59 protein-coding genes, 1 pseudogene and 3 riboswitches (2 of these 63 running past the window's edge) are annotated in these 56,834 nt (G+C 49.3%); of the genes and pseudogenes, 27 read left to right on the forward strand and 33 right to left on the reverse strand.

Annotated elements, in window-relative coordinates:
- The 6 genes in view from MKY22_RS14345 to prfA are tightly spaced (at most 17 nt apart) and all read right to left on the reverse strand, a layout consistent with a single transcriptional unit that may run on beyond the window.
- On the reverse strand, positions 1–508 hold the 5' portion of the coding sequence (locus MKY22_RS14345) for a TIGR01440 family protein (RefSeq protein WP_149427926.1). The gene continues 32 nt to the left of window position 1, outside the view; only the first 508 of its 540 coding nucleotides appear in the window; it begins with the start codon at positions 506–508; its stop codon lies beyond the left edge, outside the window.
- Positions 508–948 (reverse strand): ribose 5-phosphate isomerase B, encoded by a 441-nt coding sequence (rpiB, locus tag MKY22_RS14350; RefSeq protein ID WP_029342752.1) that lies wholly within the window; start codon positions 946–948, stop codon positions 508–510. The genes MKY22_RS14345 and rpiB overlap by 1 nt, the downstream gene beginning before the upstream one ends.
- 5 nt (positions 949–953) lie before the next feature.
- Positions 954–1,469, reverse strand: a complete 516-nt coding sequence (locus MKY22_RS14355) for a low molecular weight protein arginine phosphatase (RefSeq protein ID WP_023469513.1) — start codon at positions 1,467–1,469, stop codon at positions 954–956.
- 17 nt (positions 1,470–1,486) lie between these two features.
- Positions 1,487–2,485, reverse strand: coding sequence for an L-threonylcarbamoyladenylate synthase (locus MKY22_RS14360; RefSeq protein WP_214728377.1), 999 nt, complete (start codon positions 2,483–2,485; stop codon positions 1,487–1,489).
- Entirely contained in the window at positions 2,482–3,330 is an 849-nt protein-coding gene (prmC, locus tag MKY22_RS14365) for a peptide chain release factor N(5)-glutamine methyltransferase (protein ID WP_149427928.1), read from the reverse strand. The genes MKY22_RS14360 and prmC overlap by 4 nt, the downstream gene beginning before the upstream one ends.
- Positions 3,330–4,388 carry a peptide chain release factor 1 gene (prfA, locus tag MKY22_RS14370; RefSeq protein WP_047394495.1) on the reverse strand — a complete coding sequence of 353 codons (1,059 nt, stop codon included), beginning with the start codon at positions 4,386–4,388 and terminating at the stop codon, positions 3,330–3,332. Before prfA ends, prmC begins: the two co-directional genes overlap by 1 nt.
- 156 nt (positions 4,389–4,544) lie before the next feature.
- Between prfA and MKY22_RS14375 the strand changes: the two genes are divergently transcribed.
- The 8 genes from MKY22_RS14375 (at position 4,545) to treC (ending at position 13,025) form a co-directional block, all read left to right on the forward strand.
- Positions 4,545–4,913, forward strand: a complete 369-nt coding sequence (locus tag MKY22_RS14375) for a GntR family transcriptional regulator (RefSeq protein WP_029342757.1) — start codon at positions 4,545–4,547, stop codon at positions 4,911–4,913.
- The gene (locus MKY22_RS14380; RefSeq protein WP_035410673.1) at positions 4,907–5,773 is read left to right on the forward strand and encodes an ABC transporter ATP-binding protein; all 867 of its coding nucleotides are present in this window, start codon (positions 4,907–4,909) and stop codon (positions 5,771–5,773) included. The genes MKY22_RS14375 and MKY22_RS14380 overlap by 7 nt, the downstream gene beginning before the upstream one ends.
- Positions 5,766–6,743: a hypothetical protein gene (locus MKY22_RS14385; protein ID WP_214728381.1), complete on the forward strand. Its 978-nt coding sequence runs from the start codon at positions 5,766–5,768 to the stop codon at positions 6,741–6,743. The genes MKY22_RS14380 and MKY22_RS14385 overlap by 8 nt, the downstream gene beginning before the upstream one ends.
- A 169-nt stretch (positions 6,744–6,912) precedes the next feature.
- On the forward strand, positions 6,913–8,271 hold the full coding sequence (locus MKY22_RS14390) for an alkaline phosphatase (protein WP_214728383.1): 1,359 nt from the start codon (positions 6,913–6,915) through the stop codon (positions 8,269–8,271).
- Positions 8,272–8,282: 11 nt separating this feature from the next.
- Entirely contained in the window at positions 8,283–8,930 is a 648-nt protein-coding gene (locus tag MKY22_RS14395) for a DUF4352 domain-containing protein (RefSeq protein ID WP_214728385.1), read from the forward strand.
- A 128-nt stretch (positions 8,931–9,058) separates the two neighbouring features.
- Positions 9,059–9,766: a trehalose operon repressor gene (gene treR / locus MKY22_RS14400; RefSeq protein ID WP_069940043.1), complete on the forward strand. Its 708-nt coding sequence runs from the start codon at positions 9,059–9,061 to the stop codon at positions 9,764–9,766.
- A gap of 157 nt (positions 9,767–9,923) precedes the next feature.
- Entirely contained in the window at positions 9,924–11,363 is a 1,440-nt protein-coding gene (gene treP / locus MKY22_RS14405) for a PTS system trehalose-specific EIIBC component (RefSeq protein WP_214728387.1), read from the forward strand.
- Between the two features lie 21 nt (positions 11,364–11,384).
- The gene (gene treC / locus MKY22_RS14410; RefSeq protein ID WP_341089510.1) at positions 11,385–13,025 is read left to right on the forward strand and encodes an alpha,alpha-phosphotrehalase; all 1,641 of its coding nucleotides are present in this window, start codon (positions 11,385–11,387) and stop codon (positions 13,023–13,025) included.
- Between the two features lie 192 nt (positions 13,026–13,217).
- Here the strand turns inward: treC and MKY22_RS14415 are convergent, their stop codons facing one another.
- From MKY22_RS14415 to MKY22_RS14460, 10 genes are all read right to left on the reverse strand, one after another.
- The gene (locus MKY22_RS14415; protein WP_056064159.1) at positions 13,218–14,576 is read right to left on the reverse strand and encodes an alanine/glycine:cation symporter family protein; all 1,359 of its coding nucleotides are present in this window, start codon (positions 14,574–14,576) and stop codon (positions 13,218–13,220) included.
- A 478-nt stretch (positions 14,577–15,054) separates the two neighbouring features.
- Positions 15,055–15,876, reverse strand: coding sequence for a DUF6612 family protein (locus MKY22_RS14420; RefSeq protein ID WP_214728391.1), 822 nt, complete (start codon positions 15,874–15,876; stop codon positions 15,055–15,057).
- Positions 15,877–16,089: 213 nt separating this feature from the next.
- A complete protein-coding gene (gene ribH / locus MKY22_RS14425) occupies positions 16,090–16,548 on the reverse strand; it encodes a 6,7-dimethyl-8-ribityllumazine synthase (protein ID WP_035395821.1) in 459 nt (152 codons plus the stop codon).
- Complete coding sequence (gene ribA, locus MKY22_RS14430) at positions 16,545–17,735, reverse strand: GTP cyclohydrolase II (protein WP_341089517.1); 1,191 nt, start codon at positions 17,733–17,735, stop codon at positions 16,545–16,547. The genes ribH and ribA overlap by 4 nt, the downstream gene beginning before the upstream one ends.
- Positions 17,735–18,361 carry a riboflavin synthase gene (gene ribE / locus MKY22_RS14435; protein ID WP_214728395.1) on the reverse strand — a complete coding sequence of 209 codons (627 nt, stop codon included), beginning with the start codon at positions 18,359–18,361 and terminating at the stop codon, positions 17,735–17,737. The genes ribA and ribE overlap by 1 nt, the downstream gene beginning before the upstream one ends.
- Positions 18,346–19,386, reverse strand: coding sequence for a bifunctional diaminohydroxyphosphoribosylaminopyrimidine deaminase/5-amino-6-(5-phosphoribosylamino)uracil reductase RibD (ribD, locus tag MKY22_RS14440; protein ID WP_214728397.1), 1,041 nt, complete (start codon positions 19,384–19,386; stop codon positions 18,346–18,348). Before ribD ends, ribE begins: the two co-directional genes overlap by 16 nt.
- Positions 19,387–19,545: 159 nt before the next feature.
- A riboswitch (FMN riboswitch) is annotated at positions 19,546–19,690 on the reverse strand.
- A gap of 183 nt (positions 19,691–19,873) precedes the next feature.
- Positions 19,874–21,079 (reverse strand): M20 family metallopeptidase, encoded by a 1,206-nt coding sequence (locus MKY22_RS14445; RefSeq protein WP_214728399.1) that lies wholly within the window; start codon positions 21,077–21,079, stop codon positions 19,874–19,876.
- A 22-nt stretch (positions 21,080–21,101) separates the two neighbouring features.
- Positions 21,102–21,920 carry a MetQ/NlpA family ABC transporter substrate-binding protein gene (locus tag MKY22_RS14450; protein WP_029342773.1) on the reverse strand — a complete coding sequence of 273 codons (819 nt, stop codon included), beginning with the start codon at positions 21,918–21,920 and terminating at the stop codon, positions 21,102–21,104.
- 19 nt (positions 21,921–21,939) lie between these two features.
- Entirely contained in the window at positions 21,940–22,590 is a 651-nt protein-coding gene (locus tag MKY22_RS14455) for a methionine ABC transporter permease (RefSeq protein ID WP_023469541.1), read from the reverse strand.
- Entirely contained in the window at positions 22,580–23,608 is a 1,029-nt protein-coding gene (locus tag MKY22_RS14460; RefSeq protein ID WP_214728401.1) for a methionine ABC transporter ATP-binding protein, read from the reverse strand. The genes MKY22_RS14455 and MKY22_RS14460 overlap by 11 nt, the downstream gene beginning before the upstream one ends.
- An 86-nt stretch (positions 23,609–23,694) precedes the next feature.
- Positions 23,695–23,798, reverse strand: a riboswitch (SAM riboswitch).
- A 249-nt stretch (positions 23,799–24,047) separates the two neighbouring features.
- Positions 24,048–24,149, forward strand: a riboswitch (SAM riboswitch).
- 67 nt (positions 24,150–24,216) lie between these two features.
- On the opposite strand from MKY22_RS14460, the gene MKY22_RS14465 reads away from it, so the two are divergent.
- Positions 24,217–24,975 carry an alpha/beta hydrolase gene (locus MKY22_RS14465; RefSeq protein WP_251137616.1) on the forward strand — a complete coding sequence of 253 codons (759 nt, stop codon included), beginning with the start codon at positions 24,217–24,219 and terminating at the stop codon, positions 24,973–24,975.
- 81 nt (positions 24,976–25,056) lie between these two features.
- Here MKY22_RS14465 and MKY22_RS14470 read toward each other — a convergent pair whose 3' ends face one another.
- A complete protein-coding gene (locus tag MKY22_RS14470) occupies positions 25,057–25,671 on the reverse strand; it encodes a thymidine kinase (protein ID WP_035410895.1) in 615 nt (204 codons plus the stop codon).
- Positions 25,672–25,854: 183 nt separating this feature from the next.
- Here MKY22_RS14470 and MKY22_RS14475 point away from each other — a divergent pair, with 183 nt between their 5' ends.
- Positions 25,855–26,505 (forward strand): DedA family protein, encoded by a 651-nt coding sequence (locus MKY22_RS14475; protein ID WP_341089524.1) that lies wholly within the window; start codon positions 25,855–25,857, stop codon positions 26,503–26,505.
- Positions 26,506–26,540: 35 nt separating this feature from the next.
- Here MKY22_RS14475 and MKY22_RS14480 read toward each other — a convergent pair whose 3' ends face one another.
- Together MKY22_RS14480 and rho are read right to left on the reverse strand one after the other, a co-directional pair.
- On the reverse strand, positions 26,541–26,786 hold the full coding sequence (locus MKY22_RS14480; protein ID WP_023469546.1) for a type B 50S ribosomal protein L31: 246 nt from the start codon (positions 26,784–26,786) through the stop codon (positions 26,541–26,543).
- A gap of 91 nt (positions 26,787–26,877) precedes the next feature.
- Positions 26,878–28,251, reverse strand: coding sequence for a transcription termination factor Rho (gene rho / locus MKY22_RS14485; RefSeq protein WP_056064138.1), 1,374 nt, complete (start codon positions 28,249–28,251; stop codon positions 26,878–26,880).
- 355 nt (positions 28,252–28,606) lie between these two features.
- On the opposite strand from rho, the gene MKY22_RS14490 reads away from it, so the two are divergent.
- Positions 28,607–29,284, forward strand: coding sequence for a C40 family peptidase (locus tag MKY22_RS14490; RefSeq protein WP_214728403.1), 678 nt, complete (start codon positions 28,607–28,609; stop codon positions 29,282–29,284).
- Between the two features lie 399 nt (positions 29,285–29,683).
- On the opposite strand, the gene glpX is transcribed toward MKY22_RS14490, so the two are convergent.
- The 5 genes from glpX to MKY22_RS14515 form a co-directional block, all read right to left on the reverse strand.
- Positions 29,684–30,649 (reverse strand): class II fructose-bisphosphatase, encoded by a 966-nt coding sequence (gene glpX, locus MKY22_RS14495; RefSeq protein WP_035410722.1) that lies wholly within the window; start codon positions 30,647–30,649, stop codon positions 29,684–29,686.
- A 32-nt stretch (positions 30,650–30,681) separates the two neighbouring features.
- Positions 30,682–31,929, reverse strand: coding sequence for a UDP-N-acetylglucosamine 1-carboxyvinyltransferase (gene murA, locus MKY22_RS14500; protein ID WP_341089529.1), 1,248 nt, complete (start codon positions 31,927–31,929; stop codon positions 30,682–30,684).
- 28 nt (positions 31,930–31,957) lie between these two features.
- Positions 31,958–32,605: a fructose-6-phosphate aldolase gene (gene fsa / locus MKY22_RS14505; protein ID WP_023469552.1), complete on the reverse strand. Its 648-nt coding sequence runs from the start codon at positions 32,603–32,605 to the stop codon at positions 31,958–31,960.
- A gap of 154 nt (positions 32,606–32,759) precedes the next feature.
- Entirely contained in the window at positions 32,760–33,614 is an 855-nt protein-coding gene (gene fba, locus MKY22_RS14510) for a class II fructose-1,6-bisphosphate aldolase (protein ID WP_341089532.1), read from the reverse strand.
- Positions 33,615–33,746: 132 nt separating this feature from the next.
- Complete coding sequence (locus tag MKY22_RS14515; protein ID WP_214728409.1) at positions 33,747–34,121, reverse strand: response regulator; 375 nt, start codon at positions 34,119–34,121, stop codon at positions 33,747–33,749.
- 94 nt (positions 34,122–34,215) lie between these two features.
- Here MKY22_RS14515 and MKY22_RS14520 point away from each other — a divergent pair, with 94 nt between their 5' ends.
- Positions 34,216–34,725, forward strand: a complete 510-nt coding sequence (locus tag MKY22_RS14520; protein WP_341089535.1) for a DUF2529 family protein — start codon at positions 34,216–34,218, stop codon at positions 34,723–34,725.
- 102 nt (positions 34,726–34,827) lie between these two features.
- Here MKY22_RS14520 and MKY22_RS14525 read toward each other — a convergent pair whose 3' ends face one another.
- Positions 34,828–36,423 (reverse strand): CTP synthase, encoded by a 1,596-nt coding sequence (locus MKY22_RS14525; RefSeq protein WP_341089537.1) that lies wholly within the window; start codon positions 36,421–36,423, stop codon positions 34,828–34,830.
- 270 nt (positions 36,424–36,693) lie between these two features.
- Positions 36,694–37,230: a DNA-directed RNA polymerase subunit delta gene (gene rpoE, locus MKY22_RS14530; RefSeq protein ID WP_341089539.1), complete on the reverse strand. Its 537-nt coding sequence runs from the start codon at positions 37,228–37,230 to the stop codon at positions 36,694–36,696.
- A 158-nt stretch (positions 37,231–37,388) separates the two neighbouring features.
- On the opposite strand from rpoE, the gene MKY22_RS14535 reads away from it, so the two are divergent.
- The 4 genes and pseudogenes from MKY22_RS14535 to MKY22_RS14550 all read left to right on the forward strand — a co-directional run bounded on the left by MKY22_RS14535 (position 37,389) and on the right by MKY22_RS14550 (position 39,183).
- A complete protein-coding gene (locus tag MKY22_RS14535) occupies positions 37,389–37,832 on the forward strand; it encodes a GNAT family N-acetyltransferase (protein ID WP_023469563.1) in 444 nt (147 codons plus the stop codon).
- A gap of 45 nt (positions 37,833–37,877) precedes the next feature.
- The gene (locus MKY22_RS14540) at positions 37,878–38,195 is read left to right on the forward strand and encodes an ArsR/SmtB family transcription factor (RefSeq protein ID WP_294740202.1); all 318 of its coding nucleotides are present in this window, start codon (positions 37,878–37,880) and stop codon (positions 38,193–38,195) included.
- A gap of 65 nt (positions 38,196–38,260) precedes the next feature.
- Positions 38,261–38,689 carry a DMT family transporter gene (locus MKY22_RS14545; RefSeq protein WP_023469565.1) on the forward strand — a complete coding sequence of 143 codons (429 nt, stop codon included), beginning with the start codon at positions 38,261–38,263 and terminating at the stop codon, positions 38,687–38,689.
- Between the two features lie 12 nt (positions 38,690–38,701).
- Positions 38,702–39,183: pseudogene (locus tag MKY22_RS14550) on the forward strand (DMT family transporter).
- Between the two features lie 334 nt (positions 39,184–39,517).
- Here MKY22_RS14550 and MKY22_RS14555 read toward each other — a convergent pair.
- From MKY22_RS14555 to MKY22_RS14570, 4 genes are all read right to left on the reverse strand, one after another.
- Positions 39,518–39,694: a DUF6440 family protein gene (locus MKY22_RS14555; RefSeq protein WP_169738099.1), complete on the reverse strand. Its 177-nt coding sequence runs from the start codon at positions 39,692–39,694 to the stop codon at positions 39,518–39,520.
- 275 nt (positions 39,695–39,969) lie between these two features.
- A complete protein-coding gene (locus MKY22_RS14560) occupies positions 39,970–40,440 on the reverse strand; it encodes a heme-degrading domain-containing protein (RefSeq protein WP_029342795.1) in 471 nt (156 codons plus the stop codon).
- Positions 40,428–41,477 carry a Gfo/Idh/MocA family oxidoreductase gene (locus MKY22_RS14565; protein ID WP_341089547.1) on the reverse strand — a complete coding sequence of 350 codons (1,050 nt, stop codon included), beginning with the start codon at positions 41,475–41,477 and terminating at the stop codon, positions 40,428–40,430. Before MKY22_RS14565 ends, MKY22_RS14560 begins: the two co-directional genes overlap by 13 nt.
- Positions 41,474–42,229: a DeoR/GlpR family DNA-binding transcription regulator gene (locus MKY22_RS14570; protein ID WP_029342797.1), complete on the reverse strand. Its 756-nt coding sequence runs from the start codon at positions 42,227–42,229 to the stop codon at positions 41,474–41,476. The genes MKY22_RS14565 and MKY22_RS14570 overlap by 4 nt, the downstream gene beginning before the upstream one ends.
- Positions 42,230–42,354: 125 nt before the next feature.
- Between MKY22_RS14570 and MKY22_RS14575 the strand changes: the two genes are divergently transcribed.
- From MKY22_RS14575 to MKY22_RS14590, 4 genes are all read left to right on the forward strand, one after another.
- On the forward strand, positions 42,355–43,188 hold the full coding sequence (locus tag MKY22_RS14575; protein WP_341089549.1) for an SDR family oxidoreductase: 834 nt from the start codon (positions 42,355–42,357) through the stop codon (positions 43,186–43,188).
- 94 nt (positions 43,189–43,282) lie between these two features.
- Positions 43,283–44,848 carry a sensor domain-containing diguanylate cyclase gene (locus MKY22_RS14580; protein ID WP_341089551.1) on the forward strand — a complete coding sequence of 522 codons (1,566 nt, stop codon included), beginning with the start codon at positions 43,283–43,285 and terminating at the stop codon, positions 44,846–44,848.
- 12 nt (positions 44,849–44,860) lie between these two features.
- Positions 44,861–45,190: a potassium channel family protein gene (locus tag MKY22_RS14585; RefSeq protein ID WP_341089554.1), complete on the forward strand. Its 330-nt coding sequence runs from the start codon at positions 44,861–44,863 to the stop codon at positions 45,188–45,190.
- A 13-nt stretch (positions 45,191–45,203) separates the two neighbouring features.
- Positions 45,204–45,854: a hypothetical protein gene (locus tag MKY22_RS14590; RefSeq protein WP_341089556.1), complete on the forward strand. Its 651-nt coding sequence runs from the start codon at positions 45,204–45,206 to the stop codon at positions 45,852–45,854.
- A 54-nt stretch (positions 45,855–45,908) separates the two neighbouring features.
- On the opposite strand, the gene mgtE is transcribed toward MKY22_RS14590, so the two are convergent.
- The gene (gene mgtE / locus MKY22_RS14595) at positions 45,909–47,261 is read right to left on the reverse strand and encodes a magnesium transporter (RefSeq protein WP_341089559.1); all 1,353 of its coding nucleotides are present in this window, start codon (positions 47,259–47,261) and stop codon (positions 45,909–45,911) included.
- A gap of 227 nt (positions 47,262–47,488) precedes the next feature.
- Between mgtE and MKY22_RS14600 the strand changes: the two genes are divergently transcribed.
- From MKY22_RS14600 to MKY22_RS14615, 4 genes are all read left to right on the forward strand, one after another.
- Entirely contained in the window at positions 47,489–48,226 is a 738-nt protein-coding gene (locus MKY22_RS14600) for a metal ABC transporter ATP-binding protein (protein ID WP_341089561.1), read from the forward strand.
- Positions 48,223–49,068 carry a metal ABC transporter permease gene (locus MKY22_RS14605; protein WP_341089563.1) on the forward strand — a complete coding sequence of 282 codons (846 nt, stop codon included), beginning with the start codon at positions 48,223–48,225 and terminating at the stop codon, positions 49,066–49,068. Before MKY22_RS14600 ends, MKY22_RS14605 begins: the two co-directional genes overlap by 4 nt.
- The gene (locus MKY22_RS14610) at positions 49,065–49,982 is read left to right on the forward strand and encodes a metal ABC transporter substrate-binding protein (RefSeq protein ID WP_341089567.1); all 918 of its coding nucleotides are present in this window, start codon (positions 49,065–49,067) and stop codon (positions 49,980–49,982) included. The genes MKY22_RS14605 and MKY22_RS14610 overlap by 4 nt, the downstream gene beginning before the upstream one ends.
- A 76-nt stretch (positions 49,983–50,058) precedes the next feature.
- On the forward strand, positions 50,059–50,571 hold the full coding sequence (locus MKY22_RS14615; RefSeq protein WP_341089570.1) for a PCYCGC motif-containing (lipo)protein: 513 nt from the start codon (positions 50,059–50,061) through the stop codon (positions 50,569–50,571).
- A 71-nt stretch (positions 50,572–50,642) separates the two neighbouring features.
- On the opposite strand, the gene MKY22_RS14620 is transcribed toward MKY22_RS14615, so the two are convergent.
- The gene (locus tag MKY22_RS14620; protein ID WP_023469579.1) at positions 50,643–51,083 is read right to left on the reverse strand and encodes a hypothetical protein; all 441 of its coding nucleotides are present in this window, start codon (positions 51,081–51,083) and stop codon (positions 50,643–50,645) included.
- Between the two features lie 179 nt (positions 51,084–51,262).
- Between MKY22_RS14620 and MKY22_RS14625 the strand changes: the two genes are divergently transcribed.
- Together MKY22_RS14625 and MKY22_RS14630 are read left to right on the forward strand one after the other, a co-directional pair.
- Positions 51,263–52,285, forward strand: a complete 1,023-nt coding sequence (locus MKY22_RS14625) for a zinc-binding alcohol dehydrogenase family protein (protein ID WP_214724215.1) — start codon at positions 51,263–51,265, stop codon at positions 52,283–52,285.
- Positions 52,286–52,499: 214 nt separating this feature from the next.
- A complete protein-coding gene (locus MKY22_RS14630) occupies positions 52,500–54,932 on the forward strand; it encodes an ATP-binding protein (protein ID WP_341089573.1) in 2,433 nt (810 codons plus the stop codon).
- Between the two features lie 61 nt (positions 54,933–54,993).
- Here MKY22_RS14630 and wrbA read toward each other — a convergent pair whose 3' ends face one another.
- Positions 54,994–55,596, reverse strand: coding sequence for an NAD(P)H:quinone oxidoreductase (gene wrbA / locus MKY22_RS14635; RefSeq protein WP_023469582.1), 603 nt, complete (start codon positions 55,594–55,596; stop codon positions 54,994–54,996).
- Between the two features lie 226 nt (positions 55,597–55,822).
- Here wrbA and MKY22_RS14640 point away from each other — a divergent pair, with 226 nt between their 5' ends.
- Positions 55,823–56,834: the 5' portion of an LTA synthase family protein gene (locus MKY22_RS14640; RefSeq protein ID WP_341089576.1), read on the forward strand. It continues 779 nt past the right edge of the window; only the first 1,012 of its 1,791 coding nucleotides appear in the window; it begins with the start codon at positions 55,823–55,825; its stop codon lies off the right edge, out of view.

Raw genomic sequence — 56,834 nt, forward strand, 5'->3', positions numbered from 1 at the left:
ATTTCGGTCGTGTCACAGCTGCCGTCACGTGTGCCTCACCGATTTCCTTGTGCGGCAAGCGCACTGGAATCGCAACAGCTTTCAAGTGCATGCCGATGAACGTATCACCGATATCAATCCCGGCGTCTGCCTGAATCGCTTCGACGACGATCGGTGCCGAGAAGCGTTGGTAGGCAGCACTCGCCATCGATCCACCGGCTTCCGGAACCGGAACGACCGTTACTGGATCAAGCCCGAGTCGTTCTGCCGTTTGCCGCTCAAGCGTCAGCGCTCGGTTGATATGCTCACAGCCTTGGAAGGCAAGATCGACTTGGTGCGACCGACGAAAGGCATCGAAAACGTCGAACAACGCGTCCGCGACTTCCGGTGAACCCGCCTTGCCGATTTGTTTGCCGATGACTTCACTCGTCGAACAGCCGATCACGAGCAATTTTCCTTTTAAGGAAAATCGTTCATCCAGAGCGTTCAGTGCTTCTTCTAAATCGTGCTGGATGCGTGTCAAGTCCATTACTTCACCTCATAATCTGAGATTTTGCAAACGCGGTTCTCATGACGTCCGCCTTCGAATTCCGTTTCAAGCCAAAGTTGTGCGATCTCACGAGCCAGTCCTGGACCGATGACGCGTTCGCCCATCGTCAAGATGTTCGAATCGTTGTGCTGACGCGTCGCTTTCGCGCTGAACGTATCATGGACGAGTGCTGCTCGGATGCCCTTGACCTTGTTCGCTGCGATTCCGATCCCGATACCTGTTCCACAAATCAAGATGCCACGATCAAACTCTCCGTTCGCGACTGCCTCAGCGACTGGAATCGCGACATCTGGATAATCGATTGAGTCGGCTGAATGCGTACCGAAGTCCGTATAGTCGATGCCGAGCTCTTGTAAGAGGTCGTTGATTTCTGCCTTTAACTTAAAACCGCCATGATCCGCGCCGATTGCTACTTTCATCTTTACTATTCCCCCGTTTGTTTAGGTTGTTTTTTCGGAAGTTTCCGTGTATCCGGAGCTTTTCTTCCGTTTCCGTTCTGCGTTAATTTTAACACAAGACGATTGACGAGGGGTTCGAGTTCATTGCGTACTTGGCGATAGACGTTCATCGATCCGCCGTACGGATCGTTGATGTCCCGTTCAAGCCCTGTCACATATTCATATAGAGTGAACGTCCGTTCCTTCAGTTCCGGGTACCGTTCACCGACTTCCTGCTTGTGCTGACGCGTCATCGTCAAGATGATGTCAGACCAGCGTCCGAGTACATCATCGAAGACTTGCGTATAGTGCTCGAGTTCGATGCCGCGTTCGCGTAACACTTGCAGTGCGTTCTCTGACGCATCGAATCCTTGCATCGAACGTAGTCCTGCTGAACGGACGTCAAATTCCTGATCAGCGACTTTCGAGCGTAGTAACGCCATCGCCATCGGGCTACGGCATGTATTTCCTGTACAGATGAATAAAACGCGACGTGTGCTCATCTCCGTATCCTCCTTCTTCAAGGGCGAATGACCCGACCACCTGCTGCTTTATGGAGGCGGTTGCGGACCGCAAGCCCCACCCCTTCTTCTGATAGGTCTCGTACAAAAATCTGATCCACCGTCGTCTGATCAAATCGCCGTAAACAATCGTAAAGACGTTGTGCCGCTGTCTCCATCGAATTACCAAGGGAGCAGCGAACATCTGCGTCGACATCCTCCCCGTCGAACAGGAGAACGCCCGTCTTGTGTCCGGTTTGTCGTGCATCATCGATGAGTTGCTGTAAGAATGAAAGATCTCCCTCGACTACGGAAAGTGTTGCTTCCGGCGCATAATGGGTATATTTCATTCCGGGTGCCTTCGGTGTAACATCTTTCATCGATAAGGCAGGATCGAGTGTGACAGGACCGATGATTGCCTCGATTTGTTCGCGTGTCACGCCGCCCGGTCGTAAAATCGCCGGTGGCGTCATCGTACAATCGATGACAGTCGATTCGACCCCGATGCCCGTCTCCCCTCCATCGACGATCGCAGCGATGCGTCCCGAGAGGTCATGTGCGACGTGCGCAGATGACGTCGGTGAAGGTTTTCCGGAACGGTTGGCACTCGGTGCTGCGAGACCCAGCCCTGTCGCTTCAATCAATTGAAGCGCAAGCGGATGGTCTGGCATCCGTAATCCGATCGTATCTAGTCCTGCTGTGACGAGTGTGGATGCGGTGCCGTTCGATTCGAGGATGATCGTCAAGGCTCCTGGCCAAAACGCCTCCATCAAACGTGCCGCGACATCTGGAATGTGCGTGACGAACTGATGTGCCTGTTCTACGGATGCGACATGGACAATCAGTGGATTGTCGGAAGGTCGACCCTTCGCGGCGAAAATTCGCCGAACAGCCGCTTCGTTTGTCGCGTCCCCCGCGAGACCATAGACGGTCTCGGTCGGCATCGCCACGACCTCTCCTTCCTGCAATAACCGAACTGCTTCATCCATCGTCTGTAAGTCAATCATTTCCGTCTTCACGCTGTACAATCCTTTCGTTCCGCATACACGATACGGTCTTTACCGTTTATATCTTTTAAAATACCCGTTTCCGCATTTGGATAACGTTCTTTTAACATCATTTGCACTTCCGGTCCTTGATTGTGTCCAATTTCAAACGCAATCAGTCGGAAATCGTCGCGTAGGACCCGTCCGCTCTCCTCGACGAGTCGTCGGTAAAAGACGAGACCGTCTTTTCCGCCAAACAGAGCGAGATGCGGTTCATGGTCGAATACGACCTCACTGAGTAATTCTTCTTCCTCGATATAAGGCGGGTTCGAGACAAGCACCCGCACGGAATCGTCCGCAAGTGGCGCTAGTAGATCTCCTTCAAGGAACGTCACGTCTCCACCAAGCGCTGCTTGATTTTGCTTCGCGACAGTAATAGCGGCCGGTGAAATATCGACAGTCGTGACCGGTTGTTCGAGTTCGAGGGCGAGCGTGATTCCTATCGCTCCACTCCCAGTTCCGATGTCGACGATCTGTCCCGCGGTGAACGACTCACGTTTGAGACGCTCCGTGACGAAGACGATCAACTCTTCCGTTTCCGGTCGTGGAATCAAGACATCCGGTGTGACACGGAAATCCCGTCCATAAAACGGCTGATAGCCGATTAAATGCTGAACGGGCACGCCGTGAACATGAGCAAGCAAGTATTCACTGAAACGTAAATCTTGCTCCGGCGTCAATTCATCTGACAGACGGACAAGGAGTCCGGTCCGGTCGACATCCAAGACGTGCATGAGTAACCATTCGGCACTTGAACCCTCGCGTCCTGCTTGTTCCATCATCGTTTTTGCCTCATTTAGACGTTTTGCGATCCGCATCAGTTTGCCGCCTCCGATGCCCGTGCCTGATGTTCCATGACGAGCGTATCGATGACTTCATCCATCTCGCCTTGCAAGATTCGGTCAAGCTTTTGAATCGTCAATCCGATGCGATGGTCCGTCACGCGATTTTGTGCGAAATTATACGTCCGGATTCGTTCCGAACGGTCACCCGTACCCACTGCCGACTTTCGTTTTTCATCATATTCAGCTTGCTGTTCGCGTTGAATCTTATCGTAGACACGCGCGCGCAAGACCTTCATCGCTTTTTCCTTGTTCTTGATTTGCGACTTCTCATCCTGACAGCTGGCGACGATTCCCGTCGGCACGTGCGTGACACGGACAGCGGACTGTGTCGTATTGACGGACTGGCCACCCGGTCCACTCGACGTGAACGTATCGACTCGGACATCCTTATCATGGATTTCGACTTCGACGTCTTCTGCTTCCGGCAACACGGCAACCGTTGCAGTAGATGTATGAATCCGTCCGCCGGATTCCGTTGACGGAACGCGTTGGACGCGGTGTGCCCCGTTCTCGTACTTCAACTTCGAATAAGCACCCGTTCCTTTGACAATGAAGATGATCTCTTTGTAGCCACCGAGTTCCGTGTAGCTTGCATCGATGATCTCAATCTTCCAGCTCTGTTTCTCAGCAAACTTCGAGTACATCTTGAAAAGGTCACCCGCAAATAAGGCTGCCTCGTCTCCGCCTGCCGCACCACGAATCTCGACGATGACGTTCTTATCGTCATTCGGATCCTTCGGTAATAATAAAGCTTTCAGCTTGGCTTCGAGCTCTTTGATCTCCGGCTCAAGCATCGCGACTTCTTCCTTCGCAAGGTCGCGCATCTCCGGATCCGTCAACATTTGACGTGCCTCTTGATAAGCTTCCATCTTCTCGCGATAGACACGGTACGTCTCGACGGTCGGCGCAAGTTGTGACTGCTCCTTTGAGACCTCTCGCAATTGATTCGTATCATTGATGATGGCTGGATCAGCCAACATATCATTCAGTTTTTCATAACGGTCCTCTAACGCACTCAATCGATCCAACATCTCGGTCATCCTTCCTGGCGATTCTTCTGTCGTCAGTATAGCAAATATTGCGATCGATGGCGTCATCGTCTTCTTGAAAAGAAACGTTGACAGACGGGTTTTAAATTCCTATAATTAGTGTATTAATTGAATTAGTACACTTAAGGAGGTGAAGAAATGTTCACCGTTGATCCGAAAAGTCCGTTACCGATCTATGAACAGTTGGTCGCTCAAATCATCCGCTCGATTGCCCGTGGTCTACTCCGCTCCGGCGAACAGATGCCATCCGTCCGTGAACTTGCCGGTACACTCCTTGTCAATCCGAACACTGTCTCCCGCGCCTATCAGGAACTCGAGAGCCGCAACTTCATCGTCACGATGCGCGGTAAAGGCTCCTTCATCTCAGACATCCCACTTCATGAAGTCAAACAAGCCGCCATCCAAGATCCACTCATCCGCCTTTGTGCCATCGCCGACGAATTATCCATCTCAAACGAAGAACTTTATCAACACATTTTACACATAAGGGAGGATTCCTCATGTTGACCGTTTCTCATCTGACGAAACAAATTGACCGTACCATGATTTATGAAAATGCATCCTTCACCCTGCCGGCAGGAACGATTACTGCCTTGATTGGTCGTAATGGTGCCGGAAAAACGACATTACTGAAAACACTCGTTGGAGCGCTCGAGCCGACCCGCGGGAAAGTCGAATGGAATGGTGAGTCGATCCATCACGTTCCGAAGACGCGGGAGCACCTTTTCCTCGTTCCGGATTCTGTTTCCGTCTACCGCCAGATGACACTCGGCGAACTGATCAACTTCTACAATGCGTTCTATCCGAACTTCGAGAAAACGTACATCGAAAACTATTGTCGTTCGTCAAACCTCGATCGCGGACGTCGCGTGACGTCATTATCCAAAGGACAAGCCCAGTTGTTCCTTCTTCAACTTGCGTTCGCGACGAATGCTCCGGTCCTCTTGCTGGATGAACCAACAGACGGACTCGATCGAATCAACAAACGTGATTATCTGAAACAGCTCGTATCATTGCTTGCGGAACGCCAGACAGCGGTCCTGATCGCTTCGCATCAACTTGAAGAACTTGATTCACTCGCTGACCGTGTCATGACGATCGAAAAGCATCTCGTCCGTGAACCCAAAGCACTCGATGATGCCAAAGCCAGCATGCAGAAATGGCAAGTCGTCTATGAGGACGTTCCGGAATTGTCACACGCTGATCTTCACGTCTTATCCCAAACAGGTCGGGTCGTGACATTGCTCGTCTTATCCGATGCAGGCGCGCAGTATCTTGAAACGACGAACCCCTTGTTAAAAGATGCTTTGCCAGTGCAGATGGAAGATTACTTCTTAGGGACATTTGGAGGGAAACGACATGGTTAAGCAATTGATCCGTTATCATATCAAACAAGGCATCTGGCCGCTCGCTTGTTTCATTCTGCTTGCGATCTTCAGCTATGGGTTCGGCAGTTATACCGTCATCAATGAGTTCGAGAATTACGAGGCGTCTCAGCAACCTGCTCTACTCAACACCGTACTCGTCAGTCCCTTTTTCGCCGGATTCGCAGCGATTCTCATTGCTGTCTTCGCGATCCTGATGCTCGGTTCCGAGCGCGGGAGTGGTCGCAGCCTGATTTTGCACGCGTTGCCGTTTCCGAAGGTCTGGTTGTTCTGGATCAAATGGGCGATTGGCGTCGTAACACTGATCTTGTTTCCGATCATCGGCTTCTTCGTCAGCTGGTTGTTGCTGCAAGCGTTCGGCGGTATCAATCCGTTTGATTACGTCACGTGGTCGTCACTCTTCCAAGATTTTGGTCTTTTCCTTCTATTTGATGTGACGATTTTGACGATCTTCTTATTCGCCGGAACAATCGCTGGTGATATCATCGGACAACTGTTGCTCGGCACGTTCTTCTTGTTCTTGAACTACTTCACGTATTTCAGCATCTACGCCGTCGCCCTGCTCGGTTTCGGTGTGACCTACGAGGAGTTAGACAAGCCAACAAGTTTCCTGATGACGATCACGACACCCTTCGCACTCTTTTTCGAAAGTAATGTCGATCTGAATCTAATGTATCCCGTCTTGTTCTGTTTAGCTTTGACGATTGCCTTACTCTTCTTTGGTAGCCGCCTATATATCCGCGGAGCGAACGAACGACTCGGTCGGTTCACTATTTTCCCAAAACTACACCCAGCACTGATCATTACGTTCTCGATCTACACGACGATCCTGCTCGCAGGAATCATTGGTCTGATTTCGTCCGAGAACCAGTTCCTGTACTGGCTCGCGATCGTCATTCTCGCATGGCCGACGTTCAGTTCCTACCGTCGGATGATCGGATGGAGTCGCTAATCTATACACAAGTAGTCCTTCTGAGATAATTTTTCAGAAGGGCTATTCGTTTGTCATCGTTTCTTCACAAACCTTTACAGACGGTCCATATGGATTTCATATTTTCTGCGTAAGGTTGTGTTTGTAGGTCGTAGCGCCATAACCCATTACCTTTCGAGGAGGAATCCCTATGAAACTAAAACGTCTGATCCCGATTTTTGCCTTATCGACCCTTTCCCTGAGTACGATGATTTCGATGCCGGAAGCCGAAGCGAAAGCCAAACATACTCACTCACCCGAAATCCGGAACGTCATCTTCCTGATTGGTGACGGCATGGGTGTCTCATACACGTCTGCACACCGTTACTTAAAGAACGATCCTTCGACGACGATGGCTGAAAAAACAGCCTTTGATCCCTATCTCGTCGGTCAACAGATGACGTATCCGGAAGATGCGAAGGAGAATATCACCGATTCCGCCTCTGCCGCGACAGCGATGTCCTCTGGTGTGAAGACGTACAATGCAGCGATTGCGGTCGATAATGATAAATCGGAAGTCAAGACCGTCCTTGAAGCAGCGAAAGAACGTGGTAAGTCAACAGGACTCGTCGCGACATCGGAAATCACGCATGCAACACCTGCCTCATTCGGTGCGCATGACGAAAGTCGTAAAAACATGAATGCGATTGCAGATGACTATTTCAAAGAACGTGTGAACGGCAAACATAAGATTGATGTCATGCTCGGGGGTGGGAAATCGAACTTCGTCCGTCCAGACGTCAATTTGACGAAAGCGTTCAAGAAAGATGGCTATAGCTATGTCACTGACCTCAATCAGCTGCAAGCGGATAAAAATAAACAAGTGCTCGGATTGTTCGCAGACGGTGGATTACCTAAACGAATCGATCGCGAAAACTCAGTCCCGTCACTTGCTCAAATGACGAACGCCGCAATCAAGCGACTTGATTCGAATAAAAAAGGATTCTTCCTGATGGTCGAAGGCAGTCAAATTGACTGGGCAGGACATGACAATGATATCGTCGGTGCGATGAGTGAGATGGAAGATTTCGAACGTGCTTTTAAAGCCGCGATCGCTTTCGCGAAGAAGGATAAGCATACACTCGTCGTCGCAACAGCCGACCACTCGACTGGCGGTTACTCGATTGGTGCGGATGGCATTTACAACTGGTTCGCTGAGCCAATCAAAGCAGCGAAGAAGACACCTGACTTCATGGCGCAGCAAATCGTCGAAGGCGCGGACGTACGGAAAACGTTAATGAAGTACATCGACCAAGACAAACTCGCCTTGACGGATCAAGAAATCGACAGCGTCTCCCGCGCTGCTGAATCGAAGAAATTACTCGAGATCGATAATGCGATTGAAGAAATCTTCAACGAACGCTCGCATACAGGCTGGACTACGGGTGGACATACAGGTGAAGACGTACCGGTCTATGCTTTCGGTCCTGCTAAAGAACGTTTCGCGGGACAAGTCGACAACACGGATCACGCGAAAATCATCTTCGATCTCTTGAAATCGAAGAAATAAGGAGAATGTTCATGAGACAGATACTTGCTACTTTGATGCTCGGGACGGTGCTCGCTGGTTGTGGCACTTCAGCATCACAAGACACACCAAAAGAACCAGCGTCTGCGAAACAGGAGCAGCCGGTATCGCTTGAAAAAACAAGCGCCTACGTTCCAAACCCGCAAATTCCAGACGATCGCGATTTGACAAAAATCGATCAGACCGTCACGGATGATAAGGGCGACCTGACGCTTAAACAATTCAAACGAGTGAACGAAACACGGAAGATTGGTCCGATCGAGATGACGATCGAAGAGATCAAAGTATTCCATGCTCGTCCAAGCTATGGCATGATTGATTTCTTCCATGGCTTTACGCACGATGAATCCTTTGATTTGATCAAGACACGGGTCACGATCAAGAACACAAGTAATGAACCGGTCACGTTCAATCCTGTCGCCCACTTCAAACTCGATGCTGCGGCAGAAAAGACGCTCGAGGACGACGTCTATTTGGAGTCGCTTGCGAAGACTTATGCCCCGTCCGAGTCACGGAGTGGTAACTTCGGCTTCATCTTGGAACATCCGGTTGACTCGATTGAACTCTTGACGAGTGATGTTCTCGATGAAAAACAAGATGTCCTCAAAAAAGGAACGACGTTTTCGACGTCTCTTCGTTGACTGACATTCACACTTCTACGCTCTATCTATTTTCCGGTCATGTCCGGATCATAGGTGGAGCTATTTTGATGCCTGTAATCGTTCCATGCTACACTAAAGACATTATTTGAGTGTAAAGGACGGATCATATGCCGAAGTATTTAAACATCTATCACGAGCTCGCACAGCGGATTCAGGAAGGAACGCTCCCGGCCGAAACGAAATTACCTTCTGAAACGGAATTGATGCATGAATTCGAGGCGAGCCGCGGAACGGTTCGAAAAGCGATTGATGCCCTGCAAGAAAAAGGCTTCGTCCGTAAACACCAGGGGAAAGGTGTCTTCGTCCTGTCGCAAGAAGCGATCGAGTTCCAATTCAACGGCATCGTCAGCTTCTCGGAAGCACATCGCCGGATGGGGCGTCATACCGTCGAGACGGATGTTTTATCCTGCGAAGTCCTTTCCGCTTCTGCTGAACTCGCTTCGTTATTACATGTGGCACAAGGAACGGACGTGACGCGCATCGAGCGAATTCGCCAAATCGATGGTGAACGTGTCATCCGTGACATCAATCATTTCGTGACAGCACTCGTACCCGGACTCACGACTGACATCGCTCAAGGTTCGATCTATCAGTACATCGAAGAGACACTTGGTCGGCAGATCAGCTACGCAAAACGAAAAATCGAAGCTCGCCCTGCGACAATGGAAGACCAAGAACGACTCGACCTTCACGATATGACGCATGTCATCGTTGTCACGAACGATACGTATTTCTATGAAGGACAACATTTCGAACGGACGGAATCGCGTCACCGGCTCGATAAGTTTCAGTTCACTGATATTGCACGTCGTTGAATATAGGCTGCAAGATGAGGGAATTCGTAGATGACGGATTCTCTCTTTTTTATTCTCCCCAACTCATATAGATAAGTTAAGATAAGTGTGCGCAGATAAGAAAACGTTTTCATTTCAAAAGTGGTCGAGTACGTCACTTCCAAAAAGGAGCATCGAGATGAAACCAAACTATCGTCAGATTGCAGAGCAAATCATTGAGAACATCGGAGGTAAGGAGAACGTTGAGCAGGCAGCTCACTGTGTCACCCGTCTTCGCTTAACGCTTAAGAATCAAGAGCTTGTCGATCAAGAAGCCTTACTTGAAGTTCCGCTCGTCAAAGGCGCGTTCTTGAACGCGGGTGTCTATCAAATCGTCATTGGTGCCGGAGACGTCGACCGGGTCTATGCAGAATTCATTCAATTAACCGGTTTACAGGCAACAACGATCGCAGATGTTAAATCGTCTGGCGCTGCCAAGATGAATCCGTTCCAAAAGTTGATCAAAGTCTTTTCTGATGTCTTCATGCCTATCATCCCGGCGATCATCGTTGCTGGTCTCTTAATGGGAATCAATAATCTATTCGGTATCGAGTTCGGTGGCAAGACGATGATCGATCGTTATCCAAACTTACAAGGACTTTGGGATCTCATCAATATGATGGCAAACACCGCCTTCGTCTTCCTCCCGGCACTCGTCGGTTGGTCAGCGACGAAACGCTTCGGCGGAAGTGAGATTCTCGGGATCGTCATGGGTCTGATGCTTGTTCACCCAGATCTCTTAAACGCATGGAACTACGGACAAAGTGCTCTAAAAGGTGAAATCCCGACGTTCAACATTCTCGGTCTGTTTGAAATTGAAAAAGTCGGTTATCAGGGACAAATACTCCCTGTGCTCGCCGCTGCTTATGTTCTCAGTACGATTGAACGATGGCTCAAAAAACGCGTACCGAATGCGATTCAATTACTCGTCGTACCGATTACGACGATCACATTGACCGGATTCCTTGCCCTTGCCGTCATCGGACCGGTCACGCGTCAAGTCGGTGACTGGATTACGATTGGTGTCGTCAATACGTTCGAAGCTGTTCCGTTACTTGGTGCCTTACTCTTCGGCGCACTCTATGCGCCGCTCGTCATTACCGGCATGCACCACATGTTCATCGCTGTTGACCTACAGTTGATTGGACAGAGCGGAACGACGTTCATCTGGCCGATGATCGCGATTTCGAACATCGCTCAAGGTTCAGCAACACTCGCGATGCTTTTCCTCGCGAAAAACGTCAACGATAAAAACATGGCGTCAACGTCCGCTTTATCCGCCTACTTCGGGATCACGGAACCGGCCATGTTCGGGGTCAATCTCCGGTTCAAATATCCATTTTACGCGGCACTCGTCGGTTCAGCGATCGCGTCAGCTTTCATCGCCGTCAGTGGCGTTCTTGCTCCTGCGATCGGTGTTGGCGGATTACCTGCTTTCATTTCGATCGTACCAGGCTCGATTCTGTCATTCATCGTCGGCATGGTGATCGCGATTATCGTTCCTATTGCCTGTACGTTCCTGTTCCACTATGTCTCAACGAAACGCGCAAAAAAAGCCGCACTGAAAAAAGCGGCGTAATTTCAGAAAGGTGTGTATCTGATGATCACGACAACCGATTGGCGCAAATCCGCCGTTTATCAAATCTATCCGAAGAGTTTTTATAGTCCGGAGGGCAAAGCGACCGGTACGTTGCGTGGGGTCACGGCCAAACTCGATTATCTGGCGGATCTTGGTGTCGATTACCTGTGGTTGACGCCGGTCTATGCCTCACCGCAAAACGATAATGGATATGATGTCAGTGACTATTACGCGATTGATCCATCCTACGGAACAATGGACGATTTCGAGATGTTACTTGCAGAAGCAAAACAACGCGGTCTGTCTGTCATGATGGATATCGTCGTCAACCATTGCTCGACGTCGCACTCTTGGTTCGAAGAAGGACGTCACCCGGACAGCCCGTATCACGACTATTTTATCTGGCGCGAGACACCGAACGACTGGGTATCGAAATTCGGCGGTCCCGCTTGGTCATTTGATGAGGTAGCTGGCAAGTATTACTTGCACCTGTTCGACAAGACGCAAGCGGATCTGAACTGGGAAAATCCACGTTTACGAGAAGATGTTTACAACATGATGCGCTTTTGGCGGGATAAAGGGGTCAGCGGCTTCCGACTCGACGTCATCAACTTAATCTCGAAGACGCCAGGGCTTCCCAATGATCCCGAGGGAGACGGACGTGCGTACTATACGGACGGACCAAACATTCATGACTACTTGCAAGAGATGAACGCAGCCGTTTTTGCCGGACACGATCTCTTGACGGTCGGTGAGATGTCGTCGACGTCGCTTGAACATTGTCTTCAATATTCTTCGCTCGAAAATCAAGAACTGAAGATGACGTTCAACTTCCATCACTTGAAGGTCGATTATCCGAACGGTGAGAAATGGACGGCTGCACCGTTTGACTTCAAGCAGTTGAAACAAATTTTCTCCGACTGGCAAACTGGCATGAACGGACAAGCCTGGAACGCAATTTTTTGGTGCAACCATGACCAACCCCGCGTCGTCAGCCGGTTTGGTGACGACGTCGCGTATCGTGTTGAGAGTGCAAAGATGCTCGCGACAACGCTTCATGGCTTGCAAGGTACACCGTATATTTACCAAGGAGAAGAGATCGGAATGCCGAATCCGGACTTCACGAATCTGTCCGACTACCGTGATGTCGAGACATTGAATGCCTATCAAGAAGCACGGACCAACGGCGTATCGGAAGAAGCAATTCTCGCTGCGATCCGTCAAAAATCACGCGATAACGCGCGGACACCGATGCCTTGGTCGGACGCCGTCAACGGTGGCTTTAGTACAAGTGAGCCATGGATCCCGGTCTCGCCGACGTACGATCAGATCAATGTCGAGGCTGCTGTCGCAGACCCTGATTCAGTCTATCATCATTACAAACGGTTGATTCAACTCCGCAAACAGTATGACGTGCTCACGGATGGTTCGTACCGTCTGTTGACACCGGACGATCCATCACTCTGGGCGTACGAACGCGCAACGAATGAAGAAGAATTACTCGTCGTCTCGAATTTCTACGGAACGGACACGACGTTCACGTTACCTCATGACGGATCGGACTATACGGTGTTGCTTCATAATTATCAGCAGATGCAGACAGAGGGGTACACTTTAACGTTACGACCTTATGAATCACTGATGCTTTATCGTAAAAAGTGATTGAATGGGACGGAGCACACGCAAAAAAGAGAAGGTTGGTTTCCAAGGGATACCCTAGAAACCAATCTTCTCTTTTGTTGAATAGATATAGAATGTGAATGCCTATTCCTCGACTCCTACAGGAAAAGAAAGCATGGTACATGCTTTTGTCAGGGAAAGCGAGGATGGCAGAGTCTTTCATTTTCGCATGTTCTACGAAACTTTCCGATTCGCTTCTTCTCGTCTCAACTGTTCGCGGAACAGTCGTGTCTCAGCAATGACGACACCGGACAATCCAATCAAACCGATTAAGTTCGGAATCGCCATCAATCCATTGAAGACATCGGAAATCGCCCAGACCATGTTCAAGTTCGTCGTCATCGCACCCGCTCCGGCGACTAAGACGAACAGGATACGGTATGGGAGGATCGATTTTTGACCGAATAGATAATAGATTGATTTTTCGCCATAATACGACCAGCCAAGAACAGTCGAATAAGCAAACATGACGAGTCCAATCGTGACGATGTATTTTCCGGCAGGACCGAGGAAGACCTCGAAGCTTGCTGTCGTCAATTCAACACCTTGTAACTTCGTATCAAGTTGTCCTCCCATGACGAGCGTCAAACCTGTGATCGAACAGACGACCAATGTATCTAAAAACACCTGCGTCATCGAAACGAGCGCTTGACGTCCTGGGAAGTCCGTTTTCGCTGCAGCGGCTGCAATCGGTGCTGAACCAAGACCCGCTTCATTTGAGAAGACACCACGCGCGACACCATAACGAATCGCCGCCCCGATCGCGCCACCCGTAATTGCTTCGCTTGAGAACGTGCTGCTGAAGATCGTCGAAATCGCACCTGGAATCAAGTCATAGTTCATGACGAGAATCAGTAATCCACTTCCAACATAGAAGAAAATCATAAACGGAACAAACAAACTGACAACTTTTCCGATTGATTTGACCCCACCAAGAATGACGACGCCTGTCAGTACCATCAATACGATCCCCGTCACGTAAAGTGGCACATCGAACGTTGATTTCATCGCGAGGGCGACCGAATTCGTCTGGACCCCATTCCCGATCCCGAACGCAGCGATTGAAGCGAATGCGGCAAACAAGACACCCAGCCATTTCTGCTTCAGCCCACGCTCGAGATAATACATTGGCCCCCCTGCCATCTGTCCATTTTCATCAACGACACGGTACTTGACGGCAAGGATTGCTTCCGCATACTTCGTCGCCATCCCGAATAGACCGGACAACCACATCCAAACGATCGCACCCGGTCCACCGAGGACGACGGCGGTTGCGACACCAACGATATTCCCCGTACCGACGGTCGCAGCCAGTGCCGTCATCAATGCTTGAAAGTGACTGATGTCGCCTTCCGACTTATCGTCCTGATGCTTTGAAAACGCGAGCTTCAGCGCATACGGTAGCTTGGTAATTTGAATGAATCCTAAGCGAATCGTCAAGTAAATCCCCGTACCGACCAACAGAATAAGTAACGGTGGTCCCCAAACAAGATTGGACACCGTACTGATCCAGTCACTAAATGAATTTCCCATTCGTGTTACCTCCCTTTATGAAATATGTAGTTCTTTACCATTTTTTCAGAATTTACTGATAATTGTCAAACTATTTTTTTATGAAACTATTTTGATACTTCTTCATTTCAATAATTCACTACGATCGTTGTCATCGGAGTGTTCAGTGTAATCTTTATTATTTTGATTTTATAATCGATCTTCGGTCCTCTTCGCCAACTGCAGGCAAAACCTACGAACTTGCCACTCAAGACGATCGAACATTTGAATGCCGCGTCCGGTGGGGTGCTGTCCTTCATCGATACGAAAGTCGTCAATGACAATGATCTATTCGAAGCTATCTCGATTCAATACTAGGATGACGCTCAAGCATTCCGCGATATGCACGAACAGATTTCCGTCAGTCAAAAACAGACGGAAGCACTAAAAGAAGTTCTTCGTCAGTTCCAAGTCTCAAAAAAGTCCCCTCATCTTCATGGAAGAGAGGGGACTTCGATGTTTATTGTGCTGCACCTGTGAGCGGTTGTGCATCTTTTGCTTCCGCAGGTAATTTGATTTCGTTGATCTCATTGAATTTCGAGAACGTCGATTGGTTTTTCATCGTGAAATCGGTATTTTTCTCGACCGCGAAGACCATATCCATATCGAGTGATTTCGGATAGAATGTTTTCGCATCATACGTCATCGTGTAGTTCATTTTCTTGTAATCGATGCTGTCCATCGCATCTTTCATCTGTGCCATCTGTCCTGTCTGCTCGAGCGAATCCTTCATGAATGCTTTGAGGTCGTCCCCTTTTAGTTTGACGTCGATTTGATAAACGTCACCCTCTTTTTTGGCGGTCCAGTTGTCTTTGTACTTTTTCAGTAGCTTGAGATTTTGATCCGTCGATGCCGATGACTCCATCGCCTCAACCATATCACCTAGCTCCGAGACATCTTGAACGAGCCATTGTCCGTTTTGCGATAGATACATCTTATCGTCGACGATATAGCTCTCGATCGACATGTCCTTACCGTCCTGTGGATTTTTCATCGTCATCGTCTGATGCATTGTAAGCGGCTTCTGGATGATATCGGCTGATACCTTCTGATCTACTGCCATCTCACCTGCTTTTGAATTGACTGTCCCCTCCATGTGGAACGATTTAATATCTTTTTGAGCGGCTGTCGCTTTATTCAGTAATTCCGTATTCGAGAGTTCCCCCGACTTCGTCGAACCAGACCCACTGCCACTACCCGAATCTGTCTGCCCATCTTGACATCCAGCTAGTCCAATCGATGCTGCGACGATCCCAGCTGCTACCCACCTTGTTTTCTTCATATTCATTTCCTCCTTTATACGCGTTACCCTGATTTACGAAAAATATTGGAAAATGTTTCAAAGTTTCTTTATTACCTCATTACCGTTCTTCTTCAAAACAAATCCTCATATTTCAAATCTACTATTCTTTTTTTGAAATTTGATTTATCACCTGCAAAATGTCCACAAAAAAAATAGGATGACGGAAACTTCCGTCACCCTATCCTTATTTCGTTAGATCGTGCGTAAAAGATTTGCCATCTCAATCGCGGAAACGGCAGCTTCGTAGCCTTTATTTCCAGCTTTCGTACCGGCACGTTCGACCGCTTGCTCGATCGAATCCGTCGTCAGGACACCGAAGATGATAGGTACGCCTGTATCACGCGACGCACTCGCGACACCTTTCGCGACTTCGTTACAGACATAGTCATAGTGTGATGTTGCTCCGCGGATGACGGCACCCAGTGTGATGACCGCATCATACTTACCGCTTTTCGCTAACTTTTCCGCAACGAGTGGAATTTCAAATGCTCCAGGAACCCATGCTGTATCCACAGCATCCGCAGCAACACCGTGACGACGGAACGCGTCGTTTGCTCCTCCGACGAGTTTTGATGTGATCAATTCATTAAAACGTGCTGCGACGATTGCGACGCGTAGTCCTTCTCCTGTTAAGAAACCTTCGTAAATCATGATGTGTGTCCTCCTTGGATATCGAGCCAGTGCCCGAGTTTCGTTTGTTTTGTTTTCAGATAACGCTGATTTTCCGGTTCAACGGGTACTTGATGGGGAACACGTTCGATGACTTCAATCCCCTCTTGCTCGAGCACCCGTTGTTTGTCTGGATTGTTCGTCATCAAGCGAATCTTCGTCACGCCAAGATCACGCAACATGTTGGCCGCGACCGTATAATCACGCATGTCTGTCGGATAACCGAGTGCATGGTTCGCTTCGACTGTATCGAGTCCTTGTTCCTGCAACTCGTACGCTTTCAACTTCGCCATCAGACCGATGCCGCGTCCTTCCTGACGTAGATACAAGACGGCTCCACCTTCTCGTTCGATTCGCTCAAGTGCAGAATCGAGTTGTGGACCACAATCGCAACGTTTCGAACCGAAGACATCCCCTGTCAGACATTCCGAGTGCAGACGGACGAGCATCCCATCGTGCGCTTCACCGGATAAGACGGCGACATGTTCTTTCTTATCTTGCGTCGTATAGCCGACCATCCGGAAAGCTCCGAATGTCGTCGGAAGCAACACTTCCGCTTCCCGCGTCAATGGACGCTCGAGATACGCGACGAGTGCCTCGATCGTGATCAGTTTTAAGTCGTGTTCTTCCTTATAGAGAAGCAAATCATCCATCCGTGCCATCGTGCCATCTTCCTTGATGATTTCACAAATGACGGCAATCTCATCGCTACCGGCAAGACGGGCAAGGTCAACACCTGCTTCCGTATGTCCGCGTCGTTCCCGGACACCGCCCTCTTTTGCGATCAACGGGAAGATGTGACCCGGTCGTTTGAAGCGCTCCGGTCCATCCGTCAGCATCCGCTGGATCGTCAGCGAACGCTCTTCGGCACTGATGCCGGTCTTCGCTTCTTCATGATCAATGCTGAGCGTGAATGCCGTTCCATGCGGATCTGTATTATTCGCTGTCATCGGAGCAAGTTCGAGTCGCTGTGCGATCCGCGGACTGACTGGTACACAGACGAGTCCTTTTCCGTATGTGATCATGAAGTTGATGTTTTCTGCTGTCGCGTGTTCTGCGAGCATGACGAGATCGCCTTCATTCTCACGATCCTCGTCATCACAGACGATGATCGGTCGTCCGTTTTTCAAATCTTCTATTGCGTCTTCAATCAAGTCGAATCCGTTCATTACATGTCGCCTCCTAAGAATGCTGCCCAGTCCGTCTGCTTCTCATGCTGCGTGAAATGATAGAGATGTTTCGCCATCATGTCACACTCGATATTGACGACTGCACCACTTGCCAATCGATCAAACGTCGTCACTTGACGGGAGTGCGGAATCAATGAAATCGAGATCGTTTCCGGCGTGACGCGTTGCAACGTCAGGCTCGTACCGTTGATTGCGATCGAGCCTTTCGGAATACAATACTTTTGCCACGATCCGACATCAAACGTATAGACCATCGCTTCTCCATCCGGTCGCCGACTGATCAGCCGCGCTGTTCCGTCGATATGTCCACTGACGAAATGACCGCCGAAACGACCGTCTGCCGGCATCGCCCGTTCGAGTTGCAATAGGCTTCCGACGCGGTACGTGCCGAGGGCTGTTGACCGGATCGTGTCATGGACGGCATCTGCCGTGAAACCGGTCGGACTCATCGACGTGACAGTCAAACAAATCCCGTCGACGGCGATGCTATCACCGATCTTCGTTCCTTCGAGTACCCGGTGCGCCTCAATTTCAAGCGCTAACCCGTTCGGTCGCGGGATCTTTCGTTTTAAGGTTCCGACTTCTTCAATCAATCCGGTGAACATGTCGTCTCCTCCTTTCGGATGTACGTCAGATGGAGATCCGGTCCGACCGTCTCAACCTGGTCGATTTGAAAACGATTTTCGATATCGTGTTGACTATTCCACGCATCGCCTTCAAAAATCGATGGGGCTTGGTAGACTTCGATTCGGTCAACGAGATCTGCCTCAAGAAAAGCGGCTTGAATCGTTGGTCCGCCTTCAATCAAGACACTACGGATGTCTTGTTCGTATAAGCGTTTCAAAATCGCTTCCGGCGTCTCATATTCACCAACGAGGACCGTCACCTGATCGTGACTAATCCGAGGAACACTCGTCAGCCAGTAGGTTGGATTTTTACCATCGCGGAAGACTTGCGCCGTCTCCGGAATCCGCCCCCGGCGATCAACGATTACTCGAATCGGCTCGATGCCTGACGACGCGCGTAACGTCAGTGCCGGATCATCGACGAGCACCGTCTCACTTCCGACGAGGATGGCATCGTGGCGTCCACGCAGGGCGCGACCGTTCGCGCGTGCTTCTTCTGACGTGATCCAGCGCTGTTCACCTGTCGCCGCGATCCCGTTCATCGTCTGCGCAATTTTGACGGTCACGGTCGGGCGTTTTCGTTCGATCGTCTTCCAGAATGCCGTGTAGAGGGCTTCTGCCTCATGCCGTAACAAGCCGACCTCGACTTCGATTCCCGCGTCCTGTAGCCGTTTAATTCCGGAACCAGCGACGATTACATGTTTGTCTTCTGTTGCGACGAAAACTCGTTTGATTCCTGCTTGTAGAATCGCTTCCGTGCATGGTGGCGTCTTGCCGTGATGATTGCATGGCTCGAGCGTCACGTAGAGATCGGCACCATGGGCGGCTTCTCCTGCCATCCGTAAGGCTTCGACTTCTGCGTGCGGCCCACCGGCAAACCGGTGTGCACCGAAGCCGATGATGCGTCCTTGTTTGACGATGACACAGCCGACACTTGGATTCGGACTTGTTTGTCCGTGTAACATTTGTGCTAATTGCATGGCATAACTCATCATCTGTGACATCGCGTTCACTCCTTTCAAATGAAAAAAGACGCCCCTTGAAAAAGGGGCGTCTGTATAGAAGGGTTCACGAAATACACGGTTCGCTTCCTGCATTTTTTCATGCAGAAAGAGACCGTCTCCTGAAAACATTTTTTCAGAAAACAGCTTGAATCGCGTCGTTTCGTTCTTCTCCCATCCGGACTTTACCGTCGGCCCTGGAATCTCACCAAGTCAGCCATGATGCGTACATCACAGGTCGCGGGCTCGTCGATCGATTGATCGCATCACCGCCGGTTGGGATTTTCACCCTACCCCGAAGAACTGGATTATTGAGTTATACAATTTTAGCCTAGCATATCTTTTTCAAGAAAACAAAGCGCAAATGCTTCTGTCTTGTCTCTTTTTTGATTTCGCTCCAGTTCTGTCACTCATCACCAATTCGTGATCGATCGCATCTCAAAAACGACCGGAGCACTTGATAGCAGTGCATCCAGTCGTCGTTTTCCGCTTATAAATATCCGTTCTTCCGATCGTGGAATTCTTGAGCGATCGCCCCGCGCGTCCGTTCATCAGCGAGGACGCGAAGCGCTGTCCGAGCGAGGATTTTCGCCCCCGTGATCAATGCTTCATCTCCAGCTTCTGAACGAGCCGCTTCTTTGAATGCTTCCGTATGCGCGACGAGATCGTCCGGACCAATCTTGATATACGGATGGATCGTCGGGATGACTTGACTGATGTTACCGGCGTCCGTTGAGCCAAGACCCGGTCGTTCGTCCAAGTGAACGATTTCGCCAAGCGCTTCTGCTTCTTCTTGGAACAGACGGTCGAACGTCCGGTTGAAGACGAGGTTATCGACTTCATTTTGGAACGCGATGACGTCAAGCGTCGCCCCAGTCGCGAGTGCCGCGCCTTGGGCGACGGCTTTGACTTTTTCCGTGACGGCATTTAATCGTTCCCGTGTCGTTGCCCGGATGAAGAAACGTGCTCTTGCGTATTCCGGGATGATGTTCGGCGCATCGCCTCCATGCGTGATGATCCCGTGGATCCGGACATCGTCTGGTAACTGCTGACGTAAGGCATTGATTCCGTTGAAGAGTTGAATGACAGCGTCGAGGGCGTTGATGCCTTCTTCCGGTGACGCCGCTGCGTGTGCCGGACGACCCGTAAAGGCAAAGTCGAGTGGATCGACCGCAAGGGAAGAACCCGTGATCCGTGTTTGTCCCGACGGGTGGACCATCAAGGCCGCATCGATCCCTTCCAGTAACTGATGTTTGACGAAACTGCCTTTCGCACTACCGTTCGGTCCACCTTCCTCGGCTGGTGTTCCAAGGACAACGACACTCCCGCCGACTTCATCGAGCACTTTACTGAGCGCGATCGCCGCTGCGACGCTCGTCGTGCCGATGATATTATGACCGCACGCGTGACCAATACCCGGCAACGCATCGTATTCAGCAAGAAAGGCAATCGTTGCGCCTGGTCGGTCGCTCGATTTCTTCGCGAAGAACGCGGTATCGTGCCCCGCGACGCCGAGTTCTACTGTAAAACCTTCCGCTGTTAGACGCTCCGCATGGAGCCGCGAAGCAAAGAATTCCTCGTTCCCGATTTCCGGCGTTGCATGAATTCGGTGACTTGTCTCAAGATACGATTCTCGTTTTTGTTCGATGTCCTGTTCAATCGTCTCTACCCATGTCGTGCGTACTGGTGTCGTCATACTGTCCACTCTCCTTTTGAAATTATTCGCCGATATCGCTCAGTGGAACGAACGTCGGGATCGTACTGCCTTTGTATTCTTTTTTGATGAAGGCCGCGACATCTTTTTGTTGATACAGCGATGCGATTTTTTTCAGTTCTTTTTTGTTCTTGTCTTCTGTTCGTGTTGCGATGATGTTGATGTATGGTTTTGCTGTCTCGTTCTCATGAACGATTGAGTCCTTGATCGGGTTGAAGCCAGCGTCAACGGCGATACCATTGTTGATGATTGATGCCGCGACGTCCGGTAAGACGCGTGGCGTTTGTCCAGCGACGATCGGAACGATTTTCAGCTTTTTCGGATTCTCGACGATCTTATCGACCGAACCGTTGCCATCGAAGTCGTCCGGTAGCTTGATCAGACCTGCTTCTTGCAGTAACAAGAGGGCGCGTCCCATGTTCGTCGCTTCGTTCGGAACAGCGATTTTTCCGCCAGTTGGAATGTCTTTGACATCCTTGTATTTATCCGAGTAGATCCCCATCGGTGCGATGACAGTCGTCGCAATCGGCGATAGCTTCAAGTTATGTTCTTTCTTGAAAGCGTTGAAGTAGGAAATCGTCTGGAAGGCATTGGCGTCGATCTCACCCTCAGCCAGTGCCATGTTCGGCTGGACATAATCGGAGAACTTGACGAGTTCGATTTTGATGCCTTCCTTCTCTGCTTTTTTCGCGACATAATCCCAAACTTGTGTGTCTGAACCGCTGACACCGAGCTTGATCGTCTTTTCGTCTTCTCCTGATGCTGCGCACCCGGCAAATAAAATCGTCGTGAGTGTTGCTCCAATTGCTACTGCTTTTTTCATGGCTGAATCGCTCCCTTGATTAATGTCTTCTGATTTTTCGTGCGACGATGTTGCCTGTCGTCTGTAAGCCTTGGACTAAGATGACGAGAATCCCGACCGTGATGATCATGACTTTCGTATCAAACCGTTGATAGCCGTAAGTAATTGCTAAGTCACCCAAACCGCCACCACCGATGGCGCCTGCCATCGCCGACGCCCCGATCAAGCCGACCGTCGCGATCGTTAAGTTCAGGATGAGTGAACCGAGTGCTTCCGGTAGGAGGAAGCGGAAAATCGTTTGAAACGGTGTCGCGCCCATCGCTTCTGCTGCTTCAAGAACGCCTTTATCGACTTCGAGTAAAGAACTCTCGATCAGACGCGCCATGTACGGTGCAGCGTAAAAGACGAGCGGAACGATTGCGGCTTCTGTTCCGATCGATGTCTGAACGATCAAGCGCGTCAACGGGATGATCGCGACGAGTAAGATGATGAACGGAATCGAGCGGAAAATATTGACGATACTGTTGAAGAACGTGAACAACGGAACATTTTCAAGTAACGCTCCTTTTCGCGTGACGACAAGCAGGATACCGAGTGGTAAGCCGATCAAGGTCGAGAACAAGAGCGAAACGGATACCATCGTCATCGTCTGCAAGAATGCTGTCCAGATATCACTGTAGTTAACTAGCATCAGCGAGCACCTCCTCAACGGTTACCTGCGCCTGATCGATGTAGTGTAACGCTCGTTTCACTTCTGTCGTCTCACCGATCAGTTCAACGAGTAATGTGCCGAACGGCGTATCCTGCAACTCCGTGATGCTACCGTGCAGGATATTGACATCGACGTCGAAGCGTTTTGCGACTTGCGATAAGAGTGGTTGTCCGGTGTGATGTCCAAGGAAGTGAATCTTATAGATTGGATTCGCATTCCGGGACTCGATCAACTGACGAATCGACGCTGGAATCTCGTCATGCATGACGGAGCGAACGAAATTTTTCGCTGTCTCAGTCTGCGGGTTTGAAAAGACATCAAAGACCGTTCCTGACTCGATCAACTTTCCAGCTTCAATGACGGCGACCCGGTCGCAAATCTCCCGGATGACGCCCATCTCGTGGGTAATCAAGAGAATCGTGATCCCGTACTCGGCATTGATCCGTTTTAATAACTGAAGAATATGATGTGTCGTCTGGGGATCAAGTGCTGACGTCGCTTCGTCACATAAAAGGACGGAAGGTTGCGTCGCGAGTGCCCGGGCGATACCAACGCGCTGTTTCTGCCCACCCGACAATTGATCCGGATAATGATCTGCTTTGTCCGCGAGATCGACGAATTCGAGTAACTCCGTCACCCGGCGGCGAATTTCGTCTTTCTTGACGCCTGCGAGAACGAGTGGTTTCGCGACATTCGTAAAGACCGTGTTCGCATTCAACAGATTGAAGTGCTGAAAGATCATCCCGATCCGTTGTTTTGCTTGGCGTAACTTTTTCGGAGACAGTTGCGTTAAATCTTCCCCATCGACCGTCACCGTTCCTGACGTCGGTCGTTCTAACAGATTGACGCAGCGGAGCAGTGAACTTTTTCCGGCACCGCTAAAACCGATGACCCCAAAGATTTCACCTTTTTCGATCGTCAGGTCGACACCGTCGAGCGCTGCAATCGTCTGATCTTTCGTGACGTACGTTTTTTTGACTTGATGAAATGCAATCATTCCGTTTTCCCCCTTCATTCAACAAAAAAGGTCCCTTCTTGAGAAACAAGAAGAGACCTGGATCCGCACAGTGGCAGAATCCACTCCACTCATCTCTCAGACATCTGTCTGATGGAATTGGCACAGTGCTCATAATGAGTCTGTTGCCGAGGTTTCGTAGGGCCAGTCCCTCCACCTCTCTGGATAAGTATTGCGGTATGAAATTCGTATGTGTGTTGTTGTGTTGTTGCTTATGTCGTAAAACTAATTTTTACATTACGGGTCGAACCTTTAAAAGTCAACCAACTTTTCAAAAATAATCCATTTGGCGCATATCGATGGATGAACAAGTTATGAGTTAGCTTACTGAACGGATCATGATTCGTCAAGAACGATTTGACAAGTCATTTTCGGTCGTGCTACCATCGTTTCAATGATTAATCCGACAATTCCAATATGATATTTATCAAGAGTGAACGAGAGACCTGGCTCTATGACTTCACGGCAACCTGCAATCTGTAAGGTGCTCCGACCAGCAAAGCGCGGCTTTGGATGATACGGTGAAAAACTCGTGGGCGTCCAAGCAGTGACGTCGACGAGTTTTTTTCATGAATGGAGGAAAAATAGTAATGATGAACTATCCTGTATTGACTGGTGCTGAAGCATTTTATCTTCAAGGTGGACCGATCGGCATTCTAATCTGTCATGGTTTTAACGCCACTCCGCAGAGTGTCCGGGACGTCGGTGAGGCATTTGCTGCCGAAGGTTTTACCGTCTATGCCCCGCGCTTACGTGGACATGGAACGAACGTCCGCGAGTTTGAACAATCGACTGCTCGATGTTGGAAGCAAAGCCTGCAAGACGGCTATGAACGTTTACAAGAAACATGCGATCAAGTCTTCGTCATCGGTCAATCGATGGGTGCGACGCTTGCGTTGTCGCTCGCTGCTGACGGCATTCCGTTTGCCGGCATCATTACGATCAATGCCGCACTCTCCGTTCCATCCTATGAAGCACTTTCGTTCGAGGACGGTCCACAGTACTTACCGGAAGGGGCACCGGACATTAAGCGAGCAGCCTTCGAAATCATTTATGACCTCGTTCCGAGCCGTTGTGCGTTCGAACTCGTCCGTCTAATGGATGAGACAAAAGGACGCCTCGGATCCATTCTCCTGCCGACATTGATTCTCTACTCGGCGACCGATCACGTCGTTCCGCCGTCGAGCTCGGATTATCTGCACCAGCACATCGGGACGAATGATAAACGAATCTACTGTCTCCTCAACTCGTACCACGTCGCGACCCTCGATCATGATCAGGATTTGATCGTGCGTGAGACGATTCGTTTCATCGAACGCTCGAGTCGTTTCTCACAGGAAACGGGATAAAAAAAAACAGCTATTCGTCTTCACTTAGAAGCGAACAGCTGTTACATCAAAGGACGACCATCATCGGTTCGTCTTTTTTGTTTATCCTTTTTGGTGTTGCATCGTTTGGAGCGGCTTCGGCTTTCCTGGCACTTCATGGCAGTGGCGGCACCGTGGCTCATACGATTCTGAAGCGCCGACTAAAATGATCGGATCATCATAGTTCGCTGGTTTTCCATCAATCAAACGTTGTGTCCGGGAAGCCGGATCGCCACATGAGAGACAGATCGCCTGAAGTTTCGTCACAAATTCTGCGCGCGCCAGTAATTCCGGCATCTTGCCAAATGGCTCTGCCCGGAAATCCTGATCGAGTCCTGCACAAATGACGCGTTTTCCGTCTTGCGCAAGTGCTTCGATGACTTGAACGATCTCATCATCAAAGAATTGAACTTCATCAATTCCGACAATTTGTGTTTCTTCCGCTACTGCTGCATAGAGATCACGACTCGTCGCCATTGGAATCGCCACGACGGAATTTCCGATGTGAGAGACGACATGCTCTTCATGGTACCGGTCGTCGATTGCCGGCTTGAATACTTGAACGGGCAGTTTGCCGTACTGTGCCCGTCTGACACGACGAATCAACTCTTCCGATTTCCCGGAAAACATACTACCACAAATTACTTCGATCCAGCCGTACTGATTTATTACATGCATCATCGTCCGACACCGTCCTCTAAAAATAGTCACTTTAACGAGTATAGCTCGAAACGGTATTGAGAAAAAGGGTTGACTTCCGGAAATCAAAATTCATTTTTTCTTTACCTAGAATTTTTGTCCTTTCATTCCAACCTTCATCCATTTCCTGTACACTAAAGAAGAAGATTCTCGCGAAAGAAGGTGTCCCCGATTCATCATCTCTTACATGACATTCTGCACCAATATGGCGCCCTTGGTCTTTCCGTCCTTCTCGCAGGTGGTATCGTGGGATTGCCGGTTCCTGATGAGACCTTGCTCGTCCTGTCCGGTTTTTGGATGCATCAAGGCAATCTACCGCTGTTCGGTACGATTCTTGCCGCTTACGCTGGCAGTTGCATCGGAATGACGATTAGCTACGTGCTGGGCTTAAAACTCGGCATGCCCCTGTTGCATCGCGTCGGACCAAAGATGCGCATCTCAGAAAAACACATTCTCTCCGCTGAAGCCGGATTTCGTCGTTACGGCAAATCGGTCTTGATCATCGGTTACTACATACCTGGTCTTCGCCAACTCTCTGCTTTTTTTGCAGGTGTTTCAAAAATGCCGTTTCGCATTTTTGCGAGTTACGCGTATACAGGTGCTTTGATTTGGGTCAGTGTGTTCTTGGGCGCCGGCTACTTTGTTGGTCGTCATATCTCGTTCCATAAAGTCGTCGACTACATCTTGGCACATCCAGATGCCATGCCGTACTTGATCGGGATCGTCGGCGGGATTGCTTTCTCGTTCGTCTTAAAGACGTACCTTACGTACCGTTCGCAATACAGCCTATACAAAAACAGCCTGCTTCCGTAATGGAGGCAGGCTGTTTTTTAAGAACCGGCAAGTAATTACTTGCGGCCGTATTTTTTGTTGAAGCGATCGACACGACCATCTGCCGCGTTGAACTTTTGACGACCTGTGTAGAATGGGTGCGAGTCTGAAGACACATCCACACGGATGAGTGGGTACTCGTTACCATCTTCCCAAGTGATCGTTTCGTTCGAAGAACGAGTAGAACCGCTTAAGAATTTGTACTCAGTCGTTGAATCCATAAATACTACTTTGTTGTAGTTAGGGTGAATTCCTTGTTTCATGGTTGATTTCTCTCCTTCCGCCCTGGTCCATTTGCTGAGCCAGAGTAAGTTACCTTCCTATACTAAACGATTTTTTTACGCGTCGCAATAGTTATTTTTCCGTCGTTGCTTCCTTCTTGACGGTACGCGGTTTAGCAGGTGCACGTCGGACCGTCTTCTTCTTTTCTTTCTCAAGTTCAGCAAAAAATTCTTCATTATTTTTCGTGTCGCGAATCTTACGCAGGAACGTATCGACGAACTCGTTCGACTCGTTCATCGTCCGACGAATCGTCCAGAGCGCATCGAGTTGCTCTTTCGGAAGCAAGAGTTCTTCCTTCCGCGTACCTGATTTGCGAATGTCGATTGCTGGGAAGATTCGGCGTTCCGACAGCTTACGATCGAGATGTAGCTCCATGTTTCCTGTTCCTTTGAATTCCTCATAGATGACGTCATCCATGCGGGATCCCGTCTCGACGAGTGCCGTCGCAAGAATTGTCAAACTGCCACCATGTTCGATGTTTCGCGCCGCACCAAAGAACCGTTTTGGTTTGTGGAACGCTGCTGGGTCAATCCCCCCTGAAAGCGTCCGTCCGCTTTGCGGCACTGTTAAGTTATACGCACGAGTCAAACGCGTGATCGAATCCATCAAGATGACGACATCTTTTTTATGTTCGACAAGTCGCATCGCCCGTTCAAGGACAAGTTCAGAAATCCGCACATGGTTGTCCGGTGTTTCGTCGAACGTTGAACTGACGACGTCTGCTCCCGGAACTGAACGCTCGATGTCAGTTACTTCCTCTGGTCGCTCATCGATCAATAGAATGATCAGCTCGACATCCGGATGATTCTCTTGAATCGAGTTTGCGATTTCTTTGAGGAGTGACGTCTTCCCTGCTTTTGGTGGTGCGACGATCAAACCGCGTTGTCCAAACCCAACTGGTGCAATCATATCCATGACACGAACCGATAAATGACGCGGCTCTGTCTCAAGACGCATTAAACGATCCGGATAGATCGGTGTCAGCGCCGGGAAGAACAAACGGTTACGCGCTGTATCCGGTGCTTCGCCGTTGACGGCTTCCACACTAAGTAACCCTTGGAAACGTTCGTTTTCCTTCGGTGGGCGTACTTTACCTGTGACGACATCACCATTACGTAGATTGAAGCGTCGGATTTGAGAAGCGGCGATATAGATATCTTCAGAGGATTGGGAATAATTGATAGGGCGAAGGAAGCCGAAGCCACCATCGTTTTGCATTTGTGGATTACCAGGGATGACTTCAAGTACCCCTTCGAGGAAATAAAGACCTGTTGATTCCGCCTGTGCTTTTAGAATCTTGAACATCAACTCACGCTTACGGGCTTCCCGATATTGCGGGACATTCTTCGTCTTTGCGATTTCATATAATTCTTTTAATGTCAGCTGGCTCAATTGAGCCAAAGTATAGGAACGTTCAGGTTTATCTTTTTTATCAGTTGTTGGCATGTTTTTCACCTATTCTTTATAAATTCAACTGCATTCAGCATACTTCCATACATACATCAGGAGGTATGTAATTTCTTTCGTGAACTAAAGGTATCATATTTTTTTAAATTCGTCGTCAACAATCCTTTGCGTTTCTTACTTTGTAATATTCAAGGATATTATTTCAGTTATGTTACAAAAGCATCTATTTTGTCTTCTAACTGAAAAAACGTTTTTAAGGGCGCACATGCTAAGATATTCCTGCAGACAAAATTCTTACACAGTTGTAAGGTTCACTGCTTAATTACACACTTAATGATTTCATCATATAACTTACGGACGCAACACAGTACATTAAAACGGAGGAATTCTTAACATGAAACGTTTTCTAGCATCGATCGCGACAGCAGCCTTAGTGGTTTCAGGTTTTACATCAGTGGGTACAGGTAAAGTTGAAGCAGCGACAGTCACGAAAGTCAAGATCACGGACAACGGTCTTCGTGTTCGGACAGCTCCTTCTACGAAAGCAAGCATCGTCGGGAAAGTCAACGCTGGTCAAGTCTTTACATACAAAGGCAAATCAGGCAGCTGGACAAAAATCTCATACGGCGGTAAAACACGTTATGTCTTCTCACAATACACAAAGACATACAAATCATCTTCAAGCGCTAAAAAATCAACAAGCACATCTTCTAAACGGACGAAAATCCTGAACGAAGCAGCAAAACATAAAGGTACACCATACGTATGGGGCGGAACAACGACTCGTGGATTCGACTGCTCTGGTTTCACAAGCTACGTTTACAAGAAAGCGGCTGGTAAAACATTGCCACGTACGTCTTCTTCACAATATTCTTCTTCTAAGAAAGTCCGCGTTTCAAGCGTACAACCAGGAGATCTTGTCTTCTTCTCACACGGTAGCGGCATTCAACACGTCGGGATCGCAACAAGCAAGTCAAGCATGGTTAACTCAGAAACAGGTGGCGTTAAATACTCAAGCTTCAAATCAGGATACTGGGGTTCACGCCTTGTCGGCGCAGGATCTTACCTTTAATTCATCATCTCAAAGCGGTTGAGCATTGGCTCAATCGCTTTTTTTCATCTTATTCAATTCATAAGAAGGAAATAGGATGCATATCTTCATCACAGGTGCTTCAAGAGGTCTTAGTCGTGAATTCGCTTATCTGTACGATAATGAAATCACGTCCTGCTCGTCAAACGTGAGACAATGCTCTTCAAAACGAAATTTCATGTCGAGCGATTTGGAGGCACTGCAATCTTCCCATACGATTTAACGAAGCGGAAAACGTTAGCACGTTTCCTTTTCCTCTAGGAGTTGAGGATGAACGTCTTGATTCCTAGAAACATAGCAAAAAGAGTTGGTGTTTCGGAAATTATCCGAAACACCAACTCTTTTTTATCGATCAAGTCCTCACGTATGAGTCCGTCTCTTTTACTTAATGACAAGCTTCGGTTTTTTCTTAAACGAGTGAATGCCTTCAACGAAACGAACCGTTCCGGATTTCGCACGCATGACGACAGAGTGTGTCTGACCGCCTTGTGCCGTGAACTGGACACCTTTCATCAACTCACTGTCCGTGACCCCTGTCGCAGCAAAGATACAGTCGTCTCCTGCGACGAGATCGTCCATCATGAGAATCTTCGATGGATCTTCGATGCCCATCTTCTTACAACGTTCGATCTCGGCATCGTCTGCTGGTAACAAGCGCCCTTGGAGCTCTCCACCGAGACACTTCAAGGCAACGGCAGCAAGAACGCCTTCCGGTGCGCCACCTGAACCGAGCAAGATATCAATCCCTGTATGCGGGAACGCCGTATTGATCGCACCAGCAACGTCACCGTCACCAATCAAGCGAATCCGTGCCCCTGTTGCCCGAATCCGTTGAATGATTTCTTCATGACGTTCGCGATCAAGGATCGAGACGACGACGTCTTCGATTTCCTTGTTCTTCGCCTTTGCGACTGCTGCGATGTTTTCTTCAATCGTCGCATCCAGACTGATGTGTCCTGCTGCTTCCGGACCAACTGCAATCTTATCCATGTACATGTCCGGTGCATGGAGTAAATCTCCCGCATCCGCAACAGCGAGGACAGCAAGTGCGCCCCATGTTCCTTTTGCGACGATATTCGTTCCTTCGAGCGGATCGACAGCGACGTCAAGTCGTGGTCCATACCCATTTCCTAGCTTTTCTCCAATGTAAAGCATCGGTGCTTCATCCATCTCGCCTTCCCCGATGACGACGGTTCCTTTCATCGGAATCGTATCGAAGACATCACGCATCGCGCTTGTTGCCGCATCATCCGCTTCATTCTTCAATCCTTTTCCCATCCAGCGTGCAGAGGCAAGTGCTGCCGCCTCCGTGACGCGTACAAGTTCCATTGATAGACTTCTCTCCATGTGTATGTCCCCTCTCCCTTGTTACAAATCGGTCAAATCGTTTCACGCCATACGAGGGCGCCTAGTTCCTTCAACTTCTGATCAAATCGTTCGTAACTCTGGTCAAGCACTTCCGCGTGGTGCAATGTCGTCTCCCCTGAAGCGAGAAGTCCCGCCAAGACAAGTGCTGCGCCACCGCGTGGATCTGGTGCCTCGATTTCCGTACCGAGTAAGGATTCGCCACCACGAATGATGATCGAAGCGTCTTCATGCGTGATTCGGGCGTTTAAGCGCCGCAACTCCTGTACATGTCGGAAACGTTGCGGGTACAACTTATCGACAACGATACTCGCTCCTTTCGCTTGCAACAACGCTGCCGAGATGACAGGTTGTAGATCGCTTGGGAATCCACCGTAGTGGAAGACACGAATATCGACCGGCTTCGCCTCCTGGAATGTCGCCGTGACGGAATCATCTGTTACTTCGATCAACGCACCATACCGCTCGAGTTTTTGGATAACGCTCTCGAGATGGAGCGGAATGACGTTATCGACGGTGACGCGCCCAAGTGCCGCGCCCATCGTCAAAAACGTTCCTGCTTCCATCCGGTCTGGAATCAAGGTATGCCGGCAACCACTCAGGCGTGAGACACCTTTGATTCGAATCTCATCCGTTCCTGCCCCTTTGACATTTGCTCCCATGTTCGTCAGCATCGTACTGACGTCGATGACTTCTGGATCATAGGCAGCGTTTTCGATGACAGTCGTTCCTTCAGCGAAGACAGCGACGAGTAAAGCACTGATCGTCGCTCCGAATGACGGAAGATCGAGATAGATTCGGTTTCCGACGAGACGGTCAACGCGCATGTAATGGACGCCCTGCTCGTTACGTACGGAAACACCGAGACGCTCCAGTGCTTTGATGTGTAAATCAATCGGTCGTGGTCCGATGGCATAACCCCCAGGCAGACCGACGACTCCTTGTTTGAATCTGGCCGCCAGAACGCTCATAAGGTAGATCGATCCGCGTAACTTGCGCGTCTCCGCACCAGTTAACGGCATCGATTCAACCCGACTTGGATCAATCGTCACCATATCGCCTTGACGTGTCACGACCGCGCCGAGCGTCTCCAAAATCTCGATCATTGTCGCGACGTCGCCAATTTCCGGCACGCCTTCTAGAACGACCATCTGATCCGTCAGTAGAGCTGCAGCAAGACACGGAATGGCGCTTTGCTTCGAACCACTGATTGATACGGTTCCTTCTAGGCGTTGTTGCCCTACGATATGCAAAATGTCCACGTTCCATCAACCTTTCTCTTCGCTACGATTATTGCTGCGTTTTTTCCCAGTCCGCGAGGAACTTTTCAATTCCTTGCGTCGTGAGTGGGTGGTGTGTGAGTGACTCGATGACCGAGAATGGAATCGTCGCGATGTCTGCGCCCGCAAGAGCAGCGTTCGTCACGTGAACCGGGTTCCGGACCGATGCCGCAATGATTTGTGTCGGAATATCATGTACGACGAAAATTTGAGCAATCGTCTCGACGAGGCCCATTCCATCTTGACCGATGTCATCTAGACGACCGAGGAATGGTGATACGTATGTCGCACCAGCACGGGCTGCGAGTAATGCTTGGTTCGGATTGAAGATCAATGTGACGTTCGTCGTGATCTTCTCTTTTGAAAGTGCTGCGACCGCTTCGAGTCCGGCCGGAGTCATCGGAACCTTAACCGTAATGTTCGGTGCGATCTGGGCAAGTTCCTTCCCTTCGCGAATCATTCCTTCTGCATCAAGCGCGATGACTTCAGCGCTGACAGAGACATCTCCGACGATTTCACAGATTTCACGAAGTCTTGTATGGAAATCGACGCCTTCCTTAGCGACGAGCGATGGATTCGTCGTGACACCATCTAAAATCCCCATTTTATGTGCTTTCTTGATGTCCTCTACGTTTGCTGTGTCAATGAAAAATCTCATCTTTCTCGTTCCCCTTTCATCCCCTGAAATCGCTTACGACTCTATTATAGGTTTTTTTCACGAGAAGTCCTACTGTTTTCCATCGAATACACGTTCATATGATATGAAAAAAGCACGGTAGACCGAAGTCTACCGCACTTTAAAGAGGAGTCGATTAAGCTTTGTTGCTTGAACCGAACTCACGCATCTTACCGATGACAGTTTGTTTGATTGCTTCACGACCTGGTGCGATGAATACGCGTGGGTCATATGCTTCTGGTTTCTCAGCCAACACTTCACGAACGACTTTCGCGAATGCGATTTGGTTCTCTGTGTTAACGTTGATTTTTGAAGTTCCGAGTGAGATCGCTTTTTCGATATCGTGTGTCGGAATTCCAGTTCCACCGTGAAGAACGAGTGGGAGGTTTGTAGCGTCACGGATTTCTTCCATCTCTTTGAATCCGAGGTTTGGTTCACCTTTGTATGGTCCGTGAACAGAACCGAGTGCAGGAGCAAGCGTGTCGATTCCAGTTTCTTTAACGATGCGTACACACTCGTCAAGTTTCGCGTACATGACATCACCGATGACGTCGTCTTCTTGTCCACCAACTGTACCAACTTCCGCTTCAACTGAAACGCCTTTAGCGTGAGCGTATTCAACGACTGCTTTAGTTGTTTCGATGTTTGTGTCAATCGGGCTGTGCGAATCATCGATCATGACAGATGTAAATCCAGCGTCGATCGCTTCTTTACATTTTTCAACGCTCGAACCGTGGTCGAGGTGGATTGCGACTGGAACTGTTATTTTCATGTCGTGTACGAGACCTTCAACCATTTTCACGACAGTGTAGAATCCGCCCATGTGGCGTGCTGCACCTTCAGATACTCCAAGGATAACTGGTGACTGCTCTTCTTGAGCCGCACCGAGAATCGCTTGTGTCCACTCGAGGTTGTTGATGTTGAATTGACCTACTGCATACTTACCTTCGAGAGCTTTGTTTAACATGTCTGTCATAGATACTAATGGCATAATGACATCCTCCTCTGTTTTGATCGCTGCTTACACGAACTCGTGCAATTTCAGACTGATTATAACATACTGATTCATCGGAACGTACAGCATTTCGCTTGGTTTTTTGGTTTGTGACGGCGACGTGAAGGATTAACCGCTTACATCGTGAGAAATTTGCACAGTCACTTCTTTTTTTAATTCGAAGATGTCAAATGGCTTCCCGAAGAAGGCGACGACCCCTAATCGTTTCGCTTCTTCCATCGCTTCTTTTTCATCGAGTGCCGTCATTAAAATCGTCCGGACACGTCGTCCGATCCGGTCCTGATGACGTAAAACCTCGATCCCGGTCCGCCCCGGCATGTTGACATCCATCAACAGCAAATCATATGCCGTTTCTTGTAAATAGACGATCGCTTCCTCTCCATCGACGGCGACGTCCGTTTCATACCCTTCTGCCCGGAACAATTGTGCAAGTAAGTTCCGGATTCCCGGCTCATCCTCGACGATCAACAATCTGCCTTTCATCTCTGCCACTCCCCCTCTAGTTATTTCCATTCTACACTAAAGCAAAACTTGCTTTATACTGTCCTTGAGAGAAATACAGAAAGGATGAAGAAAAATGATGAAAATCTTAGCTACACAATTCAACGGAAAATTGCAAACGCTCGCAAAACAGGAAGACGAACTATTCGATGTCGTCCGTCTGCTCGCACAAGCGCTCGTCGGAGAAGGCACGGTCTACGTCGATGCCTACGGCGAATGTGAAGGACTCTATCCGATGCTCTCAGAAGGACCGGACCAGATAAAACGGGTTACGAAAATCAAGGATCGAAAGACCTTGCATGCTGTCGATCGTGTCTTGATCTTCACGCCAGATACGGAACGCTCCGACCTTCTCGCTTCTCTTGCCCGCTATGACGCATGGCATACGCCTTATGCGATCGTCACACTCAGTGACGTGACAGAAACGCTCGAGCGTTCGATTGCACCGCTCGCATTGAAGTTTAATAAAGGACTACTTCCGGCAGAGGACGGTTCACGTCACGGACTGCCGAGTCTTGCCCTTTGCGCGTTCCTCTTGACACATATCTTGACACAACTACAAGAGATGACGGAAGAGTGGGATTAACACTTTTCTTCTATAATATGTAGTTCTTAATCTAATCAATCAAAAAGACGCGGTAACCTTCAATAATGCTGAAGGTTACCGCGTCTTTGATTATCTTTCTTTTCATTCACCAAGTGAAGCTTGGATGAAGTCATGGAAGAGCGCTTGTGGGCGTTCTGGACGTGAGATCAATTCTGGGTGGAATTGACACGCGACGAACCATTTGTGTTCTGGAATCTCGATGATCTCAACGAGACGACCGTCTGGGCTCGTACCTGAGAAGACCATGCCGTTCGCTTCGAACTGCTCACGGAATTCGTTACCGAACTCATAACGGTGACGGTGACGTTCGTAGACGAGCTCGCTTGAATACGCGGCACGTGCTTTCGTTCCATCTTCGAGTTTACATGGGTAAAGTCCGAGACGGAGTGTACCACCGAGATCCTCGATGTCTTTTTGTTCTGGCAACAAGTCAATGATTGGGTATGGTGTCGCTGGGTCGATTTCCGCTGAGTGTGCGCCTTCAAGATTGAGTACGTTACGTGCGAATTCAACTGTCGCGAGTTGCATACCGAGACAGATACCGAAGAACGGTACGTTGTTTTCACGTGCAAAACGTGTCGCTTCGATTTTCCCTTCGATGCCGCGTTCGCCGAATCCACCAGGAACGAGGATGCCGTCTGCTGAACCAAGCAATTCGTTGACGTTTTCACGTGTTACGTCTTCTGCGTTGATCCAGTCGATTTCGATGTCACTGTTGAAGGCAAATCCAGCGTGTTTCAGTGCTTCTGCGACCGAGATGTACGCATCACGCAATTCGACGTATTTCCCGACGAGTGCGATCTTCGTCGTCTTCTCGAGGTGCGTCACAGTATGGACGAGTTGTTTCCAAGCCGTCATATCAGCAGCTGGTGTATCGAACTTGAAGTAGTCACAGACGAGTTGGTCCATGCCTTGACGTTGCAAGTTGAGTGGTACTTCGTAGAGTGTCGATGCATCTTGTGCTTCGATGACTGCTTCCGGACGTGTGTCACAGAAGAGAGCGATTTTATCTTTCATCTCTTGTGGGACTGAGTGCTCCGCACGTAAGACGATGATGTCTGGTTGAATACCGTAGCTACGGAGTTCTTTAACACTGTGTTGTGTCGGTTTCGTCTTGAGCTCACCTGCCGCTGCAAGATACGGAACGAGCGTACAGTGGACATACATGACGTTTTCTTTCCCGATATCGTTTTTCACCTGACGAATGGCTTCGATGAACGGAAGCGATTCGATATCCCCTACTGTTCCACCAATCTCTGTGATGACGACGTCAGCGCCCGTTTCTTTGCCCGCACGGAAGACGCGATCTTTGATTTCGTTCGTGATGTGTGGAATGACTTGGACCGTTCCACCGTTGTAATCCCCGCGGCGTTCCTTCTTGAGGATCGTCGAGTAGATACGACCAGACGTGACGTTTGCGTTCTGGCTCAAGTTGATATCGATGAAGCGCTCGTAGTGACCAAGGTCAAGGTCTGTCTCCGCGCCGTCATCCGTGACGAATACTTCCCCGTGTTGGTACGGGCTCATCGTACCCGGGTCGATATTGATGTACGGGTCGAATTTTTGGATCGTGACGTTAAGACCACGGTTTTTCAAGAGACGAGCGAGCGATGCAGCGGTGATCCCTTTACCGAGTGACGATACGACGCCACCTGTTACGAAAATATACTTTGTCATGTTAAATATTGCTCCCTTCTCTAATTCACATCTCAACAATACAGAGGTGGTAAAAACAAAAAAGCAAAAGTGCCCCCATTGGAATAGGAGACACTTTTGCTGAAATAAGCACGTTGCTTAAAGAAGCCCATGACTAACTTACGTCATTCGGAAAACTTCGTCAAGCCTAATTTTTCAAAGAAAAATTTTCGTACTCGTTCGTCAGCCGTCAACGAAAAAACTGCCATTTCTATAGGGAAATAGCAGCTGTACAGTTGTGGTTGATCGTACTTAGACTTCCTCTTCTTCTTTGAAGTCTTCTAAATCTTCTTCGTCGAGATCGTCATCGAGATCATCGATGACTGCGACTTTTTTGAACGTATCGTCGTCTTCGCTATCGTCAGCTGAATCATAGTCCGCTGTCTTCGCGAATGTATCGAGATCGTCTTCGATCGTCTCGAACTCATCTTCTTCTGCATCATAGTTGAACTCTTCTTCAAACTCATCGAGTTCTCCACGTTGACGCGCTTCGATGACGAGATCCTCATCCGACTTATCGAACGGATACCAAGCGCGGAGTGACCAACGGTTCGCTCCGACGTTGACGAAGTTTCCATCGATGTTCATGTCTGTATAGAGTTGAGCAAGTTTCTCGAACTTGTCTTCTTCATCTGTAAACGTATGGTACTTTTCGATTTCTGACGTGATGTCATCGAACGTGATTGGCTGTTCGCCAGCTTCTTGCAACATTTCGTTGACGAATTCGATCAGCGAAAGATCAGTAATCTCTTCTTTACTTAAACGGCTGAGGCTCATTGTGACGGCCACTTCCTTTCATTTGCGTTCAATCCATTACTTCTCATTATACGCAAAACAGCTTTTAAAAATCCAGTCTCTATTTAAAAAAAGCTCGAATTGATTCTCGATTCGTGTTTTTCCTACTCCCGAAAAAGGAATATCCAAGGGAGAAGAAGGAGGAATGACAGATGGAGATGACAATCGAACGGGTCAACGATTTTGATGACTTCAACTGGTTACCAATCTTATCAAAGAGTACACAGGAAGGCTATCCCTTCATCGAACGGATGCTACGTGAACGCCGAAATGAAACGTATCGAGAAGACGGAGAAGCAATGTTCGTCGTTTTGTCGCTCTCCGGTCACGTCATTGCGTGCGGGGGTTATATGAAACAAACCGACGCGATCGACGTCGGTCGGATTCGTCATGTCTACGTCTTACCGGAAATGCGACATCACGGTGTCGGTACGCAACTGCTTGAGAAAATCATCCCAGAAGCGCTGTTGACGTATTCCGAGCTCTGGCTCTATACGGACGATGCCAGTACATTTTATGAACGATTCGGTTTTGAGCCGTATACGGCAACCAAAGTGACACATCGACTTTTAAAGCATGCATTCGTCCAACCTTAAGTGTCTTAGATTGACATATCGAGAATCATCGATTAGTTTAAGCGTATGACAAATCAAGTGGATCTATTCAAGGCATTATCGAACGAGGTACGTCTTGATATCTTACGCTGGCTCAAGGATCCCGAGACTCATTTCAATAAGCCGACGGCCCATCTCGCGACGAATCTGTCGGACAAGGGAGGCATTTGCGTCGGAGATATCCAAGAGAAGGCGAACTTATCTCAATCGACCGTCTCCCAATATCTTGCGATGTTGCAAAAAGTCGGATTGCTCGAATCCGAACGTCACGGCAAATGGACGTATTACCGGCGAAATGAAGAAAAAATCCAAGAGCTCGCAACGTACCTCAAAGGAGAACTTTGATCCGTTCTCCTCGCCTTACATATCGACATTTCCCGATATTTAGATTCGTGAAAGGATGAATTCTGTTGAAAATCGTGTATTACGTACTCGCGTTACTTGCGGGTATCGCTTTAAGTGTCGAAGGAGCCATCTATGGTGAGCTCGGGAACTTCGTCGGAAAACTCGAAAGTAGCTTTTATAATTTCTTCGCCGGTACGATCATCATCGGGCTGATCGTCCTCTTCTTCGGAAAAGGTTCACTCGGCTATACATTCCGCGCACCGAAATGGACCTTGCTCGGTGGTCTACTCGGTAGTATCTACTTGACGATCCTAATCATCAGTATCCCGCTCGTCGGTGTCGGTCTCGCCATGATCAGTGTCATCATCGGACAGATGATTGCCAGCATGGTCATCGAACATTACGGCTGGCTCGGTAGTCCGAAACGTCCGATCAATCGTGACAAGCTGACGGCTTCTGCTTTGATGCTCGTCGCTCTATTTCTTATCTTTTAAGGAGGTTCGCTCGTGAATATTCTATTACTCGGTTTTACATTACTCGGCGGCGCGATGCTGAGCGCCCAGTCCTCGATCAACGGTGCCTTCAGTCAAAAGGCAGGGGCTCTGGAAAGTACGTTCCTGACGTTCTTCACCGGAATGCTGATTCTCGCACTCGCCATCTTGTTCTTTGGTCAAGGGAACGTCTTGCTCTTGCTTGAAGCACCACGTTGGCAACTGAGCGCCGTCTTGTTCGGCGTCAGTTATCTCTTCCTGACGATTCTTGCTGTTCCGCAAATCGGGGTGTCACGGCAGCTAGTATCGCGACCGTCATCGGTCAACTCGCAGCAGGTATGGTCATTGATCACATCGGTGCGTTCGGTGGCGTCGTCGTTCCGCTCGACGGAAAACGTCTGCTTGGTCTAGTTGCGATGCTGGCTGCGCTTTACTTCGTCTATCGTGGGAACACACGTAAAGACGTAAAGGCTTCTTCTGATTCGATGGCATCGTGACGATTGTCCTCACGATTCGTTCACGCGCTTTCCTCAGGCGAGACACAAGCCAGTCTCGGCTGTCACAGACAGCCGACCCGGGTCTTGTTTGTCTCTGACAGCGCAATATCTTGCGCTTTTTCCTGTAGGAGTCGCGTGAACAACGTGAGTCCGACTGTTTCTCATGGTCCATCAAAATAGAACAAAAAAAAATCCGAAATGCCGAAGTGATGCTACTTCAGTGTTTCGGATTTTTTAAATCAGTTGATGAACGTGAAAAGCGAAATAGCTAAGACCCTTTGAGCGAGTACTTGTAACAGGAATACGATTCGGGACAAATAAATGCACTTTTTCTTCAATTGATCGGCTTATCGATAACGACTTTACCTTCTTTGTCTAATAGCGGTGTCATTCCGTTCAAACCAAGTCCACTTGTCATTAAATAATTTACACCTGTTTCAGTGTCTACGACAATTTTGATAATACCACCACTTAGGTGTTGTTTTGATTTAAGTATGAATCGTTTACTCATTATTTTGTATGACCTCTCGTTCTTTCCGATTTCCACGTAAAATCATAACTTACTGTGTGAGGATAGGTTTAACGCTTTTTTACCAAGGTGTTGCCTATCTACTTAGAACAGTCCTCACATTCCCACACGACTCCTACAGGAAAAAGCACGATTCATCGTGCTGTCAGAGACAAACAAGATCCGAGTCGGCTGTCTATGACAGCCGGCACTGGCTTGTGTCTCGCCTGAGGAAAGCGGGTAGGAAATCGTGAGGACGTCTTATCAAGTCCAGTACTTCACTGCCCCAGCTGTTGCCTCTTAAGTAAGCGCAACGCTTCCGTCGCGAGATGATGATCCGCTTCCTGAGATAGACCGGAAACGGTGATCGTACCAACGACACCGACTCCTTCAATCCGAATCGGGAACGACCCACCGGCATCCGCATAATCGGCTGGAGAAACAGCATACATCGTATGATACGAGCGATGCTTACTTTCATTATAACGACGCATGTAGAGCGAACTGTAGCCATGCCGTAAGACGACGTTCGATTTCCGGCGAATCCATTCTTCCTGATCCGGTGCCGTACCATCGAGCGCCGCGTAATATAAGCGTTGTCCGTTTCGTTTGATCTCAACGGCAATCGAAAGATTCTCTTTCATCGCCCGACCGATCAATTCATGCCCCATTCCAATCGCTTCCGTATTCGTCAGTGACGTCAAGACGAGTTCTTCCTCTTCAGCCAGCAATACCTTCAATTCTTCCATTCGTCCCATTCCTTTCGCACGAGGCGTCGTCCTTCATCACTACTGACGCGTACCGCTTCAATCAAGCGCATCGTTTTTTCAGCATCGCGTAAATTGACAGGCACTTGTCCTCCGCGAAGTCCTTCCGCCAATTGTTCGTAAAACGTGGCATAACTGCCCGGAAGTGTCGCGAGACGTTCGACGGGCTGATCCGCGATCTGGAGGTAGCCATAGGAATCCACTTCATCTTCTCCGAGTTGTGGATCAACAGGATATCCTTTCGTAAGCCGTCCTTCCTGCGGATCCATTCCGTATTTGATGTAACTGCCACGCGTTGCATGGAACTCGAAGCGTGGTGTTGGTCCTTGAATGAAGGACGTCGAACGGAGAATGACACGACGCGTTCCGTAGTGCAACGTGACGTGGAATCCGTCATCGACGATCGCTCCGTCGCGTTGTAGATAGACATCTCCTACCAACGCATCCGGTTCTCCGAACAAGGCAAGTGCTTGATCGAGTAAGTGTGAGCCGAGATCAAACAGGATGCCAGCGCCATCACCCGCTTGTTCCCGCCAACGTTCGCGAACGACCGGACGATAGCGATCGAAGCGCGACTCGATGACTTGCCAGTCACCAATCTCGTTCATCTCCATCAGCTGTTCGAGCGTCAGGAAGTCACCGTCAAAGCGACGATTTTGATAGACTGCGACTTGAACGCCATGCTGCTTCGCTAAATCTTGTAGCGCGAACGCTTCTGCAATCGTCACGACTGCTGGCTTTTCGAGTAAGACGTGTTTCTTTGCTTCAATCGCTTGTTTCGCCATTTCGAAATGCAGTGCCGTTGGTGTCGTGATGATGACGAGTTCCGTGTTGTCGTCCTGCAACGCCTCAGCAAGTGTTGCGATGACCTTCGCTTCACTGAAATGTTGCGCTACTTGGTTCGGTCGACTTGAGACGACTTGTGTCACTTCAAATGCCGATAACGCTTGTAAGAACGGGACGTGGAACGTCACCGCTGAAAAGCCGAATCCGACGAGCGTCGTTTGAATCGGGTTCATGTTGTTTCCTCCTCTGTCACGTCGAGATCGACATGATAATGATCTAGTCGTTCTTGCCACGAGGCGTCTGGTGCTTGATCCGTGACGAGGACATCGATGTGTTCCCAGTCACAGACCTTATGCAAAAAGCGTTTATTGAATTTCGTATGATCTGCGAGGACGATGACACGGGTCGCACTTCGAATCATCGCCTTCTTTACGACCGCTTCTTCGAGTTGTTCCGCAAAAAGTCCTTCTTCCGTTAATCCACACGCTCCGAGAAAGACACTGTCGACTTGATAATTCAAGATGTCGTCCGCCGTCTTGATCCCGCTCAGACTCCGTGCGTGTCGATCAAAACGACCACCTGTAACGTACAGTTCAATATCCGTTCGAGCTCCGACATAGTCTGCGATATCGAGTGAGTTCGTGATGACTTGTAGCGGATACGGCGGAAGTGCGCGCGCCATCTCAGATACCGTCGTTGCAGCGTCAAGCAACAATCGATCGTTTGTTTGGACGTGACGTGCCGCGCGTTGTCCAATCCGTCGTTTTTCCGGTTTTTCTGTCCGCTGTTCGTAGGCGAGCGTTCCACCAGCACGGACCAATCCGTTTTTGACACGGATGATTTCCCCTTCTTGTTCGAGCAGAATGACATCACGCCGTGCAGTATCTCGTGAAATCTGATATTCCTGCATCAGCTGATCGAGCGAAATTTCCGGACTCGTCTTAATCCATTCCCGCATCTGTTGCAATCGTTCCATTTGCCCCATCGATCCATGCCTCCTTTTTCTTTATTTTAAGTTTTTTCATTAAAATACGCAATTTTAACGCAAATAGTTCTACTGAATTCGGGTAAATAATAGAGACAACTACTTTTTAGAACGGAGGAATCTGTATGCAAACGATGTTGATCACGGGCGCCTCTTCCGGTATCGGTCTTGCGACGGCGCGTCGGTTTGCAGAAGCCGGCTGGTTCGTCTACGCGGGTGTCAGGAGTCCGGAAGAGATGACTGTATCGTTACCGACACTCACCTTCTTACCGCTCGATGTGACCGATGAAACAAGCGTTAAAGCAGCAGTCCGGCAGATTGAACAGGAAGTCAATCATCTTGACGTCGTGTTCTGTAATGCCGGTCATGGTTTATTGCGTGCACTGGGACAAGCGACGAGTTATGAAATCAAGCAACTCTTCGAAACGAATGTCTTCGGTGTCATCCGGACGATTGAAGCCTGCCTCCCTTTACTCAAACAAGCACCGGGTGGTAGTCACTTACTCGCGACATCAAGCGTCAGTGGACTCGTCGGTCAACCGATGAACGAACTGTATTGTGCCAGTAAGTTTGCGATTGAAGGGCTGTTTGAAAGTCTTGCCACTTACTATAAACCGTACTTCAATATCGACGTCACCTTGATTGAACCAGCGGCTGTCGAAACGAACTTTACAGCGAATGTTCTCGATCAACTCGAACAGACAGGTGGCTTACACGAAGATGACTTCAAACCGATTATCACCGCTTATTTGCAAACGTACCGAACACGTCACGCCAATCGTCAATCGGCGGAAACCCTAGCTGAAGTAATCTTTGAGGTCGTCCACGGCGATGATCGTCCATTACGAATTCGGACGACAGAAGCTGATGAACACTTCGTCGCCCATAAAACCCGTCATGATCCATCAGGACTCGAGGGAGTCGCTAAAATACGCCGTCTGACATTAAATCTCGATTGATTCCCCTTCTTTTAAAATTTCGTTCCGTCTAGCGAAGGTACGCCTACTATACTGAGACTATCTACCTAAATCTTAAGCAGAAGGGCGGAACGCTATGCCACCTTTATTTCTTTTTGCGATCGTCTATCTGATTCCGACCTTCATCATGTTTTATATGTCGGTCGATATTTTGTTACGCAACCCATCACGTCCGCAACACCGACTACTCAGCTTGTTCACGTTCGCATACGGAATGTTGTTCCTCGGAGAATTTTTCCGAAATGCCTCCCCAATCGAGTTGAGTCCAGCATTCGTGACCTACTGGTTCGGGAATGCTGGTTTGATCGTCTTTAGTACGTCGCTTCACTTCATTTTCCGGATCTCAAACTTGTGGAAACGGATGCCACGATTCCTTTATCCATGGATCTTTTATTTACCGTTGGGTATCGTGCTGACGACATACGTATTCCAGACGAACGTCATCAACAGTCAACAGTTCACACAAGTCGGGCAGTTCATCTATCCTGAATTCAATACGCAATATCTAGTGACGATGACGGTCGGAAACGTCTTCCATCTTCTCGTCATCGGTCTGCTCGTGTACGCTCGGACACAGTTGAACGATGCCCGTCGCGGCATCATCAACGTCTTGCTGAGTGTCGCCGTTCTCGTTCTCGCGTGGGATATCGTCTTCGGCTACTGGTCGTTCTACGGCATCATGCCACCGTATGCTTATATGTATGGCGGTCTATTCTGGGCAGGAGCGCTCGCGATCGCGATGCGTCGGTTTGATTATCTCGCGTCCTACCAGAAGCGCTTCGCGACGCTTTATAACTTGAATCCATCTGCCATCCTCTTACTCGACCGGGAAGGACGAATCGAGAGTGCTAATCCTGCTGCTCATCAGCTATTCGAAACAGATGAGCTGACGGCGTGCACGTTTTCGACTTACTTACCGGAGAAAAAACAAGCGGATTGGACGTTACACTACATGACGCATTTTTTATCGCAACGTAAGTTCAACGAATTCGAGACGAAGATTTTAACAGCACAACAGCAAGAACGCTACGTCGTCATGGACGCTGATTTCGTCTTCATCGAACAGGAACTGCACGGGATGCTGTTGATCCGCGATATTCAGTCCTTCAAGGAAGCAGAACAGACGATTCGTTTCTTCGCCTATCATGATCCGTTGACGAAAATCGCCAATCGCCGGAGCTTTTACGAACGAACGGCGCAAGAGTTGCTCGAGCATGATCACGTGGCGATCACCGTCGTCGATCTCGACGGTTTCAAAGCAATTAACGATACGTACGGGCATCAGATCGGTGACGCCTTTTTGATTCATATCGCTCGCCTTCTTGAAAAACATGCGGAACAATATGGTTTTGCTGCCCGTGTCGGTGGAGATGAGTTTTTCTTACTCTATCGTCAACCGACCGTTGCTACGCTACATGCCTATGCCGCGGATCTGTTGACGTACTTGCAAGACAACCCTTACCGGTTCGCTGAAGAAACCATTGAAATCCGAACGAGCATCGGACTCAGCTACTCACCAAATCATGGCGTCGATCTCGACACGCTGATTCAGCATGCTGACCAAGCGATGTACCGTGTCAAACATGCTGGAAAGAACGATTATTTCATTCATGATACGATGGACTCGACGCAACGATCCTAAAGGAGAGATTCCATGATTTCTGTACTGACGATTTTTTCACGTTTATTCAAGGGATTGCGCCGCGCTTTTCACTTATCTTACTTTCGTGGTCTATTGATTCTCTGCCTGTTGACGCTCGTCTCCGGGACGATCTTCTATAGCACGAAAGAAAACCTGTCGATGGTGGATGCACTTTACTTTTGTATCACGACACTCAGTACGGTCGGGCATCCAACGTTCGTTCCGACAACGACGCTCGGTAAGGTCTTTACGATGGCATACATCACGATTGGCTGCGGGTTGTTCTTAACACTAATTGCCACGTTATCGTATGTTCTAATTAAACAACCGGAGGATGAATAAGGGGGAATGATTCATGCGCCAAGCTACCATCCAAAATAATTTCGATTGGTGTCGCCTCGTCTGTGAGTCAGCCGGTTGCCGGGTGACGGAAACTGATTCGACCTGGCACGCTCAAGGAAACGTACCAAGCTATTATCCGGAGCTGATGGTCCGACTTCCCCATCAGCGAATTGGTGTCACGGATGTCTACAGCATCAAGGACTGCACGGCAAGCTATGATTTCTCGAGTGCTGGTCTCAGTCATCTTTTCACAGCGGAATGGATGACCCGCCCTGCCATACTCGATCGCCATGCCCTTCCCGTCGATTGGTCCGTCGTGACGGATCTCGATCAGTTCGCTCGCTTCCAGTCTATCCAGGCAACACCGGAGTTGCCCACAACATTATGGCAACATCCCGCTGTCCGCTTCTTCTATTCGGAGGCGCAACAAGCAAGTTGCATCGCCTACTCGAATCAAGTGACGACTGGACTGACATACGTCAATTCCGATTACCTCGACAAGCGCTTATGGGATGATATCGCACGTTTAAGTTCAGCACATTTCCCCGGTCAATCGCTCGTCGGTTACGAGTATGGCGATCACCTAATCACGGCGCTTGAAGCCGGCTTTGACGACGTTGGTCCACTCGCGATCTGGATTCGCACGGCGAATGAGCACACATGAAAAAACCGAACCGATTCCCTTCCTCTTGACGAAGATGAATCGGTTCGGTTTTTTTTACATCAAACGGCTAATGAAAGCCGTTGCGATCCCGAAGTAGACAAGGAGCGACAAGATATCGTTCAATGTCGTGATCAATGGCCCGGATGCGATTGCCGGGTCGATCTTTAGACGATGTAAGATCAGCGGAATGATCGTTCCAGCTAGTGTTCCGAAAATCAACGTAATGACGAGCGAGCTGCCGACGACAAGACCTAAGACGGCACTTCCTTGCCAGACGTAGGCGATGATCGCGATCAAGATGCCACAAATGACACCAATGATCAAACCGACCCAGAGCTCCCGCAGGATCAACCGGGTCGCAACCCGCTTATCGACTTCACGTGTGATTAATCCCCGGACGACGACTGCGAGCGATTGAGTACCTGTATTTCCTGTCATACCAGCAATCATCGGCATGAAGAAGGCGAGTGCGACGACTTTCGAAAGCGTCTCTTCAAACTGACTGATGATCGATCCAGAGACAAGCCCGATGAAGAGTAGCAAGACCAGCCATGGCAAACGGCGAGTCGCAGCAATCCACGGTTTCGTCTCAAAATCGATTGATTTACCGGACGCTGAGAGTTTCTCGATGTCTTCGTTCGCTTCTTCCCGTAAGACATCAAGCGCATCATCGACCGTGATCAGTCCGACGAGAATGTCGCCCTCGACAACTGGTAACGAGACGAGATCATAGCGTTCGAACAGTTGCGCGACCTCTTCCTGATCGGTCTCCGCCGCGACCCGGATCACCTTCGTCTCCATGACGTCACTGATCCGTTCCGTGTTTTCAGCTAAGATGACATCCCGGTATGAGATGACACCAACGAGTTCACTGAGTTGATTGACGACGTAGACATAGTTGATCGTCTCCGAGTATTCGATGTAGTCGCGCATCTTCTCGACCGTCTCACCGACCGTGAAATCCTCTCCGACCCAAATGAACCGGTTCGTCATCAAGCGCCCTGCCGTTTCCGGTGGATACGTCAAGAGATTGCGGACGATCAGTGCCTCGTCTGTCCGCATGCTGCCAAGCAAACGGTCGGTCTCTTCCGGTCCAAGTTCCTCGAGTAAATCCGCGACATCATCGTTCTCCATTAAATCGAGGACGTGCCCGGCACGCTCGACGTCTAAACGACGTAAGACGGCGAGACGTTGCTCCCCTTCGAGCTCCTCGAGTACATCCGCCAATCGCTCGTGATCCAGATAGTCGAGGAGTCGTGCCTGATCGTCTTCGCCCAACTCTTCATACACTTGCGCGATATCATACGGATAGACCTCTTCGATGACTTGCTGTGCTTGCTCCCGTTTTTCCTTCGCGAGCGCATCGAGCAATAGCCACTTCCATTCTTGTTCTGCTGTCTGACGCAATCTCCTCACCCCCTGCATTCTGCCTTTTTATCTTAGCACGAGTTGATTCACGATCGATATCGAAAAACAGTTGACATCTGTTTCCTATGGCTTTAAAGTTTGCCTTAAGGAAACATTATTTGTAGACCGAATCTTTTTCCAGTGACTGGAGTTAATTTTTTTACCCTGTTTTTTGCCCTAAGGAAACTTTCCTTCTATATACCACAAAACCAAAGGAGTGATTATTCATGTACGCCCTTGACGTTGATCGTCTCACCGTCTCTTATTTTGATACCCATGCACTCGACGGAGTGTCCGTTCGCCTCCCGGTCGCTTCGTTGATTGGCATCATTGGACCGAACGGCGCTGGTAAATCCACCTTCTTAAAAGCTGTCCTCGGTCTGATCCCGGCTCGTATCGAGCAGTTACGTGTGCTCGACCAATCACTCGAAGACGTCCGGTCACGCGTCGCTTACGTCCCGCAACGAAGTGCAATTGATTGGGACTTCCCGGTTCGTGTGCAGGACGTCGTGTTGATGGGCTGTTATCCGAAGCTCGGCTTATTCAAACGACCATCGAAAGCACAAAAAGTGTTCGCCATGGAATGTCTCGAGCGCGTCGGTATGTCCGATCATGCCGAACGCCAAATCGGTGAGCTGTCAGGTGGACAGCAACAACGGGTCTTCCTGGCGCGTGCCCTTGCCCAAGAAGCAGAGCTACTATTGCTGGACGAACCGTTCGTCGGCATCGATGTCGCCAGTGAGCAGATGATCATCGAACTCTTACGGACACTCCGAGCCGAAGGGCGGACAATCATCGTCGTCCATCATGATCTGCATAAAGCAGAGGACTACTTCGACACATTGATGCTGTTGAACAAACAACTGATCGCTGTCGGTCCCCCGTCTGATATCTTGACGCCGGAATGGCTCGAACCAGCGTATGGCTTACCCCTATTCGAACGACGCAAGGAGGGACAAGGATGACGTTCATCGAGGCATTACTTCAGTATGAGTTCTTACAAAAAGCGATGATCACTGCCGTCATGGTCGGCATCATCTGTGGTGTGATCGGCTGTTTCATTATCCTTCGCGGGATGTCGTTGATGGGGGATGCAATCTCACACGCCGTTTTACCTGGTGTTGCGATTTCCTATCTCCTCGGGATCAACTTCCTGATCGGTGCTATCGTGACAGGTCTCGTGACGGCACTCGGAATCGGCTTCGTTAGCCAGAACAGTCGCATCAAGAACGATACGGCAATCGGAATCATGTTCACATCCGCCTTCGCCCTCGGGATCATCCTGATTTCGTTCTTACGCAGCAGTAGCGATCTCTATCACATTCTGTTCGGCAACGTCCTCGCGGTCCGTCCGAGCGACATGTGGATGACCGTCATCATCGGATTAATCGTCCTTGGCGGAATCTTCTTGTTCTATAAAGAGTTACTGATCAGCTCGTTTGATCCGACGATGGCGCAAGCCTATGGGCTGTCGACGCGCTGGATTCACTATGGATTGATGACGTTACTGACACTCGTCACCGTCGCTTCACTCCAGACCGTCGGCATCATCCTCGTCGTCGCGATGCTGATCACACCAGCAGCGACCGCGTATTTACTGACGAACCGCCTCTCACGGATGCTGTTCCTAGCAGCTGGATTCGGAACGTTGTCCGCCATCGTCGGACTGTATTTCAGTTTCACCTACAATCTATCTTCCGGTGCGTCGATCGTCCTCGTCGCGACGACGTTGTTCGCACTCGTCTTCGTCTTCTCACCACGTCACGGTCTGATGCGTCACCGGAAACGAAAGGAGTCTATTGTATGAAATTAAAACTTTTTCTGTTCGTCCTCCTCAGCACGGTGTTACTTGCTGCTTGTTCGACACCAGCAGAAGATAATGGAAAGCTGAAGGTCGTCGCGACGTATTCGATTCTCGCTGACCTCGCACGTGAGGTCGGTGGTGAACATGTTGATGTCCACAGCATGGTCAAGATCGGTGCAAACCCGCACGAGTATGATCCACTCCCAGCAGACGTACAAGCGATGGCAGATGCTGACGTCGTCTTCTACAACGGGTTGAATCTAGAAGCCGGCGGTGCGTGGTTCGATAAACTGCGGGCAACGACTGGTAAAGACGTGTCTGACGCACCAGTCTATCGTTTAAGCAAAGGCGTCGAACCGAAATACCTGACGACGAAGGGCAAAGAATCGGAGACTGATCCACATGCGTGGCTCGATATAAGCAATGGCATCCGCTACGTCGAAAACGTCAAGCAGGCATTAATCAAGGAAGATCCGAAACACAAAGCCGACTACGAAAAAAATGCCGATGCCTATATCAAAAAATTGCAGACGCTTGATCAGGAAGCGAAAAAGCAGTTTGCCGCTATTCCGAAAGCAGAACGTCATCTCGTCACGAGCGAAGGGGCCTTCAAATACTTCGGAACTGCCTATGACGTCAAAGCCGACTACATCTGGGAAATCAACTCGGATAACCAAGGGACTCCGGCTCAAGTCCGTCGGATCGTCGATACGATCAAGGAGCAAGATATCCCTGTCCTGTTCGTCGAAACGAGCGTCGATCGGCGGAGCATGGAAACCGTCTCAAGGGAGACTGGTGTTCCGATCGGTGGTACTCTCTTCACTGACTCACTCGGTGCACCGGGTAAGGATGGCGACACTTACTACAGCATGATGCAAGCAAACATCGAGACGATCACGGAAGCACTCGCCAAGTAAGCGTCAACAAATCGTCACGCCTTCTCGATACGTCTTTCCTTATAATGAAGGCAAGACGATGAAAGAGAGGCACATTATGCAAACACGACTATATCGTTACGCCTTTCCCCTCAGTATCAGCCTGTTGCTCGCTGCATGCGGAACAGCTGATCAAACGGGTGCTCCGAAGACAGAACAGACGAATCACGGAGATCATGCTGACCATACCAGCCACGGTGTTGGTGATCAACTCGAGAAGACCGCGGGACCAGACACGTTACCCGCTTTTCTGAACGAACAGGATGAGTCGATCCAAACGATTTACCGCTCCGTCGCTAAACATCCTGATCTCTTGAAGAAGATGCCTTGTTATTGCGGTTGCGGTGAATCTGCTGGTCATACAAGCAACTATGACTGCTTCATCGAAGAGCAGACTGCTAGTTCCACGACCTGGACGACGCACGGCATCACGTGCGGCACGTGTCTCGATATCGCAGCACAGTCGATTGTCGCTTATCAAAAAGGTAGCTCCGTCAAGGAAATCCGGACTGCCATCGATCAAGCTTATAAAAAGACCGGTGTCACACCGACGCCAACGCCAGCACTTTAATAAACAGTCCGCCCTCCTCGCGATGAACGTAAGGAAAGGCGGACTGCTTTTTAATGTTCCGTTTTTCTGTCTCATGTGGAGCGCTCTTGACTTCTAGCTCGCAAGACAAGCGGTCGACCCGACAACAGCTCATCCAGTTGATAGTACGTATGCGCCCGAATCGGTCGATCCGTTCGTGGCAGATGACGGAGCTCGTATGCCACTTCGAGTAAGTAAAATTTGTATTCCTCCCCTTCATCAAAACCGAAGCTCGCGCGACGTTCTTCGATATACGCAAGGACACGCTCCTGTTGCGAGAACGAGAGCCGCTGGACTTGTGGGGCGAGTGCCTCGTGCGGAGAGAGCACGATTTCCCGCTCCGTGCGATACAGTCGATGCATGACGCCACCACTTTGACGTAAGGCAATCAAACGCGCGGGTCGATACGGACGGGGGTGCGGGTGGGCATGGACGAGGTAACGTTCAATCGTGACTTGAGTCGGTCCTGCCGGTAGAGAGATGACGTCATACATACAAAATCGCTCCTTCTCGAAATTGATAGCTACTCTCATATGCTACCATATCTATCCAGGATTCTTTCGTTGACGACAGAAGGGGAATCCGTTTTCAAAGTTTCTCAACTGGTTTTAAGACTGAATAGGCGTGGAACAGATGGAGAGAAACGATTCCTATCTGGAAAGGATGATTGTCGATGTCAAATATGTCCGCCGTCGGTTTTCACCGACACTTACCACTGACGGAACACGAAAGTCTGATTGACCTGGAACTACCACGCCCGGAAGCAACGGGACACGATCTCTTAGTTGAGATTAAAGCCGTCTCCGTCAACCCGGTCGATACGAAAGTCCGTGCTCACGGGAAAGATGAAGACGCGCCTAAGGTCATCGGTTACGATGCAGCCGGAGTCGTCGTTGAAGTCGGCGATGATGCCTCCCTCTTCCAAGTCGGTGATGAAGTCTATTACGCCGGTGCGATTCAGCGCCCCGGGTCAAACAGTGACTTCCAACTCGTCGATGAACGGATCGTCGCCAAAAAGCCGGAACGGTTGACCTTTAGCGAAGCCGCTGCTCTCCCGTTGACGACGCTGACAGCTTACGAAGCATTGACCGATCGTCTCGGATTGACGTTTGATGCTAAGTCGAATCTCGAGAAGACGATTCTCATCATCGGAGCCGCTGGTGGTGTCGGTTCAATCGCGACGCAACTCGCAAATCATGCTGGACTAACGGTCATCGGAACGGCGTCACGCGACGAGACGATTGAGTGGGCGAAGGAACACGGCGCACATCATACGATCAATCACCACGAGGCATTCCGTCCTCAGCTGGAAGCCCTCGGCTACAAATACGTCGACTATATCTTCTGTCTCAATGCGACGGACCAACATTTTGAGACGATGGTCGATGTAATTGCACCACAAGGGAAAATCTGTAGCATCGTCGAGACGGATCAAAAACTCGATTTAAGTGCGCTCCAACAAAAGAGCGCAACGTTCGTTTGGGAGTTCATGTTCACGCGTCCGCTGTTCGAGACAGAGGACATGATCCGCCAACATGAGATTCTGACGCAAGTCGCAGCATGGATCGAAGAGCATACACTTGAGACGACGGTGACACAGACGTTAATCGGCATGAACGCTGACAATCTGAAAGAAGCACACCGTCTCGTCGAGAGCGGAAAAACGATTGGGAAGATTGTCGTCGAACATCATTAATGGGCATCGGAGCAGGTTGGGAGTAAAATCCCGTCCTGCTTTTTTGTCGTTCTTTGTTTTCTTGTGAACGTGAATCTCTTACTTTGAAGATATTTTAGATATTATGACTATATTTATTCGTCTAAAAAATGTACGATTACGGTAACAAATATTCCAACGTAATACATCTAATCGACGCTTGACTCACATATACAAAGGAGCATCCATAATCCATATGCGAAAATGGTTCAATCAAAAGATCAGCCGACAGATCATGTCGTCGTTTTATCTCATTCTTATTACACTATCGATCTCTTCCCTGGCTGCTTATTTTTATACGAACCACCAAGTCACGGATGCGAAACAAGAGCTCGATGCGATCAGCTTGCGCGAAGATCGAGCGACAAAACTCTGGGACGATTGGCAGTCCCTTCAATACGAGATGCGGGGCTATATCGTCTTCGGTGACGATGCCGTGCTCGACGTGATTGATGAAAAAAAAGCCTCACTCGAACAACAGACGGCTTGGTTTGAGAAAAATCGTCTCTACAAGGCGGATCAAATCTATGCGTCTGATATTCGTTCGCTCTATAATTCTTATACCAATTTCGTCATGCCGAGCCTGATTAAATATGTCCAAGCAAAACAAGAAGGAAAGATTGAAGAACGTTTCTTGCAGATGCCAAGTCTGAAGGCGATGATGCCACAAGTACCACGGGATCCGAATCGGAAATTCAAGATGAATGCCTCGAATAGTGAGACGATGCGTAAAAGTGTCAACACGATGGAGAGCACATTCACAAACTATCGGAGTAGTCTTCGCGCGAAAGAACTCGGTGCAAAAGAACAACTTGTCACCCAGACAAAGTACGCTGAGTGGATTTGGCTCGTCAATCTGCTCGTATTGTTCCTTGTTATCTTGCTGATTGTCCGCCCGTTCATCGAACGGACGACACGACAAATCCATCTCTTGAGTAAAGAAAGTAAGCTTCTTGCGAGCGGTGAGCATACGTTACCACTTATTCCACTCAACCGTGCTGACGAGATTGGTGAATTGAGTAAATCGTTCCATCAGATGGCGACAGCCTTGATTGAAAATAAACACCAATTGATGTCGACGAACAACAATCTCGAAGATGCATTGAAATTAACGCAACGGAACGAGTCCCACTTGCGCCTGCGAAATCAATTGACCGAAACACTGGCATCGCGCGATAGCATCAGTGCTTATCCTTCTGTCATCCAAAAGATGGTTGAGATCACGCAGTCTGATCAAGGCGCACTGATCTTTAAAGAAGGAACAAAAGTCATCGATATCGTCTTTTATCCACAGACACCGCTCACAGTCGAGGATTGGATGCCAACGATTGAGCCGTTATTGCGTGAGTCGCGACAAGATAAACGACCGCATACACAGTTCGAGGACGAAGTCGCACGCGCCGTCACACCGGTTCTTGATCCGAGTCAAAATGAGATCATCGCCTATATCTTCTTGTCCCGCGATCAAGATCGGTTTGATCGTTACGAGCTGGAAGAACTAGCCGCTTTCGCGCGCCAGCTGGCATTGTCACTCTTGCGGATGCGGACGTTCGATGAGATTGAACGCGAGCGGGAAAAAACGGCGCGACTATTGAACTCGATTCGTGAATCGATCGTCTATATCGAACCCGAAGGCGATATTCAATTGATCAACCGACCGTTGCTTGACCTGTTCGATCACCCGGTTGATGAAAGTCTCGATGAGAACGGACTGATGAACATCACTCCTTCTGTCGTTCAACTCAAGCATCGCGTCGACCAACTACCGGAATTCGAACGTTACTTGAAAAAGACGTTCGTTCAGCGTGAAATCGGTGAAGGGATCACCTTCTCGATCGATCACGAGCGACGCTTCATCAAGACGTATTCCGAGAGCATTCATTATGGTGGACAGTTCCGCGGGATTCTGCTCGTCTTACGTGACGTGACGAACGAAGTCGAGATCGATCGAATCAAAAACGAACTCGTCTCGACAATCTCGCACGAACTGCGGACACCACTCTCGTCGATCTATGGCTTTACTGAGCTGATGATTCAGCGTGACCTGCCACCGAAGCGACAGAAGAAGTATCTCGAAGCGGTCCATTCGGAAACGGAGCGTCTTTCACTGTTGATCAATGACTTCCTCGACCTGCAACGGATGGAAGCAAACCGTCAGGAATACGAGATGGCACCGTTCGATATCGTCGCGATGATTCGTGATTTGAAACAGTTGCATAGCCTGTCGTCTTCTTCCCACGCGATTGAAATATTCCGAAACGTCGAACCGCTGATCGTCGAGGGGGATGCGAAGAAGATTCGCCAATTGTTCAGTAACCTGATCAACAATGCGATCAAATACTCACCGGCTGGTGGAACGATCGATATCCAACTGACGCGACACGAATCACGTGTCACCGTCGCGATTCAAGATGAGGGCATCGGGATTCCGGCTTCCGCGATGAGTAACCTGTTCCAAAAATTCTATCGTGTCGACAATTCGGACACCCGTCAAATCGGCGGTACTGGTCTTGGGCTCTCAATCTGTCGCGAAATTGCGCGTGGACATGAGGGAGAAATCCATGTCGAGTCGATCAAAGGACAAGGCTCGACGTTCACAGTCGAACTTCCGTTGACGCAAAATACATGATGCATATGAAAAAGCGCCAGAATGCGAATCCGCATTCCGGCGCTTTTTAAATTAGGTAATGTTATGAGTTGAGACGGCTTGCCACTTCAACCGTCCGTTTCGCTTGATGTCGCACGGCTGGTTCGACGGATTCAACCATGTTGCCGTCTTGGTCGACAGTCACCGATGTACCGTATGGATTTCCGCCCGCTGCGAACAAGACAGGATCTGAATAACCTGGCGCAGCAACGATTGCACCCCAGTGGAACATCGTCGTATAAACTGCGAGAACAGTCGCTTCCTGACCGCCATGCGGATTCTGTGCCGACGACATCGCACTGACGACTTTATTAACGAGTTTGCCTTGTGCCCACAGTCCGCCTGTCGTGTCGAGGAACTGTTGGAATTGTCCTGGGACATGACCGTAACGTGTCGGGACGCTAAAGATAATCGCATCTGCCCAGTCGAGTAGATCCGGTGTCGCTTCTTCGATATCACGTGTGGCATCCGCATGCTTTTGCCACAATGGGTTCGAAGCAATCGCTTCTGCTGGGGCTGTCTCCTTGATTTTTGCAAGGCGGACTTCTGCCCCTGCTGCTTCTCCCGCTTCTTTTGCCCATGAGGCAAGTTGATGGTTCGTTCCGGTTGCGCTGTAATAGATGACCGCTAGTTTCACGTTTGACATGACTTCGCTCCTTTTTTAAAAGACAGTGACGGACGATGGACGTACACGCTTTCTATTCCCGCTTTCTGCGCAAATTAACGTCAATTGTTTGAATTCAAGAGGAAATTTAGACCAATTTTTCGACTACATCATGGAACGAGCGAATATGGCTGTCCACATCTGGGCGTTCCACCATCAAACGTTTAGGGTAAAGACTGTGTGACGACACACGTAAGGAGTACTGACCATGGCAATTCGCTACACCCTTTATTTATTACTCGGCATGCTGAAGTTCATGCTGTTTAGTTACTTTACAAAGACCGATCTTTCGCTCCACTTAACACTCATGAACCTGGCCGGGATGCTGATCCTGTCGAGCTGGACGTTACTGATTCCGTGGAATAAACGCCGCTGGGTCTGGCTCGGTCTACTGCTCGCGCACAGTTTTCTGCTAGCTTCCGACATGTGGTACTACCGTTACTTCGAGGACTTCCTCTCCGTCTCGCTCCTCTCACAGATGACGCAGATGAGTGACGTCAGTAGCGGCTTCACGGCTTTGATCGTACCGCAAGACTTCCTTTTGTTCGCCGATAGTTTGATTTTCCTACTTCTGCTTTTCGTTTTCCGCAAGCGACCGGAAGTGACGACGACGCAAACACGACGCCGGACGGCTGGAATCCTTGCAGTCAGTGGTATCGTCTTGTCTGCTTCGCTACTGACGTACCGGACGCTAACGGAAGAGCGTCAACCGACGGCAACGATCTCCGATATGCGTGACTACTACCTGTTTGGCTTTTGGGGTTATCACGGATGGGATGTGTTTAAAGGCGTGACCGGACGAACCGGCGACGGACTGACGGCACAGGAGAAACAGCGCATCAATCAAAAGGAACAGACGAATCCAACCGGTCCGAAGCAGACACCGAATATCATTTTGGTACAGCTCGAATCGTTCCAGGCTTCAGTCATCGACCAAACCATCAACGGTGAAGAAGTGACGCCGAACCTAAATCAATTGAAGAAGGAATCGCTCTACTTCTCGTCGCTCTATCACCAGACGCATGAAGGACGAACTTCGGACGCCGAGTTCATCACGAACACCTCACTTTATCCATTGAAATCAGGCTCTGTCTATACGCAATATCCGACGAATGAATTCGAGCCGCTTCCTGCGTTACTTGAGAAAAATGGATACGATACGGCAGCAATGCATGCCTATGAAAAAGGCTTTTGGAACCGTGACGATGTCTACAAGAATA

Origin of the sequence: Exiguobacterium sp. FSL W8-0210, assembly GCF_038006045.1 — a bacterium.
GTDB lineage: Bacteria > Bacillota > Bacilli > Exiguobacteriales > Exiguobacteriaceae > Exiguobacterium_A.

Coding starts and splice junctions, on each gene's coding strand:
- rpiB (WP_029342752.1), bottom strand. CDS start 948: ATGAAAGTAGCAATCGGCGCGGATCATGGCGGTTTTAAGTTAAAGGCA.
- MKY22_RS14355 (WP_023469513.1), bottom strand. CDS start 1,469: ATGAGCACACGTCGCGTTTTATTCATCTGTACAGGAAATACATGCCGT.
- prmC (WP_149427928.1), bottom strand. CDS start 3,330: ATGCGGATCGCAAAACGTCTAAATGAGGCAAAAACGATGATGGAACAA.
- prfA (WP_047394495.1), bottom strand. CDS start 4,388: ATGTTGGATCGATTGAGTGCGTTAGAGGACCGTTATGAAAAACTGAAT.
- MKY22_RS14375 (WP_029342757.1), top strand. CDS start 4,545: ATGTTCACCGTTGATCCGAAAAGTCCGTTACCGATCTATGAACAGTTG.
- MKY22_RS14380 (WP_035410673.1), top strand. CDS start 4,907: ATGTTGACCGTTTCTCATCTGACGAAACAAATTGACCGTACCATGATT.
- MKY22_RS14385 (WP_214728381.1), top strand. CDS start 5,766: ATGGTTAAGCAATTGATCCGTTATCATATCAAACAAGGCATCTGGCCG.
- MKY22_RS14390 (WP_214728383.1), top strand. CDS start 6,913: ATGAAACTAAAACGTCTGATCCCGATTTTTGCCTTATCGACCCTTTCC.
- MKY22_RS14395 (WP_214728385.1), top strand. CDS start 8,283: ATGAGACAGATACTTGCTACTTTGATGCTCGGGACGGTGCTCGCTGGT.
- treR (WP_069940043.1), top strand. CDS start 9,059: ATGCCGAAGTATTTAAACATCTATCACGAGCTCGCACAGCGGATTCAG.
- treP (WP_214728387.1), top strand. CDS start 9,924: ATGAAACCAAACTATCGTCAGATTGCAGAGCAAATCATTGAGAACATC.
- treC (WP_341089510.1), top strand. CDS start 11,385: ATGATCACGACAACCGATTGGCGCAAATCCGCCGTTTATCAAATCTAT.
- MKY22_RS14415 (WP_056064159.1), bottom strand. CDS start 14,576: ATGGGAAATTCATTTAGTGACTGGATCAGTACGGTGTCCAATCTTGTT.
- MKY22_RS14420 (WP_214728391.1), bottom strand. CDS start 15,876: ATGAAGAAAACAAGGTGGGTAGCAGCTGGGATCGTCGCAGCATCGATT.
- ribH (WP_035395821.1), bottom strand. CDS start 16,548: ATGATTTACGAAGGTTTCTTAACAGGAGAAGGACTACGCGTCGCAATC.
- ribA (WP_341089517.1), bottom strand. CDS start 17,735: ATGAACGGATTCGACTTGATTGAAGACGCAATAGAAGATTTGAAAAAC.
- ribE (WP_214728395.1), bottom strand. CDS start 18,361: ATGTTCACCGGATTGATTGAAGAAGTCGGAACCTTAAAACGAAAGATC.
- ribD (WP_214728397.1), bottom strand. CDS start 19,386: ATGTCACAGATGATGAGTTATGCCATGCAATTAGCACAAATGTTACAC.
- MKY22_RS14445 (WP_214728399.1), bottom strand. CDS start 21,079: ATGACGACACCAGTACGCACGACATGGGTAGAGACGATTGAACAGGAC.
- MKY22_RS14450 (WP_029342773.1), bottom strand. CDS start 21,920: ATGAAAAAAGCAGTAGCAATTGGAGCAACACTCACGACGATTTTATTT.
- MKY22_RS14455 (WP_023469541.1), bottom strand. CDS start 22,590: ATGCTAGTTAACTACAGTGATATCTGGACAGCATTCTTGCAGACGATG.
- MKY22_RS14460 (WP_214728401.1), bottom strand. CDS start 23,608: ATGATTGCATTTCATCAAGTCAAAAAAACGTACGTCACGAAAGATCAG.
- MKY22_RS14465 (WP_251137616.1), top strand. CDS start 24,217: ATGATGAACTATCCTGTATTGACTGGTGCTGAAGCATTTTATCTTCAA.
- MKY22_RS14470 (WP_035410895.1), bottom strand. CDS start 25,671: ATGCATGTAATAAATCAGTACGGCTGGATCGAAGTAATTTGTGGTAGT.
- MKY22_RS14480 (WP_023469546.1), bottom strand. CDS start 26,786: ATGAAACAAGGAATTCACCCTAACTACAACAAAGTAGTATTTATGGAT.
- rho (WP_056064138.1), bottom strand. CDS start 28,251: ATGCCAACAACTGATAAAAAAGATAAACCTGAACGTTCCTATACTTTG.
- MKY22_RS14490 (WP_214728403.1), top strand. CDS start 28,607: ATGAAACGTTTTCTAGCATCGATCGCGACAGCAGCCTTAGTGGTTTCA.
- glpX (WP_035410722.1), bottom strand. CDS start 30,649: ATGGAGAGAAGTCTATCAATGGAACTTGTACGCGTCACGGAGGCGGCA.
- fsa (WP_023469552.1), bottom strand. CDS start 32,605: ATGAGATTTTTCATTGACACAGCAAACGTAGAGGACATCAAGAAAGCA.
- fba (WP_341089532.1), bottom strand. CDS start 33,614: ATGCCATTAGTATCTATGACAGACATGTTAAACAAAGCTCTCGAAGGT.
- MKY22_RS14515 (WP_214728409.1), bottom strand. CDS start 34,121: ATGAAAGGCAGATTGTTGATCGTCGAGGATGAGCCGGGAATCCGGAAC.
- MKY22_RS14520 (WP_341089535.1), top strand. CDS start 34,216: ATGATGAAAATCTTAGCTACACAATTCAACGGAAAATTGCAAACGCTC.
- MKY22_RS14525 (WP_341089537.1), bottom strand. CDS start 36,423: ATGACAAAGTATATTTTCGTAACAGGTGGCGTCGTATCGTCACTCGGT.
- MKY22_RS14535 (WP_023469563.1), top strand. CDS start 37,389: ATGGAGATGACAATCGAACGGGTCAACGATTTTGATGACTTCAACTGG.
- MKY22_RS14540 (WP_294740202.1), top strand. CDS start 37,878: ATGACAAATCAAGTGGATCTATTCAAGGCATTATCGAACGAGGTACGT.
- MKY22_RS14555 (WP_169738099.1), bottom strand. CDS start 39,694: ATGAGTAAACGATTCATACTTAAATCAAAACAACACCTAAGTGGTGGT.
- MKY22_RS14560 (WP_029342795.1), bottom strand. CDS start 40,440: ATGGAAGAATTGAAGGTATTGCTGGCTGAAGAGGAAGAACTCGTCTTG.
- MKY22_RS14565 (WP_341089547.1), bottom strand. CDS start 41,477: ATGAACCCGATTCAAACGACGCTCGTCGGATTCGGCTTTTCAGCGGTG.
- MKY22_RS14570 (WP_029342797.1), bottom strand. CDS start 42,229: ATGGGGCAAATGGAACGATTGCAACAGATGCGGGAATGGATTAAGACG.
- MKY22_RS14575 (WP_341089549.1), top strand. CDS start 42,355: ATGCAAACGATGTTGATCACGGGCGCCTCTTCCGGTATCGGTCTTGCG.
- MKY22_RS14580 (WP_341089551.1), top strand. CDS start 43,283: ATGCCACCTTTATTTCTTTTTGCGATCGTCTATCTGATTCCGACCTTC.
- MKY22_RS14585 (WP_341089554.1), top strand. CDS start 44,861: ATGATTTCTGTACTGACGATTTTTTCACGTTTATTCAAGGGATTGCGC.
- MKY22_RS14590 (WP_341089556.1), top strand. CDS start 45,204: ATGCGCCAAGCTACCATCCAAAATAATTTCGATTGGTGTCGCCTCGTC.
- MKY22_RS14600 (WP_341089561.1), top strand. CDS start 47,489: ATGTACGCCCTTGACGTTGATCGTCTCACCGTCTCTTATTTTGATACC.
- MKY22_RS14605 (WP_341089563.1), top strand. CDS start 48,223: ATGACGTTCATCGAGGCATTACTTCAGTATGAGTTCTTACAAAAAGCG.
- MKY22_RS14610 (WP_341089567.1), top strand. CDS start 49,065: ATGAAATTAAAACTTTTTCTGTTCGTCCTCCTCAGCACGGTGTTACTT.
- MKY22_RS14615 (WP_341089570.1), top strand. CDS start 50,059: ATGCAAACACGACTATATCGTTACGCCTTTCCCCTCAGTATCAGCCTG.
- MKY22_RS14620 (WP_023469579.1), bottom strand. CDS start 51,083: ATGTATGACGTCATCTCTCTACCGGCAGGACCGACTCAAGTCACGATT.
- MKY22_RS14625 (WP_214724215.1), top strand. CDS start 51,263: ATGTCAAATATGTCCGCCGTCGGTTTTCACCGACACTTACCACTGACG.
- MKY22_RS14630 (WP_341089573.1), top strand. CDS start 52,500: ATGCGAAAATGGTTCAATCAAAAGATCAGCCGACAGATCATGTCGTCG.
- wrbA (WP_023469582.1), bottom strand. CDS start 55,596: ATGTCAAACGTGAAACTAGCGGTCATCTATTACAGCGCAACCGGAACG.